This is a genomic window from Rhizobium sp. YTUHZ045 (genome assembly GCF_051124255.1).
GTDB lineage: Bacteria > Pseudomonadota > Alphaproteobacteria > Rhizobiales > Rhizobiaceae > Rhizobium.
Genome location: NZ_CP101435.1, coordinates 288357 through 345202 on the forward strand (window position 1 = coordinate 288357; position 56846 = coordinate 345202).

Sequence of the window (56846 nt, forward strand, 5' to 3'; positions counted from 1 at the left end):
GAAACTGGATTTTACCGTGTAAACAACCGGCGGAATAGTTCTTCCGAACGCCGTAGACCTTCGTCCGTCAGGACCAGCGACTTCGACTTGTTCAACGGATCACACAGGACCGCGTCATCGATTTTGTCCTCGTCGATCTCCATTCTGCTATGCTACCACGCGCGAGACCCCAAGTCCCGCGGCCCACCTCGGATGGATACCCCTCGCCAGCGGTTGCCCCGACGCCACACTTCAGAGATCGCTCCGTTATCCGTTAGTTGAATGGTGACATGCAAAAACACAATTTCCCAGTGCCCAGTATCAATGTCAGTGTCCTCGCACAAGCGCCAGATCTTTGTTCTCGTAACAGAAGGAGAGCCTTATGTCTTCCAATCGGATAGATGGTACAGGGTCCTTGCCCTCCCCGCTGGGGTATGTCGACACACAGGATGATAAACTATTCAGGCACGCTGTGAATGAAACCAAATCACCGACTGACGCGCTTCTATCGAATGCTCCGATTTGGAGATCGAGCGCTCCATATGCAGGCTTTTCACACGGTCGCTATGCTTGGAACAACGACATATATGGTAAGAGCGCTGGACCTCAGACGCTTTCAGTCCATGCAGACAACCAGTGGAGCGTGTGGTCGAACCAGCCTAACACTGATGGCATCAAGAGCTACCCCCATCAGGCTGTCGATATTGGGAAGCCGCTCAGTTCAATCAACAGTCTGACGTCAAGCTTCAATCAGAAAGTTCCTGCTGGTGGCGCCTGGAACACCGCCTACGACATCTGGGACAGCTCACAACAGAATGAGATAATGCTCTGGACAAACTATACCGGACATCCGGACGGCAGCGGCAATGTCAAGCCCATCTCAAAACATTATGACGCTTCCGGGGCGGCGGTTCCGATCTACCACAATGTCAATGTAGGCGGAGCGAGTTGGAACGTGTTCGAAGGCTATAATGGTCACAAGGTCATCTCACTGCTGCTCACTTCCAAGACCGATACCGGGACGGTGGACATAAAGAGTATCCTAGATTGGCTCAAGTCGAAGGGCCACTTTGGCGACGTAGACGTCGACAGCGTTCAATACGGCGTCGAGATTACATCGTCCCCAGGCGGGATGAAATTCAACTTCAAGAATTGCTCCGTGAGCTCGACGTGACATACGGCCGCAGAGCCAGCTACTCATTATTTCTGAAGGGAGTCCGAAGTCGAGTTCGCAAGGCCCCACCCGGGAAAGGAGGTGCCCACGACACTCTCTCTATCACGGGACGAGTTGGTGAAGCAGGGCGGTCACGCTGAGAGGAGAAGAAATGGCGATTGACGCCACGGTTATGCTGATTGGCTTGTCATCAAGCAGGATGATGTGACGGTTGCCGAACACCAGCGCAACTTCGGCCGCGGCGAGACTGTCTATAATCCCTGGCACTATGTTGCCGTTCTCGCTCGCAAACCCGGTGCCTTGCGCACGGCGTTCCATTCCGGGAATGGGTTTTGCCAACTGCGAGGGAGAAGGTCCGCAAACGGTTGAAGAGCGCCGATGACGGTTATCGACAGATGGTCGCCATACTCGGATGTGTGCCTGCTGATGGTCTCGCCGCCGTTGAGGCCGCCTGCCAGGAAGCGCTCGATCACGGCGTCTGCTCTGCCTCGGTGATCTGCAGGGGTTGCGGCGCGAAGCCGCAATCCGCCTCCCGCCGCAACCCCTGCAGATCACCGATGCGCTTCCGCTTGCCGTGGAAAGCTTCGGCTTGGATCGATGAATATGAACCCGGCGGCAGGCGGCGAGTTCTCACCGGCAACTCAAGCGCTGGCACGAGATCGGAGCAGCAGAAGCGAACAGCCGTGATCGGCTTGTACTCTCGAGGTGAGAGTGCCCGTTCGGTGGCTCAGAAGGTAGGTGTGAGCCGGCAGACGTTGTACGACTGGAAGAACCAGCAACTTGGTCGTGAGGTCCCTGCATCCATGACACGCCGTCGCAAACTACCACCGACTGCCAGCCGAGGCGAACTCGAGCGTGAACTCGAGGCACTGCGCAGTGATGTGAAGCGCCTTCAACTTGAACATGACTTGCTTACGAAGGCTAACGAACTCATTAAAAAAGATCTGGGCATCGATCTGCGGCTCCTGGGAAATCGGGAAAAGACACTGCTGGTTGATGCCCTGCGACCGACATATGCATTACCGGAACTCCTCACTCAGCTTGAGTTCGCCCGCAGCTCCTGTCTTTATCATCGGTCTCTGCTTTCTCTCGAGGACCGATACGCAGATCTTCGCCACACCATTGCGGTGCTTTTCGAAACCAACCGTAACTGCTACGGCTACAGACGCATTCATGTTGCACTGGCCAGAGGCGCAGAACAGGTCTCCGAAAAGGTAGTACGCCGCTTGATGAAGCAGGAGCAGCTCATCGTGACCACTGCCAGGCGGCGGCGGTATACGTGTTACCAAGGCGAACTAGATCCTGTGCCGGAAAATTTGCTCAATCGTGATTTCCACGCTGAAAGCCAAACGAGAAATGGCTTACCGATATCACCGAGTTCCAAACTGCCAGCGGGTAAAGTATACCGTATCCATCCGAGGAGGGCCGCGGGACTTGAAGTCTCGCGCGTGATATTATGGCAGAATGGAGATCGACGAGGACAAAATCGATGACGCGGTCCTGGCCCTGTTATGGCTGACGCTCCACAACGAACGTTGCGCCTGGAAGGGATTTGACTGGGCGACGACGGACCGGTTGCATGAGAAGGGACTGATCTGTGATCCGGTCAACAAGTCGAAGTCGCTGGTCCTGACGGACGAAGGTCTACGGCCTTCGGAAGAACTGTTCCGCCGGTTGTTTACACGATAAAATCCAGTTTCGGCCTTCCCCTACAGCCCGGCGTTCAGGTTTTGCGGCGCGCTTTTCGGACCCATTTTGCGGCGAGGTCATCGACGGCTTTGTTGAGCTGCGAGAAGTTGGCGCTGTTGGGATTGTAATCGCTGCTGCCCCACCATTCGAGGATTTCGGCATGTCGCTCGTGCGCCGGATCCGCAAGCGCCTCGCGGAACTCCTGATAACCCCATGGACCACCCACGTCTTCAGGCGGGCAGTGTCCCGTTGCTTCGAGGAGCATCGGTCCTTCCGTGCCGACTGCAGGAAAGGTGCGCTCGATCTTGATGCTGTGTTCCCAACCGTCGCCAAAGTCGTAAAGGTACTTGAACGATTTCGCACCGGTGTCCTGGACTGCCGACAGCAGCGAGACCCTGCGGGCATCGATCGGACCATCCCCCCATTCCTCGTCTGGCAAACCAAAGCCGACGTCACGCATGCGGAATTCGTAAAGGTGGCTGTTGGTCCAGCCCATCGCCGCCTGCAATACCTCGTGCAGCCGACTGAGCCTGATGGTGAACGGTACGACAACGCGCCGCATCACTATCGGCTCGACATGATCGAGGGTGACCTTCAGGCGGACGGCAGAAGCCACCATCGTCAGGCCGCCAGCATTACGGTTGCCGGCGATGCACGTTTCCACTCCCAGGGCAGCAGTTCGTGCAGGCGCGTCACAGGATGGTCGGCGATGCGAGCCAGGACATCGGCAAGCCACGCCTTTGGGTCGACATCGTTGAGGCGGCAGGTGGTGATGACGGTCAGCATGACAGCGGCACGATCGGCCCCACGCTGGGAACCGGCGAAGGTCCAGTTCCGTCTTCCCAATGCGACACTTCTCAGCGCCCGCTCGGCTGCGTTGTTCGTGAGACAAACTCTACCGTCTTCGAGGAAGAGGGCAAAGCCCTCCCAGCGCTTGAGCATGTAATCGATCGGCTCGATGACCTCGGACGATCTGCTGAGCGTGGCGCGTTCCTTCGTCAACCACTCGCGCATGTCATCGAACAGCGGCTTGCTTCTCTCCTGCCGCGCAGCCAGTCGTTCTTCGGCACTCAATCCGTTGATCTGCCGCTCGATCCCGAACAATTCGTCGTAGCGCTTGACGGCCTCAAGCGCGATCGGCGAGATCGGCTTGCCCTTGCGTTTGCGATCCCGCGCATTCTTCTGGATATCGGCCAGCTCAAAGAATTTACGCCGCGCATGCGCATGGCAAAAGGCGAAGGTGATCGGCACCTCTTTCGTTGCGGCAACAGCGATCGGCTCGAAGCCATTGTAGCAATCGCTCTGTAGAATGCCGCCGTATCTGGCCAGGTGCTTCTGCGGATGTTCGCCGCGCCGGTCACTCGACGCATAATAGATTGCGGCTGGCGGCGCTGTTCCCCCAAACGGCCGGTCATCGCATACGTAAGTCCATATGCGTCCGGTCGTGCATTTGTCTCTGGCCTGAGCCCATGTGTCAGTTGATTGCCGCGCCTCCCGTGGATGAAGCCATCGGTTTGCTGATTGCTGAGCAAATGACGCCGGCGGCCGTCGAACCTGCAATTGGAGCCCGAAAAGAGATCCAAGCCGTAAGCGGTGTGCCAGTCACACTGGGGATTTTATTTCCAAGAGTCTGGTTTGCTGTCATGCAGTTTTATGAGGCGCTCGCACCCACCAAGTTGTTCGGATGCCTCCTTGGCCCAACTCTTCGCCTGCTGTTCGGAAAGGGCTAGGGTTTTATCACCACCTGATGCCATCAGCTTTAAGGTCGCGCTTTCCAGCTTATCGATTGAAACTGCAACATCTTGATAAATTTCTGTTTTGGAACCGCAGCCTTGCCTATTCAGATATCCTAAAAACTTTTGCCCCATAGAGACGGGCTTGGCACCGCAATACTTTTCCGCGAGTGCATGCATCATAATCGCGTAGCTAATGCCCATGAAACGGGTCTCAGTCTTTTCGCCAGGCGCAAAGCTGGTTCTACAAAAACGTGGGGGTTCTGCATGAGCTTCTGTTAGCGCAAAAAAAGACAAAACTATCATACCGAAAAAGCGAAGCATGTGGTGTCCTCAATCAACTACGTTAAATGACTGACCGATTTATCCACGACGAGCAATGCGTAATCTCAGTCTAAGCAATTGATTACTTCAGATTCCACGGCAGTAGCTCACCGATCCGGCTCTGCTTGTGGCCGCTGACGATGGCGGTAAGTGTGCTGGTCAGATAGGCCATCGGATCGACGGCATTGAGTTTGCAGGTCTCGATGAGCGAGGCGATCATCGCCCAGTTCTCTGCTCCAGCGTCATGCCCAGCAAAGAGTGCGTTCTTCCGATTGAGGGCGATGGGCCGGATGGTTCGCTCGACGCTGTTGTTGTCGATCTCGATGCGGCCGTCGGTCAGGAAGAGCTTCAGGCCGTCCCAATATTTGGCGATGTAGGCCAGAGCCTCGCCGAGAGGGGACTTGGTCGCTACACGGGCACGGTGATGGATGAGCCAGGTCTGCATGTCGGCGATCAGCGGCGCTGACCGCTCCTGCCGTCCGGCAAGGCGAGCCTCCGGATCAAGGCCACGCAATTCGGCTTCGATCCGATACAGTTCACCGATCCGTTTGACGCCGTCCTCGGCAATGGGTGCTGTAGCGTTGCGGGTGATATCCACCAGCTTGCGGCGAGCGTGTGCCCAGCAATAGGCAAGCCGAATGTCGGGACCGACCCTGTCCGGTGCGATCAGCCTGTTGTATCCGGCATAGCCATCGACCTGCAGAACGCCGGAGAAGCCCTGCAATATTCGTTCGGCATGAACACCCCCGCGACCGGGAGCGTAGGTGAAGGCGACGCCCGGCGGAGCACCGCCGCCCCAAGGGCGATCATCCCGCGCCAGCGCCCAGAAGTATCCGGTCTTGGTCTTGCGCGAGCCGGGATCGAGAACCGGGGCACGGGTCTCGTCCATGAAGAGCTTGGTCGAGCGCTTCAGGTCGGTGGTCAATGCATCGAAGACGGGGCGCAATTCGAACGCTGCTCGCCCGACCCAGTCGGCAAGTGTGGAGCGATCAAGATCAACGCCCTGGCGGCTCATGATCTGAGCCTGCCGATAGAGCGGAAGGTGATCGGCATATTTGGTGACCACCACATGGGCGACGGTCGCTTCCGTCGGCATTCCTGCCTGGATCAGCCGCGCTGGAGCCGGGGCCTGAACGACGCCGTCGGTGCAGGCACGGCATGCATATTTGGGGCGGCGGGTGACAATGACGCGGAACTGCGCCGGGACTACATCCAGCCGCTCGGAGACATCCTCGCCGATGCAATGCAGGCAACCGCCGCAGGCACAGACTAGGCTTTCCGGTTCGATTACCTCTTCCACACGGGGAAGATGTTGAGGAAGGGAGCCGCGATTGGTCGCTCGTGATCTTGAGACCTTGTTGCCTTGAACGACGTCGGCTTCTTCCTCGGCATGGATCGCTGCCATCGCCGTTTCCAGGTCTTCCAGTGCCAGATCGAACTGCTCGGAATCGGTCTTCTCGGACTTGCGCCCGAAAGCTGCCTGTTTGAAGGCCGCGACCAGCCTCTCAAGCCGTTCGATCCGCTCGTCCTTACGAGCAATCTGCGCGTCCTTGCCTGCCTCGCGTGCCTGCGCCGCGATCAGCATCGCCTTCAGGGCGGCAACATCATCGGGAAGATCGGCGGCATCAAGCATGCCCAGAAGTTACCAAATCCCGGCCCGTTTTGCCTTCGGAATCTTTCGCGCTGAGTCATCGTGCCGCAGCTATTCGACAGTCTCCGGCGTTCTCGTCTTGACGGCATGAACCCGCCGCCAATCGAGGCCCGCAAACAGGGCTTCGAACTGGGCGTGGGTCAGCGTCATCAATCCATCCCGTATGCTGGGCCAGGTGAAGGTGTGCTCTTCCAGCCGCTTGTACCTCACAAGAGAATGCAGCCGCGACCAGCGCAGATGAGCAGCTAGTGCGGGTCACACATCCGTTTCATCCACTACTTGGACAGCAGTTGCCGTGTGTCGGCAGGCGCTGCAATTCGCATGGGGAGCGTCTTTTACTGCAGACAGAGGATGCCACCGTTTGGTCCGTTCCCCCGCAATGGACTGACCTTGTGAGCCCAGATCCTGAAGTTGTCATGGGCAACGGACGGTCGCTCTTGCGGGTCGCCGACTTAATGGAATTGGCCGCCCTGGTAGAGCGCCTTTCCAGAACACGATGATGTGCGGATGTGTAAAGATAAATATGCCGCATCTGTAAAGCGGATTATGCCGCATATGTCTTATTTTTGTGGAATTATTCCCGCAATTACAGGACTGAATGATGCTAAACCATGAGGACCACCTTGACGAGGCAGAAAAATACGTCATAATTAACATTACGATTACGTCGCTTCATGTCCTCGGAGCCATCGATGTCTGCGAAGTACGACAGCAAGCGCACAAAGACGGATGCCCTCATCGAAGAGGGTACGTTCAATCCCACCCCCGAGAAGGTGCGCGATCCAAAGTTTCGGGGCAGCGAGTTCTTCGATCCGCACGACGCCGTGCAGGTCAAATACGAGATGCTGCGTCGCGTCTCCATCGACAAGGTGTCGGTGACGGAGGCCTCCGACGAGTACGGTGTTTCCAGGCCGACCTACTACCAGGCCAAGGTGAACTTCGATATGGCCGGCATTGCCGGACTGGTGCCGACGAAGCCGGGGCCCCGCGGTCCCCACAAGATCGACGACAAGGTCGTGGCATTTCTGCAGGCGCAGCTCGCTCCAGGAGAACCCGTTCGCGCCCGGGAACTTGCCAAGCTGCTTCGCCAGGAACTCGACATCGAGCTTCATCCCAGATCGATCGAGCGGGTTCTAAAAAAAAGCGGCAGGTAAACATTGCCGCGACGGCGGCATGCCCGATCCTACCGTCGACCATCGCCTCCCAGTACGAGGTCTTGCGCAAGGCTGCTCTCGGCGCAGCGCTGCCGCTTATGGCCCGTAGCGGCCTGATGCTCTTTTTGCGCCGGGGCATGTGGGGATGGGCTCAGACGCTGACCGCAACAGCAAGCACCCCGCGAGAGCAGAATTACCCATCGTCAATTGCTTGGCCGCTGCACCGCGGACACAGCGCCGTCGTCCACGTCCTTGCGACAATCGCCATGAGCATCAACGATCGGAGATCACGATGAATGTACATCTCAAAGTCCAGCCTCATCACCTCGAACGCAGCGCCTACCTCTACATCCGCCAATCTTCGATGCGGCAAGTCATCGACAATACCGAGAGCGCCATGCGGCAATATGCGCTTCGCGGGCGCGCTATCGCCCTTGGTTGGCGCGAGGAGCAGATTATCGTCATCGATAACGATCAGGGTGAATCCGGCGCATCGGCGGTCTGGCGCGAGGGATTTCAGCGGCTGGTCAGCGATGTCGGCATGGGGCATGCCGGGATCGTCATGGGCCTGGAGGTCTCCCGTCTGGCCCGCAACAATGCCGACTGGCAGCGTCTGCTGGAGATCTGCGCCCTTGCCGACACCCTGATCCTCGATGAGGACGGCGTCTACGATCCGGCAAGCTTCAACGACCGCCTCTTGCTCGGCCTCAAGGGAACAATGAGTGAGGCCGAACTGCATGTGATCAAGGCCCGGCTGCGCGGCGGCATCCTCAACAAGGCGCGGCGCGGCGAGTTCCGCTGCCCCCTGCCAACCGGGCTGGTCTATGACCATTCCGGCAATGTGGCACTTGAACCAGACATGCAAGTCAGAGAGACGATCGTCCATTTCTTCGAGACGTTCTCTCGCGTCGGATCCGCCTCCCAGACCGTCAAGGCCTTTCGTCAGGAAGGCATTCTCTTTCCCTCACGCCTGCACGACAGCCAGACGGTATTCCGGCCACTGACGACTTCGACGGCGATGCGTGTGCTGCACAATCCACGTTACGCCGGAGCCTATGCCTATGGCCGCCGCCGCTATCGACGCACCATTGATGGCAAGAGGATTGTGCGTGAACAAGATAATGATGATTGGACGGCATGTATTCCAGATGCCCATCCCGGCTACATCAGTTGGGAGCAGCATCAGGAGAACCTGAGGATTCTGAAGTCGAACATCTGCCATAAATGGAACGCGGGGGTCGCATCACCTCCGCGCGAAGGTCCGGCACTGCTGCAGGGGCGGGCCGTGTGTGGGCAATGCGGCAGGCATTTTCGCATGCGCTACGCTGCCCGACGCGGCCGGCAGGAAGCCTGGTACGTTTGTGATCGCGCCCGTAGCGATCGCGGTGAACCCCTGTGCCAGGCGATCGCTGCACCTCCTGTCGACGAAGCCATCGGTATGCTGATCGCCGAGCAGATGACGCCGGCAGCCATCGAACTGGCGATTGAAGTCCGCAAAGAGATCGAAGCGCGACATGAAGAGGCGGATCGGCTGCGCTGTCGCGCGATCGAGCGCGCGCAAACTGAAGCCGATCTCGCCCAGCGCCGTTTCATGCTCGTCGATCCCAATAACCGCCTCGTCGCCGACACGCTCGAAGGCGAATGGAACGAGAAGCTCCGCATCCTGGCCAATGCCCGCGAAGAGCGCGAGCGCGCCCGGGAGCACGAATTCATCCTCGATAAGGCCGTCCACGAGCGGTTGGTCGCAATGACGGCGGACTTCAAAAAACTCTGGACCAATCCAGAGACCCCGAACCGCGAACGAAAGCGCCTGCTTGCCCACATCATCGAGGACGTCACCCTCCTCAAACTACCGAAAAGAGGCACAACCAAGGCTCATATTCGCTTCAAGGGCGGTAAAACCGAGACACTCGTCACCATGAGCCCAAAATCTCCCAGCCAGCAGATCAAGACGAACCCCGATATCATCGCACTGATCGATAACCTCCTCGACAATCATATTTTTTCCGAGATCGCAGAGATTCTCAACGATCAGGGATATCGTCCGGGCTCGGTGACGCGCCGTGACCAGCGCAATGCACGCTTCACAACCAAACGCGTCACCTATCTCGTTCGCGAATATAGGCTGAGATCACGCTATGACCGGCTCCGGGATCGCGGGATGTTGACAAAAAAGGAGGCGGCTGAACACCTCAATATCCATGAACATACACTCGCCAGATGGGCTGAACACGGCCTCGTCACCAGCCACGCCTACAACGGGCACTACTACCTGTACGAGCTTCCGAAGACGGATTTACCGCAAAAGCAATGCAGTCGATGGAACCAGCTCATCGATCGCGTCGCCGCCCGTAAGCAAAATGCCGGACACGCCAAAACCTTCAACTGAATGCGAAAGAGAGATGCAGTATGAATGCAGATCGTTGTAGGCCATCACCAAGCCGCTGCCATCCCAGTAGATCAGCTTCAGCCGGTCTGCTTTCCGTGACCGGAATACGAAGACCGTCCCTGTAAAAGGGTCCCTGTGCAACTCGTTTTTGACCAGCGCCGCTAGGCCATCGTGGCCCTTGCGGTTATGCGGAGCTCCGCATAAGCGCAATTATGTGGAGTGGCGGATTATGCAGAGTCCGCAGCGGCAAATGCTTGCCGCCTTGGTGTTTAAGAGGCGATTAATCGACATAATCTCCTGATCGACTGACGGACTTCAGCATGCCCAGCAGCTTATCGGGAGCATGGAAGCGGCCAGGCTTGAGTGTTGGCGGCACCATTGTGGCGAGCGCCTCGAGTTTTTCCGTCGGATCGGCCCGGAGATATATCTCGGTGCTTTGAAGGCTGGCGTGGCCGAGCCAGAGCGACACTTTGCGAACATCTCGGGTCGCCTGCAGCGTATGCATGGCGCAAGTGTGCCGCAAGACGTGAGGAGTGATCCGCTTGCTGGCGATGGAGGGCTGCTTCCGTGCCGCTGTGGTGACGTGCTTGGCCAGGATGTATTCAAATCCGGACCGAGTCAGCGCGCGTCCCGTCGCATTGAGAAAAAGTTCTGGGTCACCACTTGCTGGTCGAACCGCCAGCCAAGCCTTTAACGTCGTTGCGGTCTCCTTCCACAAGGGCAGCACCCGCTCCCGGCGTCCTTTGCCCATCACGTGGATACTGGCGACCGTCTGCCTATCGATCTGGTCGATGCGAAGGCTGACGAGTTCGGACACGCGCAGCCCGGCGGCGAAAGCCAGATGCAGCATCGCCCGATCGCGAATGCCGGACGCCTGACGGAGATCCGGTGCATCGAGCGGCCGCGAAGGTGAGTAACAGTTGAAAGCTGTAGGCGTAGGCCGCGCAGGTATGTTGGCTTGCCCGCCGCTCATGCGGCAGGTGCCTGCGTAGGAAGGCAGTGAGATGCGGAGCCAGCGTAGTCATGCTATGGCTCCTTGGTGCAGCGCTTCGCCGGCGGCCGCGATTTGCGTCATCAGAATCGGCGTCGCCTGCAGGTACCAATAGGTATCGGTGACGTGCGCGTGGCCGAGGTAGGTGCTTAGGGCGACGATATGGCGGCCAACTGCATCGCGATCGTGGTGGCATTGCTCCAGCGAGCGCACGGCGAAGGTATGCCGCAAATCGTGAATGCGGGGTCCCGGTTGACCGAGGCCTCCGCGCAAGCCGATCGACCGTGCGAGGCGGAGAAAGATGGCGATCACAGTATGATAGGACGGCGGCGTGCCTGCGAGGGAGATGAACAGCGCGCCGCTCAAAGTCCCGACCCGGTGCCGGGCCGCCAAGTATCGATCTAAGGCATCCCATGTCGTGCGGTGGAGCGGTAGCAATCGGCTCTTCTGGAACTTGGTTTGTCGGATGATCAAACCATCGTCGGTCACGTCATCGAGCTGAAGCGCGAGGGCTTCGGAGATGCGCATGCCGGCGGCGGCGAGCAAACCAAACAGGGTCTCGTACATCAGCGGCCTGATCGAACCAGCCGGCTTGAGCGAGGCGGCAGCCTGCATCAGTGCAGTGATCTCATCGGCGGTGTAGATATGTGGAATCCGGCGCTCAAAAAGGCCGCGCCCCAAGGCATCGGCAGCCGGGACCTCGTGGTATGGATCCTCGGCGGATAGCGCCAAAGCAAAACGACGGACCACCAGCAGGCGGTTGCGGCTCTGCTGCGGCGACGGAGCGAGCGTCGCCCATTCAAGCACGCGCGCACTTCGGACATGTCGATCACCATGCCGCTCAGCGAAGGCAACGAAGTTCTTCAACAGCGTATGCTGGACGCGGAATTTGAAGCCGAGCTGATGCTGCAGTTCCGCATGGCGTGCGAGGTCCCGGCTCAGCATGCGACACTCCCCGGCCAGGGCTGAACGACGTCAAGTAACATGTCGACGTCAACCTTCGCATAATGGGCGGTCGTGTCGACCGACCGATGGCGCAGCACGGCTCCGATGGTGTCCAGCGTAGCGCCAGCCCGCAGCATGCTAGTCGCGGCCGAATGGCGGAGAAGATTTGCACCTCGCGATGGTGCATCGATGCCAGCTCTCGTGAGCGCAAGACTGACGATGCCCGAAACGCTCGCGCCGGCCAATGGCCGAAACGGTGCTATGGTCCGCAGGAAAATGCGGTCGCAGACGGCAGGTGGACGGGCGTCTCGCAAATAGTCGATGATCGCGTCACCGGCTTCCTGGGGCAGCGGAAGCCGTATCTCACGGCGACCTTTCCCGCGGACACACAAGGTCCCTTCGCGCCAATCAATGTCGTCGAGGCGCATGCCAGAGATGTCGCCGGCGCGCAGGCCGAGACGCGCAAGCAACAGTAGCACCGCGCGGTCGCGAACACCCATTGGCATCGTGACGTCGCACGACGCGATGACCTGCTCGACTTCTGCCGCAGAGATGTAGCGCGGCAACGCCGACAGTCGCCATTGCGGGATCGTCGGTATGGCTTGATCGAGCCCCGGATGACACAAGTCATGGGCTGCCAGATACCTCAGGTAGCCCCGCAGCGCCATCGTCATGGTCTTGAGGTAGGCTGGCGAACTTTGCTTGCCCTCATCCAAAATCACTTGCCGAACGAGACCGGAATCATAGTGCCTTATATCGGGTCCCAAGGCGGGAAGCAGCCGCATGACCATCAGGCAATGGCGACGGATTGTGTGCTCAGAAATGCCCCGGTGCCGTCTCAGCCAGGTCTGGAAGCCGAGGACTTGGTCGTCGTGGGCGCACTCCACTTCCTGCTTTAACGGCGTCACAACCCCGCATTCTGCCAGGAAATCCACGAACCGCTGCGCCCTGTTCAGGTATTTGGTGGATAGGCGACTGACGCGTCGGGTGCCAGGGCAACGGCATCGATGTCGCGCGAAACGGCGCATTACACCATCATCGATCTCACCGACCGCAATCCTTGTGTTTTGCAGCCATTGCCCGAAGTGACGGGCCGAGGCTTCGTAGCCTGACACCGTCAGGCGCGTGTGTCCCAGGTTCGACAAGCGAATCGTGAACTCCTTCACGAACGACCGTAAGACGCCCGGGTCCATCAGTTGCATGCACTCTGGTAAAACTTCCTTCGACTTTGACATGTGTGGTCTCCTCTCAAGGTCAAATGAACGACGAGAGATGACAACAATTATGTCGCCCGAGAAAGCCGACTGACTTCTCTAACTTACTGAAATGGATGGAGTAAATTGGCACGCTTGCTGCGGACTCTGCATAATCCGCCACTCCACATAATTGCGGAAATCGACCGGCTTGGTGGCTACCATGATCCGAACCCGGTTCGACGGAAAGATCATGCCGGAACCGCGCAGGCACGCGCGACAGCGGCGATCCGCGCAGCAGATGCACCTTCCTCAATACGGATGGTGACAGGGCCGACGACAATCTCGGCGCGGGAGACTGCTTTCGCAGTCGGCGGCTCCGATACGGGCATCTCGACAACCATGGCCGCGAATTCGACTGCGTCTTCCGGCTCCGGTAAAACCAGCTTGCCCTGCCGTGCCAGCGTTCGCCAGGACGACAGGTGATTGGCCTTCAGCCCGTGACGTTCCGCGACCTCGTTCACCGTCACGCCCGGACGCAAGCTCTCCGAAACGATCTGCGCCTTGACCTCGTCCGGCCATTGACGGTGAGCCTCCCGTCGGCTCCGCCGCGTCGTGAGAACCTCCAACGTAGTCTCCATGGAGAAAATCCTTGTCGCTTCCATGGAACGTCGATCACAGATCAGGCGACATCGGGCAATGTGGGGCTAGAACACCGGTTACGAGGCGCTGGAGCCGGGCGCGAGCGTGTCGGCGATCGCCCATCGGATAGGCATTCGTCCGTCGCAGCTGTTCGCCTGGCGTCGTGACGCTCTGGACTATGCCGCCTCGCAGCGTTCGGCTGGCAAGGTCGCCTCGGCGCGCCCGGCTGCCCCGGTGATCGAGGTTGCTATTGGCGACATTGTCGTGCGCGCCGGCGCAGATGTCGACGAGGCGCACTTGCAGCGGGTGATCCGGGCGGTGCGTTCGGCATGATCCCGTCCGGCGTGAAGGTGTTCCTGGCCAGTCATCCGGTCGACTTCCGCAAGGGCCCGGACAGCTTGCTGTCGCTCGTGCGGGATGCCGGCAGTGATCCGTTCTTATGTGTCGGGCGAGATTATGTGGCGGATCCGTCCCGGCGCTAGCCGAGGCCCGTCTAATCTGGAATTCTCCGCCACATAATATTTAGATACTGTTCAGCAGTTGGAGCACGGCGTCATTTGGTCGGAAACGGACGCCAAGATCGCCGGCGACTCCAGCCTTCTCGAGACCTTTACGCATCATCTCGACATCGGCAGTGGCATAGCGGTGGGTTGTAGCGACCTGTGCGTGCCCGAGCCAGGCTTGGATCGTCAGAAGGTCAACGCCCGACTGGAGAAGCTTCATGGCCAGTGAGTGTCGGAAGATGTGCGGCGATATAGGCTTTTGGGCCAAGGCCGGCCTGATGTTCACGGCCTGGGCCACCGCTCGCCGCACGATGTGGGTTGCTCCGAAGCGCGTCAGGCGCTCGTTGCGGGCGCCGACGAATATCGGTCGCGGCTCGTGGCTCGCGATCCGTGTTCGGCCAACAAGGCTGTCAGTGCTCGCGCCAGATCCCGAGGAATGGGGATGATGCGGTCTCTGCGCCCTTTGCCGCGCAGCAGTACTTGTGGGTGCGACCGTTCCAACTGAAGGTCGTTTGCGTTGACGCCGGTAGCTTCGGAGACCCGCGCGCCGGTCCGTGCCAGGAACAGTAGAAACGTGCGGTCACGCCGACCGCGGGGCGACCTTGGATCAGGCGCTTCAATGAGGGCGTCCACTTCGGCCTTGATGAGGTGATGCGTCACCTCGACGTGCGCCCGTTTTATGGGAATCGTCAGCACGCGTTGGGCGACACCGAAGGACGCTGGATCGGAGGCTGCGACATGGTGGAAGAACGATCGGATCGCCGCTAGGCGGGCGTTGCGCGTGGAGATGGTGTTGTTCCGCTTCTCCTCGAGTTCGTCGAGAAAGGCGAGAATGAGGTCTCGATCGAGCTCCTCGAGCACCAACGCCGCCGGCTTCTTCCGCAACCGCGTGGCGGCAAAGAGGATGAGCATGCGCAAGGCGTCGCGATAGCTGGCCATGGTCGCGGGAGTCGCGTTGCGTTGCTTGGTCAGGCGTCGGCGAAAGTAGGACTCCAAGAGCGGTGCCAGGAGTAAGTGTTCACTCATGCTGCGCCTCCATCGAGGAAGGCGCGCTCCGCCGCCATGGCGAGAAGATCCACCGAGCCAGTGAGGTAGTAGGCTGTGTCACTGTAGTTGGCGTGGCCGAGATAGGTGGCGAGCACCGGGAGTAGCGCCTGGACGTTGGCGCGTTGTTGATGCCAAAGGCTCATGCGGGTCACGGCAAACCGGTGCCTAAGATCGTGCGGCCGCAACGGCTTGCCGTCATCAAGCCCTGCGAACTTGCGGACCTGAGCAAATCCGCTTTGCAAGCCAGTCGCCGAGAGGCGGTTGCCACGAGAGCTGAGGAAGAAAACCTGGTCCTTGGGACTGGGAAAAGCGGCATCGCGCGCACGGGCATAGCGGCGAAGCGCTGTTTGGGTCGTCGTGTGAACTGGAACGAGACGGTCCTTGCGGAACTTCGTCTTCCGAATGAGAAGAACCCCGTTGGTCAGATCGACGTCGGAACGATCAAGCCTGACCACTTCGCCCGATCGCAGTCCCGTACTTGCCAACAATCCGATCAGCGTCTCCATCGTCCGCCCCCTGAGGGGGATGCCTGGCGAAATGCGGGTGCATGCGTCGATGAGCGACGCCAACTCTGCCTCGCTGAGGATACGTGGAGGTGGAATCGCCCTGGATCTAGGAAAGGCTCTGCGCTCCAAGGATTCGGTTTGGGCGTCATAGACCGCGAGATACTCGTAGAAGCGGCGGAGCACGCCGTGACGAGTAGCGCGGCTGTTGGCGGCGCCGCCGAACGACAGGACGAAGTCCAGCGCCATCGTCCGGGTGGCGGGCGCATCGAATTGAGCGCGTTCAACGTAGCGGACGAAGGCGTGCAACGTACCGGCTTGTTTGCTGAAAGAGTAGCCGAGCGAGTGGCGCAGTTCGATGTAACGCTCGACCTTCTCGCCGAGGAATCGGGCGAAGGCGGTCATGCAGCGCCTCCGGGAAAGGGGAGTGCGACCTCGGCGAGCTGCGAGGCCGCAACCTTCACGTACAGCGCCGTTGTGTTGATACTCCGGTGACCAAGAAGATCGGCGACCTCGTTGATTGGCCTTCGCTGCCCGACAAGCTGGGTGGCGAGGCTGTGGCGCAGGAGATGTGCACCGGCGACCCGCCCGAGTTCGACCCCGCCATGCCGCAACCGCTTCCTCACGATTCTTGAAACAGGCGCCGCAGACTTGAACGCTCCCACCGGCGGCGTGAACGACAGGAACAGATACGGACTGTCCACCTTCGGTCGAGCGCGCAGGATGTAGTCGACGAGCGCCGCGCCGGTCTCCTCGAGGAGTGGCACCACCCGATCACGCTTGCCTTTGGTCCGCCGGATAAAAACCTCGCCAGTACGCCAGTCGATATCCTGCAGTCGAATGGCACGTAACTCGCCGTTGCGAATGCCCGTGGTGGCGAGCAGCAGCAGGACGGCTCGATCGCGGATAGCGACCGGCGTCGTTGGGTCGATCGCATCGATTGCGCGCCGAACGTCACCCCATGCAAGGCGTGGCGGCAGATGCGCCAAACGCCAATACGGCGTTCTCGGCACGATGCGGGCAAGATCTTGGTGATGGTGGCCAGCCCAACATAAGAACCGAAGAAATGTTTGAATGTGAGAAGTCGCTGCCGTGCGGGTGCCGGAGGTCGCCGATAGCGACAGCCGATACTCGACAGCAGCAAGCACGTGCTCAGCTGTCAACGCCTCAAGACTTTGGCCGGGGCGGTGATGGCGGAACCAATCCAGAAAACGGCGGCCGCCCAGAAGAACGCCTTCGCGGGTCTTCGGCTCCAGGCCCCGTACCCTGCGCAGATAGTCCGAAAAGGAGGCCAGAAGCGGAGCATCCGGATCATTCTCTTCACCTGAAACGGAAATAATAAACCGCTCCGGAGCCACTCGCCGTGCATGAGCCAGAGCCGATACTGCCCCAATGCGCGGAGTATCACTAGTAAACGCGCCCAAATAGCTGTCAATTACATCTTGATGGATCGGCATCGGACCACAGTGCGTCAAGGCAAACTGGCTAAAACGCGCAATCCGGCTCAGGTAAATGAACCGCGCCGGGTTTGCCGGAGGCTCCAACTTCTGAGAAAGTGGAGCCGATATGAGCAAGACAACAAACAAATTTTCACCTGAAGTCCGCGCCCGAGCAGTGCGGATGGTTTTGGATCACCAAGGGGAATATTCCTCGCGATGGGCGGCGGTTTCCTCGATCGCCGCCAAGATCGGCTGCATGGCGCAGACGCTCAATGAATGGGTGAAGAAGGCGGAAGTGGACGATGGTTCCCGGCCTGGACTCCCAAGCGAAGTCGCCGAGAAGATGAAGGCTCTGGAGCGGGAGAACCGCGAGCTTCGGCAGGCCAATGAGATACTGCGCAAAGCGTCCGCTTATTTCGCGATGGCGGAGCTCGACCGCCCATTGAAGCGATGATCTCCTTTATCGACGAACACCGCTCCGTATTCGGGGTCGAGCCGATCTGCAGGCTGCTGCCGATTGCCCCATCAACCTACTACGAGAACGTTGCCAAACGCCTGGACGTGGACCGGTTATCGGTCCGCGCCCGCAGCGACATTGCCTTGAAGATCGAGATACGCCGTGTGTTCGAGGCGAACTTCCGCGTCTACGGCGTGCGCAAGGTCTGGCGGCAATTGAAGCGGGAGGGCTTCGATATAGCCCGCTGCACCGTCGCCCGGCTCATGCGATCGATGGGACTTCAGGGTATCATCCGGGGCAAGCCGATCCGCACGACGATCCCGGACAAGACGGCTCCGAGCCCGCTCGATCGGGTGAACCGCCAGTTCAAGGCTCCTGCGCCGAACAGGCTCTGGGTTTCGGATTTCACCTATGTGGCCACCTGGCAAGGCTTCGTCTACGTGGCCTTCGTCATCGACGCCTTCGCGCGCCGGATTGTCGGCTGGCGGGTGAGCCGGACGGCGCATGCCGGGTTCGTCCTCGATGCTTTGGAACAGGCGCTTCATGAGCGGCGTCCCGTTCATGGTGGCGGCCTGATTCACCACTCGGACAGGGGCGTTCAATACGTGTCGATTAAGTATTCGGAGCGATTGGCGGAGGCAGGCATCGAGCCTTCCGTCGGAAGCGTCGGCGACTCTTACGACAACGCCCTCGCCGAAACGATCAACGGCCTCTACAAGGCCGAGGTCATCCATCGGCGAGGACCGTGGCGCAGCTTCGAAGCGGTTGAATTCGCCACTCTGGAATGGGTCGACTGGTTCAACCATCGACGGCTTCTGGAGCCCATCGGCAACATTCCCCCCGCCGAAGCCGAGGAGCAGTATTACGCCATGCTGGACGAACCAGCCATGGCTGCATAACTTAAACCAAACAGCCTCCGGCAAACCCGGCGCGGTTCAAAATCTTGGCGGACGCTCGCTTATAACCGAGCGCGAAAAAATGCTCCGCGAGGCGATCCATCTCGCCACCAAGCGCACCACTACGCAGGCGCTTGAGCACCCCACGATAAGAGAAATAGAACTCGAGCATGTTGTCCCTCCGAATAGCGGCGCGGGGGATCCCGCACCCATCTCAAGAGGCACAAAATATTATGTGGCGGAGAATTCCAGATTAGACGGGCCTCGGCTGGCGCCGGGACGGATCCGCCACATAATCTCGCCCGACACATAAATAGGGATCGGCCGCAAGAGCTGACGCCACCAAAGCCACCAGGCCATTCATGCCGCGCCGGAAGTCGACAGGTTGCGTCGCAACCATGATCTTCACGCCATTTGGCGAAACTCCGATCACCGGCACCCTCTCAACGCCGCCACCATCGCTTGTGCCAGCTCAGGCGCTACCGAGCCGATAACCGTCATGCGCGCGCCAGCAAGCTCGATCTCAATCCGACCCGCGGCGAAGTGGGCAAAATCCGACGGCGAGCTCTCGGGAGGCGTTCGATCGCCAACCACCGTCACCGGCACGAACATCGCCTGCTGCGCGCAGGTCTTGGCAGAGCGAAGAGAGGTCAGGCCAGCTTCCCGACGCCAGACGTTCAGCAAGCCGCGATTGACGCCCCAGCGCCGGGCAACGGCCGAGATGTTCACGTCAGGTTCTGCGCTTTCCGCAAGAATCCGCGCATTCTCCTCGTCAGTCCAATTCCGCCGCTGCCGCCGACCGGTGATCACCTCGATCCGACCTTTCCCTCATGCCTGGCTTCATGCATGCCTTCAAGCATGGCATCAGCGCGATCTCCAACCATTCCATTCCGCTCCTATCGATGAAGAAGCTTATCTCGCGGCCTCAATCTCAAAAGGAAAGGTGGGGTGTTTGTCGCGCTCACATTTATGCAGGGCGCGATTTTTTTCTAAGCTCGTCAGCTTGTCGAAAGGTGACGAGCTTAGCTTGAGGAGGTGGATGCAGAAGACGGCATCGCCGCCCATTGACAAATAAGATAAACGCCGGAGTACCTGATGGTCGCAGTAAATGGAAGTTTTGGCAGCTTCGGTGCTCTCTTGGCCCGTACAGGGGGTCATGAGCGTTCGAACCGACAACCGTCGGACGTACCTGATCATAAAAGGCCGGCCGATCCTAACACGCAGCCAGACCCCAAGAGGTCCGAAAGGGGGCACGATTGGACGGACATTCCGCTTACTTCTGGCGACGGCTCGCAAACTGCATCTCAACAAGAAGCCTTTCAGCTGGCTCTCAACGCCGTAGCGTTAACTATCATGAACGATGTCATGGCTGATGCCGAGGAGGCTATGGCAGAGACAGAAGAGGATACCTGATGCTGGATAGAGGTCCTCGTCAGGAGTCGGCGTGTCGTTGATGACGGCACAATTGGAGAAAGGAAAGCAATATGTCAAGTAAAGTTGGGTCCAATAGTAGCAAAGGTAGTTCAGGAGCCACGGGATCTACAAATACAAAGGCCAAGAATGATGGGGCTGATGCGTTCAAAGCGCAAATGGAGGAGCTGGCGGCGGTTAGCACCGAGGCTACGAATAGGAGTATGTTGCTACGCACTGTTACAACGCAACTCTCGACGGTCAAGAAGGTCGCCGACGAGCGCGTTCAATAATGTTTGAAGCGTGACTCACGTAGTCTCGGTCGCAGCATTTGGTGACGCGATGTGGAACTGAAATGAGTCGCACGGCAATTGCCGTGCGGCTTCTATCCTTGTGCGGAAGAATATCCTTGAATGACACGATTGCTCTTCATTTCGAAATCCTGTCTGGCCTCTATTGCGGGCTGACCGGTGTGCTGGATCCAGAAGCGAAAGTAATCGGTAGTGGCCTCGACGCCGACATAATCTTTATCGAGCAAGGATTAGCGCCTCAACATCTTCGCATCACTTTTCTTGCAGATTCGATCGAAGTCGAAACCCTTGGAGCCGGAATTAGCGTTCAGGGCAAAGGGAATATTGCCGCCGGCGAGCGTGTTGTGCTTCCTATTCCGGTCGTGATCGACGTAGGCGCGATGTCCATGCTCTGGTCGGCAGAGGGTGCAGCGCCCGCTGAATCAGTCGACACACCACGCCTCTCGATCCGCATACTGGCCTTCGTACTATTGGGCTCCGTCGGGATCGGCGCGCTCGCAATGATTTTCTCCTACTACGTTAGCGCCGATGTATCGAGCGCCAATTCACCTGCTGCTATCCCTAAACCCAAGCTGACCGAAAACCACGCTGACAATCAGACGGCCGTTGCAGCGGCCAGAGATCTGCAACGGGAAGCGGCTAGAGCAGGCCTGCTCAATATTAAGGTCGACTGGGCCAAGGGGGTTGTTACAGCTGAAGGCACCGTCTCGTCTGCATCGGCCACCAGTTGGCAGAAGGTTCAGGAGTGGTTCGATCATCGCACAAATGGAGCTCTAACACTGGTCAATAAAGTGATCACCAAAGAGGAGAAGGCACCGTCGGCAATCGCGATTGAAGCAGTGTGGCGCGGGTCCTCGCCGTATGTTGTCATTGATGACGAGAAGTACTTCGTCGGGGCCCTTTTGGATGATGGATGGACAATCGATCGGATCGAAGACAGCCGCGTGCTGCTGAGCCGGAATGGCCACGTTGCTTCTCTCCCCTATTAAGTGCTTTCCGGTTCGCAGGCCATAGGAGAACTCCAATGCTCAAGCTGCCCCACCTGCCCTGTTGCACTCGGTATCATCCGGAGATGCAGGAGTAAATTGTTGTCCCGTTACGGCGGCTGCTCCTGCTCCAGCAGATCGGCCACCAGCTTAATCAAGGGCGAGACGATAGCGGCACAGGACCCAGCGTGAACGACGAAGGTCTCCGAAGCAGGTGGTGTCGCGCGCTTATCCCCAGGCAAGGCGCGATTTCCTGTGCTCCCTCTTTTACGTCTGCCTCGCATGTGAAAAGAGCGCAGGAAACTTGCCCCGGTTGCGGCACCTACATCCGATCATTTTCGGGATGTTCAACTGCTGCGACTTCTCGCCTCTGCGCTCGTAACGGCCGATGTTGGCGGTGGAGCCTGACGGGCCTGGACACGCTGTATACACCCGGGGCCACCGCTTTCGCAGTCTCAGTCTCGAGCGTCGCCATGCGCTGGTGGACCTTCGAAAGCTGCGTAAAAGCAGAGCAATTCTCAAACGATAAAAAGGGCCTCCATGGGAAATATCATTCGTAACCTCATCGAGCGCGCGCCGGCCAGCCCGGACTTAATGGTTGCGCTGATGCTGCTTATGGCAGTGGCTATGATGGTGATGCCAGTACCAACCGCAGTGATCGACACACTGATTGGATTCAATATGGGTTTGGCCATACTGCTGCTAATGGTTGCTTTGTATATCAGCACACCCCTTGAATTCTCTTCTTTGCCAGGCGTCATCTTGATTTCCACGGTCTTCCGTCTGGCGCTCACCATCGCAACGACGCGATTGATCCTGGCCGAAGGCGAGGCGGGCAGCATCATCCACACGTTCGGCGATTTCGTAATCTCAGGCAATATCGTCGTAGGTATCGTCATATTCCTAGTCGTGACCATGGTGCAGTTCATGGTCCTCGCGAAGGGCGCTGAACGCGTAGCAGAAGTGGCCGCCCGCTTCACGCTCGACGCCCTGCCGGGCAAGCAGATGGCGGTCGACGCAGAGTTAAGGAACGGCGATATAGATGCCAGCGAATCTCGCAGGCGGCGCGGCGCATTGGAGAAGGAAAGCCAACTTTACGGCGCTATGGACGGCGCGATGAAGTTCGTGAAGGGTGACGCGATCGCGGGGCTCGTCGTTATTTTCATCAACATGCTGGGTGGGATTTCGATCGGTTTGCTTTCGAAAGGTATGCCCTTCGGCGAGGTGTTGCGACATTATACCCTTCTCACCATCGGTGATGCGCTAATCTCGCAGATCCCGGCCCTGCTGCTCTCAATTACCGCGGCGACCATCGTCACTCGTGTAACTGGGGCCGGGAGCCTCAACCTTGGGACCGACATAGTCAATCAACTCACGGCGAGCAGGCGAGCATTACGGTTGGCGGCTTCCGTCTTGGTTGCGATGGGGTTCATTCCTGGCTTCCCTCTACCCGTCTTTTTTATCTTGGCCGCGGTATTCGCCGCGGCAAGCCTTCTAAAGGGTGATGTGCTGGGCGCCGGCGGTGTCGATGCTACACCTGCAGCTCCAGTGGAGCCTCAAAACCAAACGATGCCTGCGGAGGCATGTCCAATCGCTCTCTTCCTTGCGCCGAACGTTATGCAAGCCATCGACCAGGTCGAACTAAAACAGCATATTGCACGCGTGTCGCAATTGGTCTCAGCCGATCTTGGCATCATTGTTCCCCGCATCCCTGTTGCGGTCGATCAGCGGCTGCCCGAGTCGAAATTCAGAATAGATATCGAGGGCGTGCCGGTAGAACAGAATCTGATTGATTCGACACAGCTAATGCTTAAAGACGATCGGGCGAACATTCAGTTGAGCGGCATCCCCTTTCGCCAAGATTCTAAAAAGGACATAATCTGGGTCGAACAATGCCATGCGCAGGCTCTTAAGGCTGCCAGCATCCGACATCATCGCCCCAGCGAACTCCTCGCGTTGCGTGTGCAAGGGGCGTTAACCCGCTATGCACCGCGCTTGGTCGGCATTCAGGAGACCAGCCAATTGTTGGGGCGGATGGAGCAGGAATATGCTGATCTGGTAAAGGAGGTGCTGCGCACGACACCGATTCCTCGGATTGCCGACGTACTGCGCCGTCTGCTGGATGAAGGTATCCCGATCCGCAACACCCGCGTTGTCTTGGAGGCATTGGCCGAACGGAGCGAACGTGAGCAAAATGTCGCCCTTCTCACCGAGTACGTTCGTTCTGATATGAAGCGGCAGATCTGTCACCGCTATGCCAATGAACACGGAATCGTGCCCGCGTTCATTATCGAACGTGAGACTGAGGATGTGGTGCGCAGCGCGGTTCGGGAATCGGCCGCGGGGCCCTACCTCGCCCTAGAGGATCGGCAAAGCGAAGCACTACTGTCACAGATGCGTCAGATCCTATCCAGCACAGCGCCTGATCAGACCCGGCCTGTCGTATTAACTGCAACGGATATCCGACGCTTCGTCCGCGGCTTTCTCGCACGAAATCAGATTGATCTTGCTGTGCTGTCTTACCAGGACCTCGCGCCCGACTTCACCATCCAGCCCGCCGGATCCGTTAAGCTCCGCCTTGAAACAACAGTGGACCGTCAGGGGCTCGCGATTTCCGCATTGCCGCAAGTTGATAGCCAAGACCTCGATGATAGGTGAGAACTGAAGATGACTTCGCATAAGAATACAGTCGCTGCAACATTAGTTTCATATCGATTGAACTCAGTCCTCTTCGCAGTACTCGCCATCCTGCCTCTCGGAGGTTGCGCCAGCTGGAATAAGCCAGCTCTTTCGGTGAAGGAGACGTCGCCCCCATCGTTGCTCGGCGCCAATCATATCGACCCGGCAATGCGCGAACGCATATTGAGCGCAGTTGGCAAAATTTCTGAAGAGCAAGCGTTACACAATCTGAAGCAGCATCCAGATAATATTGATGCGGCAATCAGTTTTACCAAGATATTGCTGGCGCAGAAACGAGGACATGAGGCGCTTCAGGTACTCGACGGAGTGCTTGCTACGGATCCAAGTAATCTGCGTGTATTGAACGCGAAAGGAGTTGTCTTGGATCTTCAGGGCCGGCATGACGCCGCACAAGTGCTATATCGGCAAGCTCTCAAAGCAGAGCCAGACAATCAGATGTTGCAACACAATTTGAACCTGTCCTTGGATACAGACGGGAAGTCCGATCCACGTGCGTTGGCACCGTAGCATAACTGTGCGCAGCACAGCCTCGATGGTATCCGTCCGAGCGAGACCGCCTTTGAATATTGGATAAAACTGTTCAGACCCTGTCCTTATTCCCAGGCATAAGGACAGTTGGGCAGATGGAGATTTTTGAAGGGGACAGCGGGTCTCGGGTGAGCCGTCTTGAGGTGATCAACACCGGACGGCGGCGTCGATTTACTGAGGATGAGAAGCTGCGGATTGTCGCAGAAAGCTTTGCGGGGAGAGGCCGGGCGTCGGCCACGGCCCGTCAGTACGGCATCAGCCGCTCGCTGTTAAACCGTTGGCGCAATCGGTTCGCCAGGGTTTGCACAGCCAGAAACAAACCGATGGTTTTGTGCCGGCGTTCGTCATGCCGGAAACTTTTGTGCCGGTGAAGCAGGTCACTCCACCTGCTGCGATGGAGCATCCGGTAGCGCCTCCTTCCGGCCGCATGGAGATTGTCGCGGCGAACGGCCGTCGTGTGGTCGTGGACGGCAGCGTCGACGTTGAGGCGCTGCTGCGGATCATGCGGGGTCTGGAGACGTTGCGGTGATCACGCTTCCTTCCGGTCAAAATGTGCGGGTGTGGATTGCAACGGGCCATACCGACATGCGGTGTGGGTTTCCATCGCTTGCGTTGCGGGTGCAGGAGGTGCTGAAACTGAACCCTCTGGACGGCAATCTTTTTGTATTCCGCGGTCGTAGCGGATCGCTGATAAAAGTGATCTGGAGTGACGGCCAGGGGAGCTGCCTTTTTACAAAAAAGTTGGACCGCGGCCGGTTCGTCTGGCCGTCTGCGGAAGGCGGCGCGATCGCGATATCACCCGCGCAGCTGAGTTATCTTCTGTCCGGGATCGACTGGAGGCACCCTCAAGAAACCTGGCGGCCGACGAAGGTCGGCTAGCATTATTCAATTGAAAATACAGGGGAAATCTGATCGAATGGCTTCATGATCTCAAAGCCTGTCGATCTTCCTGTGGATGTTGTTGGCGCTTACCTGGCGCTGCTTGGCGAGCATGAAGCCTTGCAGGCTAAACACGCTATCGCAGTTGCGGAAGCGGCCAATGCGCAGGCGATGCTCTCTGACAACGAGGCGCTGATCGTTGCTCTGGAATTGAAGATCGAGAAGCTCAGGCGCGAGTTGCGAGGCCAGCGCTCTGAACGCACGGCGCGCCTGCTCGACCAGTTGGAACTGCAGCTCGAGGAACTCGTGACGGCGGCGACGGAGGACGAGGTCGCGGCACAGGCAGCAAGCGCCAGAACCTCGAGCGTACGTTCGTTCACGCGCAAACGACCGGTGCGCAAGCCATGGCCGGACGATATCGAGCGCGAACGTATCGTCATCGAGCCGCCGACGACTTGCGCCTGCTGTGGTGGTTCACGCTTGTCGAAGCTGGGCGAGGACGTCACCGAGACGCTGGAAGAGATTCCGCGCCGGTTCAAGGTGATCGAGACGGTGCGGGAAAAGTTCACGTGCCGTGACTGTGAGGCGATCAGTCAGACGCCGGCACCGTTCCATGCCACGCCGCGCGGCTTCATCGGTCCTCATCTGTTGGCGACGATCCTGTTCGACAAGTTCGGCATGCACAGCCCGCTCAACCGGCAGAGTGCCCGGTTCAAATGCGAGGGGATCGATCTTTCGACCTCGACGCTGGCCGACCAGGTCGGGTACGCAACAGCCGCTCTCATGCCTGTCTTCGATCTGATCGAGGCGCATGTCTTTGCGGCCGAGCGTCTTCACGGTGATGACACCACCATTCCCATTCAGGCCAGGGACAAATGCACGACCGGACGCATATGGACTTACGTATGCGATGACCGGCCATTCGGGGGAACAGCGCCGCCAGCCGCAATCTATTATGCGTCGAGTGACCGGCGCGGCGAACATCCGCAGAAGCACCTGGCCAGATACGGCGGCATTCTACAGAGCGATTGCTACAATGGCTTCGAGCCGATCGCTGTTGCCGCAACGAAAGAGGTGCCGATCACCTTCGCCTTTTGCCATGCGCATGCGCGGCGTAAATTCTTTGAGCTGGCCGATATCCAGAAGAATGCGCGGGATCGCAAACGCAAGGGCAAGCCGATCTCGCCGATCGCGCTTGAGGCCGTCAAGCGCTACGACGAATTGTTCGGGATCGAGCGGCAGATCAACGGATTGAGTGCCGAAGAACGACTGGCTGCGCGGCAGGAGAGAAGCAAGCCGCTGTTCGATGACATGCACGAGTGGTTGACGAAGGAACGCGCCACGCTCAGCAGATCGTCCGAGGTCATCGAGCCGATCGATTACATGCTCAAGCGCTGGGAGGGCTTTGCCCTCTTCCTCGAAGACGGTAGAGTTTGTCTCACGAACAACGCAGCCGAGCGGGCGCTGAGAAGTGTCGCATTGGGAAGACGGAACTGGACCTTCGCCGGTTCCCAGCGTGGGGCCGATCGTGCCGCTGTCATGCTGACCGTCATCACCACCTGCCGCCTCAACGATGTCGACCCAAAGGCGTGGCTTGCCGATGTCCTGGCTCGCATCGCCGACCATCCTGTGACGCGCCTGCACGAACTGCTGCCCTGGGAGTGGAAACGTGCATCGCCGGCAACCGTAATGCTGGCGGCCTGACGATGGTGGCTTCTGCCGTCCGCCTGAAGGTCACCCTCGATCATGTCGAGCCGATAGTGATGCGGCGCGTTGTCGTACCGTTCACCATCAGGCTCAGTCGGCTGCACGAGGTATTGCAGGCGGCGATGGGCTGGACCAACAGCCACCTTTACGAATTCCGCATGCGTGACGTCGGCTTTGGTTTGCCAGACGAGGAATGGGGGGATGGTCCGATCGATGCCCGCAGGGTCTCGCTGCTGTCGGCAGTCCAGGACACCGGTGCGAAATCGTTCAAATACCTTTACGACTTTGGCGACGGTTGGGAACACAGCATCAAGATCGAGCGCACCTTTCCTGCAGTCGGCACGGAAGGACCGATGCTCCTCGAAGCAACGGGACACTGCCCGCCTGAAGACGTTGGTGGTCCATGGGGTTATCAGGAGTTCCGCGAGGCGCTTGCAGACCCGGCGCACGAGCGACATGCCGAAATCCTAGAATGGTGGGGCAGCAGCGATTACAATCCCAACAGCGCCAACTTCTCGCAGCTCAACAAAGCCGTCGATGACCTCGCCGCAAAATGGGTCCGAAAAGCGCGACGCAAAACCTGAACACCGGGCTGTGGGTGAAAGCCGAAACTGGATTTTACCGTGTAAACAACCGGCGGAATAGTTCTTCCGAACGCCGTAGACCTTCGTCCGTCAGGACCAGCGACTTCGACTTGTTCAACGGATCACACAGGACCGCGTCATCGATTTTGTCCTCGTCGATCTCCATTCTGCTATGCTACCACGCGCGAGACCCCAAGTCCCGCGGCCCACCTCGGATGGATACCCTCGATGCGCATGTCGAAAGTGGTTGAAACGGGCCCTTATTTATCAGATAGAAGCGCACTAGCTCTTTGCCAAACCGGCTTGCCTGAACTACCTTCCTTGTCGAGCAGCCAGCATTTGCCGGTGCTCCGTGTGGGCAAACGGATGACGCGGGTGAACGCTGGGGAAAGCTTGACGCGGTAAATTGCAACGCAAGCGTCCTGCCGCTTCCGATTGTAGCCCCGCTTTTCATTAGACTTAACGTGATAGGCGGTGAAGGCGGCGTCATACAGCGTTGTCAGCTGACGGGCATGCATCGGCCCGCCCGCGGTGGGATTTCGACTGACGCCCTTGGAAGACGGCCCTTTGTTCATCAGCAAGATCGATCTGCAAAAGTTCATCCAAGCGCGCGAGTAGCTGGCCCAGGGTCTCCGCCGAGGCCGGCCATGGAGCGATGGCTGGCAACTCCGGCTGCAGTTCTAGGAGGTGGACGACCTCTCCGCAGTGATCCACGCACCGTCTTCGATCTGGCCCAACAGATCTAATGGAGGTCGGCAGTTGTTCGGTGGTCGCTTAGCTTTGCGAGCAGACCGTGCGACACCGACGCAAACTCCGATAGCCTCTCTAAGACCCCTTCCAAATCGGCGCAGCGCTCTGGCTCGAGCTGCCGCCCCCTTGCTCAACATTACAGCTTCGTCCGTCGAGATGAATGCCGGGAAAACGTCGTCTATGGAGGTTGCCAGCGGACGAACATGCCCGTTCTGACGCGGGAGGATTTCCCCGACGGGTGCTTCGAACCCGTTCGCCTGCGGGCTAGCCTTGAGTTGCACGGGAGCGATCTGCGATTGCAGGTGCATGTGCATGTGCATGTGCATGATCGTGGTATCGATTAGCCAGCCGGTGTGCAACTGTAGTGTGGCCTGATGGAGTACAATGCGGAGCCAGGCAGACTTCCACACGATGACGCGCGTGCGGCCCAGTTTGCTCAGAGCATGGGCGAGAGAAGTCCCGCTTTATTGGTCAGACCGCCGCGACGTCGCCCGTGCCTTAACTTGCGGCTAAAGGTTTGGCGAATCTTGGTTTGCTCGCCGACAATCCCGGAACTGCGCGCGCGCCTAACCTGCGCAAATATGTTCATCGCGTTTGCGTCGAATAGACGGACTTAATTGCTGATACAGCACTAGGCCAAGCCACGCGCCAAGTGCCGGTCGTTAAGCAACAATGCCCGTCGCCATGGGGCGAATGGCTTTCGTATTGCCGGCGACGGTATGGCGCGCTGTTGCGGACGATTTGTTCGCCCGGCCTCCAAATAGCCCTTTCCGTTCAGCCGGTTTCGACCAGCGGCCGCATCCCGTCGGGATCGATCCCGCTGACCAGAAGACTGGCGTTCAGCCCCGAGCAGCGTGTGGACAGCAGCTCACGCTGGGATAGAGCCTGCGGCATGCATCCACCCCCTGAATGTAACTGATTGAAAGAATGGATTTTTCTAAACCGCTTCTCGAAGATAACCCTTTCAACCATCCGAACGATGGGCACCTGGACAATGCCGGAGCTCGTAGACCTTGGGCCGCACTGAGGAGAATCGATGCTAGAAAAAATCATCAGGGAGGTTGGTAGTGTTTTGGGCCCGCCGACCGACGGTTCCGATCCAATAGTCTTCACATGCTGCTGCCCGCGAGCTTTTCGGCGTTTGCATGCTCGTGCCAAGGCAACGAGTTGCGTGAATTCTGCTGTCACCTTAGCTCAATAGCCGGCGGCGACCTGCTCCGATTCTTCTAGTTTGATTATGAGGCGAAATGCGAACGCTACTCGTTGATCATCATGCGGAACTTGCACGCGCGGTACTTGCTGCGCTCGCGGATAGCGGGTTTGCCGTTGATGTAGCTTGCACTCTCGAGGAGGCCTCGTGTGCATTTCATTGCGCGAGCTATGAAATTCTCCTGCTGGAGTTGGTTCTGCCCGATGGCGACGGCTTAGGCTGGTTGAAGCAACTAAGAAGCGAGGGCCACTCAGTTCCCGCCGTCGTTATGAGCTGCTTCGACGATCGCGAGAAGCGAATTGCCTCTTTCAATGGTGGCGCGGACGATTTCCTGCGCAAGCCCGTCTCTCCTGTTGAGCTCATCGCTAGAATGCGGGCCATTCAGCGCCGGGCGATACAGTTGACCGATCCCATCCTTGTATTTGGAAATCTCAACTTCGACCCAATCAGTCGAGCGCTTACCGTTGCAGGTGATCGGCTGACGATCGCACGTCGGGAGCTATGTATTCTTGAGCATCTACTTAAGCGTGCCGGCCGCATCGTGCCGCGTGCGCAGCTGGAAGGTCACCTCTATTCGTTCAACGAGGAGGTGACTACCAACGCGCTCGAAGTCGGGATTTATCGCTTACGTGGACATCTGAGTAGGTCAGGTGCGACGCCACAGATAAAGACTGTTCGTGGCATTGGCTACATTCTTGAATTGCCTGGCGCGGTATCAGCATGATTGGTCGAATGTGAAAGAAAGACTGCCTTGAAGATTGTTCCAATTCATCATCCTGACACCCATCGGCCGCTGGCTCTCATCGGAGGACCGAGGCCCCCTAGTCGTCTTTACTTGGGCCCTCTCATCTGCGCGCTCATGCTGTTATCTCCGCTCTCTACCGCGGCCCAAACCAGCGGGGATGAAGGGGCGCTGCGTGCCACTTCCAGTAGTATCAATGCCACGCTAAACCTCTCCTCTTCGCTCGGCCAGACAGTCCGTCTCCCCGCGCCAGCCGCTACGATCTTTGTTGCCGACCCGACGATTGCGGACTACCAGGCACCCTCGAGCGAAACCATCTTCGTCTTTGGCAAGAAACCCGGGCGGACTACCCTGTTCGCCTTGAACGACAGAGGCGTGGCTCTCGCCCAGATGCAGATCGTCGTTACGGATCCAATCGGCGAGCTGCGAGCCATGTTGAGGGATCAGGTCGGAGACTATCCGATCCGTGTCAAGTACACCCCGCGCGGCGCGATCCTTAGTGGTACAGCGCCCGATGCCGAAGCCGTCGACACTGCGAAAAGAATTACCGAGCAATTTCTCGGTGACGGTGCGCAGGTGGTCAATAAGATCAAGGTCGCAGGGTCGCTGCAGGTGAATCTCAGTGTGCGGGTAGCGGAGGTCTCCCGTGGCGCGATGAAGGAGCTTGGGATTAACCTGTCGGCCCTCGGGCAAATCGGAAGTTTCAAGGTGGGTTTGTTAGGCGGCGGCGGTAGAGGCGCCAGCTCTGGTGCCGCTAGTGGTGGTGGTACAGCAGAAATTGGATACAATGATGGTAATATCAACATCGGCGGGGTTCTCGACGCGCTGGCCAAGGAGCACGTCGCTTCCATCTTAGCGGAACCGAATCTCACTGCGATGTCCGGCGAAACCGCCAGCTTCCTCGCTGGCGGGGAATTCCCCGTTCCTGTCCCACAGGAAAATGGGCAAGTCTCAATTGAATTTCGTCGCTTCGGCGTTAGCCTGGAATTCATACCCACCGTTCTCAGCAACAACCAGATAAATATTCGCGTAAAGCCGGAAGTCAGTGAACTCACGTCACAAGGTGCCGTTCAATTCAGCGGAATTTCCGTGCCCGCAATTTCTACCCGCCGAGCCGATACAGTCGTCGAACTCGCCAGTGGGCAGAGCTTTGCAATTGGTGGGCTCATCAGGCATACCGTAACCAATGATATCAGTGCATTTCCCGGACTCGGTCAGGTGCCGATCCTTGGCGTCCTATTCCGTTCGTCGTCGTTTCAAAAAGAGGAGTCGGAATTGGTCATTCTGGTCACTCCTTACATCGTCAGACCGGGGTCAAACCCGGACCAGATGAGCGCACCCACGATGGCGTCGCCCTTGGATGGGGGGGCCACTGGATCGAATTCGCTACGTCTGCCGCAGAGCCGCGCTACTGGCCGCACTGGCATGCCAAGCGGCAAGAGCAGTGTCGGCTTTATCATCGAATGACGTTCCGGGGCAAAGTTCACCTAGTCGCTCTAACAGCAAGCCTGAGTGGCTGCGCAAGCCCGCCGATCCATGTTGAGCCATCGACACCCACCATAATCCAGCAGGAGACCAGCGTCTTGATTCTAGAGAGCCTTCGCGCCTCCGAACTGCAGCGCTTGCGTATTTTCCTTGGGAGGGCCAGCGGTGGTCGGCGCGACGCACTTCATCTGCTAATCAGCGGGTCGCCCCCGCTCAGCACAGAGGCAGTGCATCAGGCAAAACAGATGGGCATCTACGCTTCCAATATTCAGTTATTTAACCAACACGAGGGCGGCCATTCAGCGCGAATAGAGGCGATCGTCTATGATGCGAGACCTTCTGACTGCCCGTCATTGTCCAGCACTTTGCCCAATGACGTTGACCAGCCGCTGGGCTGTTCGACGCGCCATAACCTCGCGGTGATGGTAAACGATCCGCGGGATTTGTTCGACAATCAAGTTATCAAGGCAAGCAACGGCGAGCGCGCGGCCGCACCAGTTGCCAAATACAGGACATTCACGGCAGACAAAAATGAAGAATAACCCGCGGCTAATCCCGGGAGCTGACCTGCGTTCGAAGACATGAACCTCTACGGGCAAGTGACTAACAGCGTCCTTGACCATTACTGTCGCAGCTTCAACTTCCCCAACGAATGGGCGACCGGTGTTGTCGCCGATGACTGCTGTACGGGAGGAATCATCGTCAGTCCGATGATCAGCCCCTTGAGATACTGCAAAGTAGTTAAGGCCGACAGCCGGACTTCCGCAGCCGCGACAGAAGCCGATCCAGTGCCCGAGAGCCGAATAGCAAGGTTGAGCGCCCATGTCGCCGAGGCGAGTTTGACGCCATGCGCGACCGCAAGATGAGACGCGCGAAAACGCTTGCCGTAATGGGAAGAAGAATAATTGTTCCTGGTGCTTCGATTCCCTACCCTTTTGCATGCCCGCCCGGTCGCTGACAAATATCATCCTCCGGCTGCTTTTCCTCTCGATTTGACGCGCATCAAAGAAGCGGGCGCAGCATGTCTTAAAAGGTGTTCAAGGGGCTAAACCGACTTAAGAAACAGGAGACATGCAATGCGTTTGAAATTCTGTCCGATCGCAGCTACGGCAGTCTTGATTGCTTCGGCCGCGCCGTCGATGGCGGCCGACCATCAGATTCAGATGCTGAACAAAGGTGCGGATGGCGCGATGGTGTTCGAGCCGGGCTTCCTCAAGATCGCTCCCGGCGACACCGTAACCTTCATTCCCAAGGACAAGGGCCACAATGTCGAGACCTTCAAGGGCCTCATTCCCGACGGCGTCCCTGAATTTAAGTCCAAGTCGAGCGAGCAGTACCAGGCGAAGTTCGATATTCCGGGCGCTTACGTGCTGAAATGCACTCCGCATGTCGGCATGGGTATGGTCGCGCTGATCCAGGTTGGCGATAACCCGGCCAACCTCGACGTGATCAAGAACGCGAAAGTGCCGAATATGGTGCGCAAGCGGCTTGATGCCGGCCTTGCGCAGATCACGCAGTAACTATATCGGCACTGCGGATGGCGGCGCTCGCCTGCCATCCGCCACCGGCTGTAAGATGAGCCACAAGCGCAAATTCTCTGTTTCCTGAATCCTTGTCTGAACTCTAATAGGTTAATTGATGGAAGGCTCGTCGATCCCGGCCCCAGCGTTCTGAAAACTGCCTCGACCGCATTTGCGACGGTGTGAACACGCCGGTCGTCACCATTCCTGGCCATCGTCAAAAAGCCGACCGAAAGCTCTCCAATTAGCTGACATGGAACTGTCGCCGCGCAGCAATCGAAGAAGTTGGCGGGATCGTTATTTCTGCCGATTGTGAACTCGATCCTCTTTGCTTGGTCCGGGTCCGAAAGTGACGAAACCAGGGCTGCGACCAACGGAATTGTTGGCATCAACAGCACTTAACGGAGCGGGCAATTGGTCCGAGCGGCCGCCATCGATCCGTAAGCGACTGCGGCGGCGGCACCCGAAGAAGACCCTCGACTTTGAAGTCTGAGGGTCGTCGCCGCGGACGCCATTCACTCGGCCAAAATTGCTGAAAACCCCAGCACCAGCAGGCAATTCGGCTCCGAGCCGAAAAGCGCGACATTGGTGATTCCTGATCGGGGCGAAAATCCTCTTCCCGCGGCACAGTCTTTGCTCCCCGCTTTTGGATGGGGACAATTAATCTGCTTTTCGCACGATGTTTAACATGGGTGGCATTGCGGCGTCACCAAGTTGGGAAACGGTCTGTAACAGGCATTGGCGTGATGGATGGACGATGGCAATACCTCAGCATGGTGCACATCTTCTCGTCGTCGTCGACGATCCGCGCATTCGAATGATGTTGACGCACTATTTCGAAGAAGAGGGTTACGCTGTGTCTTCCGCCTCCGACGGGATCGAGATGCGGATATATCTGCGTCATCAGAATTTCGATGCCATCCTGCTCGATCTCGTCCTTCCCGGCGATTCGGACGGCTTTGATCTCGCCGGAGAAATTTGCGCCCAGTCCGATGTCCCGATTATTATGCTGACATGCTCGGACGATTACATGACGAAACCCTTCCACCTCGGGGAAGTCCACGCGTTTGAAGTCGATCCTGCGTCAGCGGCAATCGTCGGCACGCAATGCCGAGCCCGTCAGCGACCAAGTCATCGGTTTCGCGGGTTAGAAGCTCAATCTCAATCGCCGCCAGCTACTCGACCCGAGGGTGCGGAGGTAGAACTGACGACCGGCGAATTCGAGACGCTGACGATCTTTGTTCGGCATACGGGCAGGGTTCTCGGCCGCGACCTGCTGGTGGCTTTAACCAGGGGCTGAGACCTAAGCTTTCGATCGGACGATTGATGCCCAAATTGTCCGGCTGCGCGAAAGATCGAGACTGATCCGAAGAGGCCGCAATTCATCAAAGCCGTGCGCGGCGTGGGCTACGTCTTCACTGCTAAGCTGGATTGATCTTTTGGTATCAAAGCCAATGGCGGCTCCGCAACTCCCGTGTATGGCCTAGTGCGGGCCGCTTTCTCGCTTGGCTGTGATTGCTCGATGGCGATCAAGCCGCGTCGAGCACGGCCGCCCCCGGTAAGCCGACCGGCACTTTCCACTGGCGCGCCTAGAGATCGTCGAGGGCTTTGCGAAGCTTCTGATTTTCTTCTTCGAGCTTCAACAGATCAGTAAAGGCATCGACCTCAAGCGGTGCCGATTCAACCTCGCGTGGCCGCTTGGCTGCGCCTTCGCCGCTGCAGTTTTCTTTCCTGGGCGCGGGTCTACTTCGCGATTGGACTGACAGACGTCACAGCAGCAGCTTTGGGCGCAGCATGGGGCTTGCGGAGCGTGCGAACCTCCTCTTTCGCTGAAGGGAGGCGATCTGCTACGCCCGGCGCGCAAGGACATTGCAGGCTGCCTCCATGGAGGTGAGTTTCTGCAAAATGCAGTCGCGGCCGTCTCAAGTCGCCAACAGCGTTTGTTGCGATGGGGACGGTTTGACTTCAATCGGCACGATCAATTGATTATCGAAAACTGTGACCTCTGAGAGCATCTGAGCTTGCCAACCGCTAGCGAGGAGTGAGTTTATCAGCTTCGGGTGCGTTTGTGCGATGAGCGATGAAATGCCGGCGGCACGGCAGAATTCCAGCACCCCAACCATCAGGACGCGTGACGCGGAAACGCCGTCAATCATCTCCTTCGCATCTGTGACGGCACATCGCGTCCATTCGAAAACATCATGCGAGCGTGGCCAGTTCCGACCTTTCATGATCTGGGGATAAACGTTTGAAAGAAGGTGCGGCTGAATAGTAGGAAGTAATCGAGAATACCCTATTATCGTATCGTTCTTGAGGAGCGCAAAATGTATCGCGCTGTCGTGATCAAATTGATCGATTTCTCGCCCATCACTCTTACGCAGTGCTTCCCAGCCCCGTCGTTCGACGAACTGTTGATGCCGGAATCGCCAGATTTCCTCCATCAAGGCACTGTTCGCATCCGACTGCCCAATGCAAATCTTGATCATCGCTCCACCTCACATCGGAAGTCAGTGTGTATGATCTCTTTCCGCTGAAAAATGAGTAGAACTACTCAGTTTCAGAGTCTGATGAATTTTGCACGACCGACAACGTAGCCTGCATGAGCGTCCACCAGATGAAATCTGGGCTTACGATGCTGTCGCCGCCAGAGAGTAAATCTACTCATTTACCTCATGCAGCAATGATTATAGCAAATAGCTTGTGGCTACAGAGAATGAGCGCTCGACAGAGTTGAAGTCGAGTGACGCGCTAATGTCAATTTATATGGAGCCGACTTGATCGGCCCAGCGTCAAACGGACAATCCACACAGAAAGGACAATGAAATGACCTTGCACGTCAGTTATGCCAACAAAGAAATAACCGATCAAGCTCGTGCATCGCAGTCCGCAAGTGCAGCGCTCGCCCAGGGCACGCAATACTCTCTGCTACTCAAGAACCAATCGGCCCAGCCATGGACCTTCTACGTATATCAAAAAATGCCGCAGCCGTCCGCCGACGTTTTCTCCTTGGCTTGGTTTTGCTCTCCGTACCAGATCCGCGTCGGGAACCAGATCAAGTTTACCTGGGAAATCGCATATAATTTCGTCTGGAGCGACACTGGGGAACTGATAGCCGGGGTGGATTTTCTCGCTTCCGGCGTTCAGGACTGCAGCCCCGACGGTCAGAACACGACAACGTTTTCCTTGAAGGGTGGCCCCGGCCTCTCCAATTCGGTCAAGGGTCCGCCTTCCGGATCCCTACTCATCAACGACGACTCAACTGTCCCAAACAGTCGGTTCTCAGTCGGCATCGGAATGTCCGGAACGGGAACGTATGTCGTTCAAGCAGGTACCAATCTGCAACACACCTTTACGCCGACTCCGAGCTATTGGATCGCCGCAGGAACGAATGTCAAAGTCGGCACAGTTCTCAGCATCGACACCATTACCCAAACAAAGGAGGCCAAATTTCCCTCCGCTGTGTTCAATCTTGTAGGGGTTCTGGATGAAACCAATACCTGGGATATCAGTCCGGCCTGACGGCCGCTGCGGTTAGGTGTCGCTCCGTAAATTGGACGGAGCCCCAGGGAAGGGAGTGCCAGCTCCTGATGCAATTGGCGTAGGCACTCGCTTCCGAACAAGCATCTTAATCAAAGGACGGAACAATGTTCTCAGGACCTCCTATCGGTACTGTGTGCCCTTTTGCAGGCCAAGTCGATCCGGTGTCGGGTTCGCAGAACACGATCTGGGCAAATGCGGCCTGCGCAAGCTCGGGCGCAACGGCGGGAACAAAGGCCAACGCTCCTCTCAACTACGTCGAGGCTCAGGGCTGGATGCTTTGCGACGGGCGCTATCTTAGTACGCTCGCCTATCCGGAACTCTATTCCGTGATCGGGGGTCTCTATGGAGAACGGAATTCGGGGACGGGTCTGGAGTTTCGTATCCCGGACTATCGCGGGCTGTTCCTACGTGGCTTTGATGCCGGCGCGGGAATAGACCCTGATGCAAAACAGCGACTGGATCCGACCGGCAACAATGTCTCAAACATTGTTGGGTCGCTTCAGTGCGATGCAATGCAGACCCATTCGCATTCCTACGGGGTGACGACGCCGTCGGGAATTTCGCAGCAGGGGAGTGCCGCGGGAACATCCATTTCCAGCAAGTCTACAGGCTCACCGGAATCCCGCGCGCGTACAGCTTCTGAAACGCGCCCCAGGAATGTTGCCGTCAATTACCTCATCAAGTTTCGGTAAATCGCGATAAGACTTCACTAAGTCTTTCCTTTTCACGAAGCGTAAGTGGCAATGGATCGCATTCGACCGATCCGTAAAGAGGAGAAATTGTAATGTTTCCGACAGTAAGAATGCTAGGATTCGCTTGGGTTTTTGGGCTGGCCGTCACCGCAGCGCAGACAGTCGCAGCAGCAGACCATCACAAGGCAAAGATCGGCGTAAATCCCGTGACCACGGGAGTGGTTATACGCGGCGTCACCCTCGCCGGCCCGGTCGGTGCTCCGGGCACGCCAACAGGCAAGACATGCGACTTCAGCGGTGAGCCTGTGGATCCGTCTGGGCGCATGGAAGGGGCAAGCGTCAACTGCAGGCCAAACGGCAATCTTGCCAATACACTGCTTGGACTGCCCGCACGGTTCAACGCCTATTGCATGATCCAGGCACCGGTTAAGAGCGCGAGACTCATTCAAGCCTCGCGACCGGATAATGCCAACCACTGCGATCTCTCCGGCATCACTCCGAAGGATGCAACGGGCCAATTTAGAGGTGCCGTCTGGCGATAAGCAATAACTCGCGAACCCCGCGCGGCACGCAACAGCGTCCGGGCACATCCTGTCTCCTAGTAGTGTGGATGTGCCCTGATCCGACAGGCAACTGAACTCCTGTTTGCTCTGGTCCTTAGTAGGCGGATCCACCTCAGAGGAGTCGGCATCTACTCGCCGTTTAATATAGGCCAGCCCGGAACTTGCTCCATCAATTGCGCACAGATTCACTGATAGCGTCAAAACTAAGCGTCACTCCATATAGCGCCTTGGGTATCGCCGCATTTGAGCAGTTGTGCCTCTGGCATTGACTTTAGCGAATTATTCCGAACCGAAAACTTTCGGCGACCATCTGAGGTGTATTTACGACATCGAGCTTTCGTTGAACGTTGAAAACCTCATTTTGAATTGTTCGATGCGATCGCCCCAGGATCTTAGCGATCTCTATCGCCGTCTTACCAGCGGCGCACCAATGTATGATCTCGCGCTCTCTTGCTGTAATCCTAGGAAGTTCTTTAGCCTTTTGTTTCGCGTCTTTCACGATCTGATCACGAAGCAAACTATGCGCGTAAGCTGATAACACATACAGAGCTCTTCTAGCGGTGTTCGATAAGTCCACCTTTTCAGCTCCAAAGCTGACTATCGACTGAAATCCAGCGGCGGTATGCAAAGGAATGGTGTAGCCATCGATCATCTTGAATTCGCTAGCCTCGTTCATGACCCGCCGGCCCTGTCGATCGAGCTTTTGATTTATCAGAACCTCCGACCATATAAATGCGCGATCGCATGTTTTGCTGAGGTGGACCACTGGGTCGATGTGTACGAAGTTGCCTTCCAAATAGCGGTCGAACCACTCCCCTGACCAATCGCTGAAAAACAAATAGGGATCGATACGCTCGTTAGGCGATGGTATCCCGGAGATCGCAAAGCTGGTAAATCCAAAGTATCGTGAAATCTTGCCAAATGATAACAACAGGGCGTCCTTGCTTGTCGCGCTAGATGTCTCTGAAAAAAAATCCGACATTACATTTGAGATCGCCGAGATTTCTCCGTTCACTTTGAGCTCCATCGCGTTGTTCCAAGGTGACCACAGTATATAATCAGTTACGCACCGTTTGAAGCACTAGCTGCGTGGTGACGTGTGTATTCCAGTGAGACTGTAGGTCGTTCAGAATTCGCGAGGCGGTGGACTCGCCGATCGCCTCTTTCCGTAGCCCGATCTCACGTAGCACTCACATGTTCCTCCCCTCCTCGGCCCATCAATTGGAGTTCGGCGATATAAAACAGCTCGGCAACTCGCCGCCGCCGATTGGAAGATTCAAGGCTCGTGCCAATTACGGCTGCTTTAGTCAAATCGAACGCTTTATGGTTACTTTTCGGCCGGTTGGCTCAATAATCAGGGAGCGCGTATCACATACGCCTGCGTCTCAATACAGACAAAGGCGACAGGAGTATCGGACATGTCGATGACGGGCGGACCACGACAAAGCGGAACTGCACAATCGGCGGCGCTACGAAATTTACACAGATCGCGCTCGTGGTACTAGACTGCGCACTTACTGGTCATCCGCGCGGAGCAAAACCTGACCAAGCAGCGAGATCGCGACCGCGCCGGAAGGTGGTTGCGCATCACCAATCGCTACGGCGAGCTCCGTCCATTACGCGGCGCGCCGTTTCGTCATGCCTTGCTTCAGGCAGGGAGAATTTCTTCTCGCGTCAGAAGAGTGTTAGCCGAGTGGCCTAACATTACAGTTGCATTTATTTGCATTGCCTGAATCTATAGGTCTCCATGATTCGGAGGTCATGGATGATTGGTGCATCGATAGAGACGACGCTGGAGCTTTGGGCATCCTCGCTGCGCGAGGTGAAGGGTCGTATGAGCGGATTGTTTACGCAGGAGCGCGTTGCCGCATCGGCAAACCTTTTTCTGGACGGCTTGCTGGGTGACGAGCGGCGCAAGACGGGATGGATGCGCGCGGAAGCGGCTGGCGATCCCGGCCCGTGGCGGCAACAGGCGATTTTGGGCCGGGGACACTGGGATGCGGATGCTTTGCGCGACATCGTTCGTGGCTATGTCCTTGAGACACTGGCTGATCCTGATGCAGTCCTGGTGATCGACGAGACTGGTTTTCTCAAGCAAGGCAAGGCGTCCTGCGGGGTCGGTCGGCAATATACAGGTTCGGCGGGCAAGATCACCAATTGCCAGATCGGCGTGTTCGCATCGTATGTCTCCCTGCATGGTCATGCCTTCATCGACCGGGCACTCTATCTGCCGAAAGCCTGGACGGATGACCGGGAACGTATGGCCAGGACCCATGTGCCGGACAATATCGGCTTTCTGACCAAGCCGGCATTGGCGCTCACGATGATCGAGCGGGCGATCGCTTCGGATGCGCCGTTTTCCTGGGTGGCTGCCGATAGTGTTTATGGCGTGGGCGACATCGAAATGGCACTCAAGCGAGCCGCCAAGGGCTATGTGCTGGGCGTGAACGCCAACCATCCCTTCCGCTCCTGGGGTAAGCCGCTTGCTGTGGCCGGCACGGCGAAGGACATCGCTGAAGCCCTGCCTGAGAATTTCTGGCGACGCCTGTCGGCAGGCGATGGCACAAAAGGCGCACGGTTGCATGATTGGGCATATCTCGAACTGGCCGATCTCGACGCCGATGTTTTCGACGCGGCATTCCCCGGTATCTGGACACGCGGACTGCTGATCCGCCGCAGCATCGCCGATGGCGATCTTGCTTTCTTCTCCACATGGTGCCCGGTTGGCACGTCCATGGAAAAGCTGGTGACGGTGGAAGGCCATCGTTGGGCGATCGAAGACAGCTTCGAGACTGCCAAAAACGAGCTTGGTCTCGATCACAATGAGACCCGATCATGGCATGGCTGGCATCGCCACGTCTCCCTCGTCATGCTCGCATTCGCCATGCTGGCAGTGATCCGGTACCGCGCCAACGACGCGACACCCCAAAAAAGACCGAGGATGCCGACCATCAAGATCTGATCCGCTGGTCCGTCCAGGAAATCCGGCGCATTGCCACCAGGCTTGCCAAGCGTCGCATAAAGCCAGCCTACATCATCGCATGGTCATGCTGGAGGCGAGCCCATCAGGCCGCCGCTCGACGAGCTCATCTGAAAACTAAAATGCAACTGTAATGCTTCTGTAATGGGCCTTTGTTCGTCAAGTCCCTCTGAATGATTATCTCGTCGCTGAGGCCATGCTTCTGTCCGTGGTCAGCACGAAGACCGCCACACTATGCCATCAGATCAACAAGCCGACAGGTCAATCTAGAAAGCGTGCTTCGCCGAAGCGGTCACAGCACTACACACGACCTTGCCAAGCCTGCGTCCCAGCGACGGGACGGTAATCCCCCCGTTTTGAACGGGGCTTCGCAGTAGAATTCACGCGGCCATTTTCAGTTTCTGGGCGGGTGTGATGCCGCCGATGCCCATATTGGGCCGTTCGTTGTTGTAGGTCCATAGCCACTGCGTGGCGAATTCCTGCGCCTCCTCAATGCTTTCGATGATGTGTTGATCAAGCCATTCATGTCGGACGGTGCGGTTGTAGCGCTCGACATAGGCATTCTGTTGCGGCTTTCCGGGCTGAATGTGGCTCAAGGCAATTCCTTGCTTTTCGGCCCATTCCATCAGTTTGCCGCTGACATACTCAGGTCCGTTATCCACACGAATGGCGAATGGTCTGCCTCGCCATTCGATGATCTGGTTCAGGCTGCGGATGACGCGTTCAGCAGGCAGCGAAAAGTCCACCTCGATGCCCAGTCCCTCGCGGTTGAAGTCGTCCAGGACATTCAACAGTCGGAATTGCCGACCATCCTCCAAACGATCCGCCATGAAATCCATTGACCAGACCAGGTTAGGCGCATCCGGCACAGTCAGAGCGTCGGGTTTGTCCCGCCTCAAACGCTTGCGTGGCTTGATCCTGAGGTTTAACTCCAGCTCGCGGTAGATGCGGTAGACGCGCTTGTGGTTCCAGCGATGTCCTCGGACATTCCGCAGGTATAGAAAGCACAGGCCAAAGCCCCAGGTCTTCTTTGCCCGCGTCAGCCCGATCAGGAGATCGGCGATCTGCTCGTTCTCGTCGTTCAGCTTGGCGCTGTAACGATAGCAGGTCTCGCTGACCTCGAAGGTGCGGCAGGCAAGTGCAATGCTCACCCCGCGCAACGCCACAGCTTTCCCGGCCATCTCTCGGCGTTGAGATGGCCGTGTCATTTTTTTCCCAAAGCCTCCTTCAGCAGTTCCGCCTGCATGCTCATCTCCGCATACATCTTCTTCAGCCGACGGTTCTCATCCTCCAGAGCCTTCATCTGGCTGATCATAGAGGCGTCCATACCGCCATACTTCGAACGCCACTTGTAAAAGGAGGCGGTGCTCATTCCATGTTCCCGGCATAACTCCGGCACCGGAACGCCGCCTTCTGCCTGGCGCAGGATGGCAAGGATTTGGGGTTCGCTAAATCTGCTCGTCTTCATCAAAATCTCCTCGTTCATAAAGCCCGAGAAAATTCTACTTTTGAAGCCCGTTAATTGGCGGGGGGATTACCGGACCTCATCAGACGCAAGCCTTGCACTTGCCCGCGTCAATCACGTAGCTCTCTTCATGCCGCCATAGGGTTTGCGCTCCAGCGAAAGTCCGTCGCATCCATCCACATGCGGTGAAGTACGACACCCAGTTTGCGTGCGAGGGCAACCTTCGCGCGCTTCATCCCGCGACGCCTGGCCACATCGAGCGCCCAGCGCTTTAGACTGGAAAAGCGCGTCGCCCGCGTCAGCATTATGTGCGCAGACTCGAACAATGCGGTTCGCACCATCGCGTCGCCGACCTTGCTGACACCGCCATCGCGATCAGTTTCGCCGGATTGATATTTCTTCGGCGTCAGCCCGAAGTAGGCACCCACTGTGCTGGACTTTTCGAACCGGGCTGGATCATCGACCGCGGAGCGGTAGGTCAGCGCAACCAAGGCACCGACACCCGGCGCACTCATCAGCCGTTGGCAAACTCTGTCGGCGCGGGCGATCCTGAGCATCTCGCGGTGCAGCTTCGTAAATTCGCTCCACAGCGCTGCTCGCGCCGTCAGCATCGCGTCAATCACCATCGACAATATCGCATGCCCTGCAATCAGTTCGCGGATGCGCGCCTCGAAACGCCCTCGGCTGACTTCGCCGACCTTTAATCCATAGCCACGCAGGATACCCCGGATGCTGAGCTCGACGTCGAGCAGCTTGGATTGCAGAAGCTTGCGGCCAACCAGGAGAGCCCGAGTGTCCTGGGCCGGCGACGATTTGGCGTGGACCGGACGATACCACCCCATGCGGAGCAGTTGCGCGATCCCCCGTGCATCCTTGCGGTCGGTCTTCACCGTCATCGCCGAAAGCGCCGCCTTCACATGCCGCGTTTCCAGCAAAACCACCTCATGACCCGCAGCAACGAGAGCCGCGTGTAGCCATTGGGACAACGGCCCCGCTTCAAGGCCGATGCGCTCTACCGGAAAGTCCAGTTGATCAAAATACCCGACCAGGCATTCAGGCTCGCTGCCTACCTTGACCTCGCGAACCAACTTGCCCGTCGCGTCGACCACGCACACGCTGCTCTCTTTCAGCGAGACGTCGATTCCTGCATAATATTCCATGGCTGTTCCTCTCATGATGCTTGAGGCCGATCGCTCGGACCTCGTTTCCAAACATCATCATTCTGAGGGACAGCCACCCAACTGGCTACTCATGAGACGCCGGCCCATTACGGCATCTAGTTGGCGACATGCTGCAAGCATTTACTCAGCTCGATCAACGGATCGGCGCCTTCGATGCCGCGACGAAGCCCCCGCACGCGCCGACTCCCCCCTCAGCGGCTTGGTCCAATCCTCCCACGCTTCAATTGCAGAATGATCCAGTCATGACACAAATTAACTCGCCGCCCCGTGCGGTCAGGTCACTGGCGTGCAAGAACTGCCCAAATGGTGCTATGCTATTCTCCTCACCCACGAAAGAAAACAGCAGGTTCGCTGGCGTTACAGCAACCCTGCCTGCTCAAGCCTCGCGGCGGAGATTTTGCCGAGGGCGGACGGATCTGTTGAATAACGAGTCCTGCCGCCAAGGATCCCAGATCACCGCAAACCTTGAGGCTACGCCCGCTCGTATAGCCGTAGAGGAAGCCGGCAGCGTAGAAGTTCCCGGCCCCTGTCGTGTCGACCAGTTCTGTGATGTCCGTCGCCTTGATGATCACTGTCTCCTTCCCGCAAACGATCAATGATCCTCTTTCGGCGCGTGTCACAACGCCAATGTTGCAATCCTTGCGAACGGCATCGAGCGCTTCCTCGAGCCGCCGCCGATCCGCGAACTCAGATTCCCCAAGCAGCTTGCTTCCTCTCGCCCGAAGCGGGCTCGACCATATCTCTATTCGAGGAAGACATCCAACGCCTCCTGTCGGCCGCTCTGGAGATGCCGTCGATATACCCGCTGCAACCTCAGGCCATGGACATATTATTGCCTGTTCGGGCTGCTGAGCGTTTCCGGTTTTCGGCTCGGCGAGGCGCGCAACCTCAAGCTCGCGGATGTTGATTTCGACGCTGCGGTGTTGACGATCCGCGGAACGAAGTTCAGAAAGTCACGTCTTGTACCGATGCACGCATCGACACCTCAAACAACTCCGCGGAAGAATGCGATCGTCACCGCGATATTCAATCGCCTGCTGCACCAATCAACGTTGAATACCATCCGCGGCGACAGCTACCTTCTCGAAAAGCGCCGCTCCGGCCTCTGCATCAGGTCGGAGCGGCGCTTGAAACTAACGCGACCGCAAACCAGTGAGGGCGCAGTTCTTCAATTCGTCAAGGTTGCAATCCCTTGAGGGGAGCACCTCTGGAGCCCACGGCGCAGCTCTGACTCATCGAGATCTCGACCAATCAAGACGATCTCGGTGAGGCGGGGATGTTCCCTCCATGGTTTTCCAGCACGCAATTCGCGCATCAGATAAACGCCGTTCAAGACATAACGGTAGGCTGCGCCAGGGAAATTCACCACCCCTTTTATACGCAGCATGTCGGTTCCCTTCACCTGCGCGAGGTGCTTCAGCCAGCTATCGAAGGCTGTCGGATCCAGCGGTTCCGCTTGCCGCAGCGCGACACAAGAAAGGTTTTGGTCATGTTCATGATAATGGTTCTCGAGGATGAATGGCACTTTCGACAAGACGTTCTTGAGATCGAAAGCGCCAATGTCCAAAACAGCGCCCATAGAGACTTCACAATCCTTCGTCCGAAGGAGCCGAGCCAGCGGATTAAGCTGTCGGACGCGTCTCTCAACCACAGCAGGCTCGTTGCTGGAGACGCGGTCGGTTGTATTGAGTAGGATGACATCGGCAAGGCTAATCTGCAGAGTGGCTTCGTCGTGGCCGAACTGCCGACTGACATGATGAGCATCGACCACAACGACAATCGCATCGAGTTGAACATACTTCGACAAGACCTCGTCCACTACGAAGGACTCGATAACAGGCGCGAGCCAGGTCAAACCCGAGGTTTCGATGACAATGCGATCGAAGACGCGATCGGATGCGAGGATATCGTGAAGTGCGCCGATCAGGTCGTCACGAACCGTGCAGCAGATGCAGCCGTTGTTCAGTTCTACAACGTGCGCCGTTGTTTCGATGAGAAGCCTGCCATCGATACCGACGTCACCAAATTCATTGATGACCACGGCAATGCGTTCGTCATGCCGCTCGGCCAGAATTCGGTTGAGCAGCGTTGTCTTGCCAGCCCCAAGAAAGCCGGTCAGAATGGTCGCCTTGAGTCTTTCCATGACAGCCTCCAATACTGCAGCAACATCCGATCTGCCCCGATCGGAGGCGCATTGTGGGAGCCCGAGGAATGACCGATTTCATTCCTCGCTGTTTGCGTTCTCTGCCCTGTCCTGGATGCCGAGCAGATTCGGACGGCATGACAGGCGGCTAAGTGCCGGGCAACCCGCGCGGCTATTCCGAAGGTAGGGAGGATGTGTCGAACATTCCTCTCAATGACTTGTTTATGTCTATTAGAAATTTCGACGCTATGGCCTGAAAATCTCTCGCATGGCCGAAGGTTAGTTCGAGTCGTTCCCGGACGAACTTCGATTGGAGTTCGAAAATCTGAGAGGGCGTTTTTGCTGCAGCTAACGCCTGAAGGTGACCTAGATCGGCCTCGATAGTCGCTTGCAGGGCTGCTGTTGATCGCAACGATAGTTCATTGTTAGCCCGAACTGTGATTTCTGAGATCTGTTTCTGCATTTCTTGACCTGCGCGAGCGCTTGAGGTGAGGGTCTGAATGCCGCCCTCCAGGCTTGCGGTTGGGCTCGTGGCAGCGACGCGAGGGTATCCAGTCGCTTCAGGGGAACGGCTGTCGATTCTTTCAGTGGGGTTGGAGTTATCTGAGATCCTGACCATTGACTTATCTCCGATGAATGACCAAAAGGGAGGAAACGGTCGTGACTGTTTCCCGTTTTTTTCCTTGTTGTGATCGGCGCACCGCCGATCGGCTCACCATATACTTCAAGATTTGTGCCAACGCGTGAGACTGAGAGCAGGAAGAGGATTTTTGCTTTGATATCAGCCGTTTGCCCAAGACACGTAAGTCTATCCGTGCGGCGGAGAGCCGACAAACACGACGCATGTGTAGCATCTCAGCCAAGGTGTAAGCCTGACGTCTTTGACCTGAGACCTATATTCCCTCCAGCTTTCGGGAGAGTCTTGGGTTTTCATGAAGTGGAACCCGATTTTGGACCACCCGGCTGGGATTTCCCGTAGGGTATTGCTCATGGCGGACCGGGTGCGCGGGAGCCGTTCATGAGCGATATCGGCGGTTTGTTCCCGATGGCGCTGTGAGGGCGAACCTCGTTGTACAACAGGGCGACTGAACACCCACGGGACCGAGGTTCGAGAGCTTCTATATCCGTGGCACCCTTGGTCTGGGCGGCATGTCCATACCCATGGACTGGTGGACAAGGGGTCTGCTGTGTTCCGCTGCAGCTTACCGGGTTCGATGTCATGCCGGTTGCTCCAAGTTCCGGTGTGGATGTTTGACCAAACACTGAGCGCACGGTTGGCCTTGCCAATTGCGTATACCGATTTTGCTTGCCTGCTTGCGGCAAAGTTGCTGGAAAAGGCCGGTACTCCGTCACAAGGCGCGGATATGAGCGCAGCATTGATCTCTGTGAGGGTAAGTTAGCGTAAAGACGTTTGGCTGTACTTCAATGGACTGACAATCAGTATAGAGTATCTGCCAAAGTGGAGCATCACCATGGATTGGCAGCCAATCACAACCCCTTCCGGGCTTCGCCCCCCTCAGCCGCTTACCGGGCGGGCGCAATCAATCAGCCATTACTTCCCCGAGCACTCGCACACCTTGCACCAGCTTATTTAGGTCGCGTCCCGGGGCGATGAGCCATATTGAACGCCTGCTGGCGCCTTTGTCACGGGATTGCGGGATCGTCACGGTGATCGATGGCCACCCAGCCACGCTCTCCTGGATTGGGGGGGTCAATGGTCACCGCGTCAAGTCGCTGGGGGTCGAACATTTCGGCCAGACCGGCACAATTGCAGACCTTTATCGGCATCATGGTCTTGATACAAATGCGATCATGCACGCGGCTCAAGCTGCCAGCAACGGAAGGGTCCCCCGCTATCTGCAGGCGCTTTCATGAAATTGGGCTTCGGGCTTTCGAAACAGCTTCTGTCCGGTGATATCCCTGGTTCAGCGGAAGACTGATTTAGGTAATCGATCCTCCTTTAGAGCTTGCTGGGCGCTGGGCGTCCAGATTTGCAGTCCGCTGGTGTCCAAAGAGAGTTCGTCTTAGAGAATCTATCAAGCGGCTACCGTTAGCAGCCGCTTGAGCAGTCAACGGATCGCGCTGCTTCCGCTTTCTCGACAAAGTCGAAAACTTCAGAAGCTGGCGGCTGCGGCCGCACCTGACCGTCCTTCAAACTGCTTCAGCGTGGGCGCCGAGATAGATCTTTCCGACGACGGGATTGTTCATGATGCTCTCGGCGCTCCCATCAATCTGGTTTTTTCCCTCTGCAAGAATGTAGCAGCGATCGGAAATCTCCAGCGCCTTATGAGCATTCTGCTCAACCAGCAGCACGCCGACGCCTTGTCTATGACTTATCTCGCGTATGTGCTGGAATACTTCGTCTGTTGCCTTTGGCGACAGGCCAGCGCTTGGTTCGTCAAGCAGCAAGACCGAGGGTCCAGCCATGAGCGCTCTGCCGAGCGCCACGACCTGCTGCTGGCCACCGCTTAGCTTACCAGCGGTCGCTGTCCAGTAATCGGCCAGGTTGGGCAGAATTTCACGCACCACCGCCTGCCGCTCCTTGACCGAACCCGGGACGGCAAAAAGACCCATACGCAGGTTTTCTTCGACGCTCATCGTGGCGAAGACATTGCGCACCTGAGGGACATATCCCAGACCGGAGCGCAAACGATCACGCGTCGGAGCGTGGGTGATATCGATCCCCTTAAGCTTGATGGTTCCCCCTTTGGGCTTCAACAGGCCCGCAAGTGTCTTCAGTAAAGTTGACTTACCGCAACCATTCGGACCGATAATGGTGACGATCTCACCTGCGGCCAACTCTAGGCTCACTCCATGCAAGATCTGCATCTCGCCGTAACCGGCGACAAGGGACTCGGCTGTTAAAATGATCTTCTTGTTCATGCGCTCACCCCTCCAAGGTAGGCGTCCAGCACTTCCTTGTTCGATTGAATCTCAACAGGCGTGCCTGCGGCAATTACCTGCCCCCTGTCCATGACGATCACCCGCTCGCACAGTTCCATGATGACCGTCATGTTGTGCTCGATGATCAACAGCGTCACACCAGAGGCATGAATGCGCCTGAGAACCGCCATCAGATGTCGTATGAGGGTCGGATTGACTCCGGCGGTAGGCTCATCGAGCAACAACAGCTTTGGGTCAGCCATCAGGCAGCGGGCAAGTTCAAGAAGCTTTTTCTGACCACCCGAAAGTAGGGCTGCCGGGTGTTGAGCCTTTTCACCCAAGCCGACCATATCCAAGACCCCCTGCGCCTTCTGCAGGTTGATCCTTTCCTCGTCGCGAACGCGCTTGCCGGGCAAGAGGACCGACCGCACCTGGTCGCCGAACTGCCCCTCGGGCACCAGCAGGAGGTTCTCAAGCACGGTCATCTGTTTAAGTTCGCGCGGAATCTGAAACGTGCGGCGAAGGCCGAGCCGGGCGATATCGTGCGCGCTCAGCTTTTCGATGTGGTTCCCATCGAACAGGACCTCGCCGCTGTCGGGGCGAACGAAACCACTGACCAAACTGAAAAGGGTGGACTTTCCGGCTCCGTTCGGCCCGACGAGCCCGGTTATGCTGCCGGCGCGGACGGAGAACCGGCATTTGTTGACGGCCTGCAGGCCTCCAAAACGCCGGCTGACGTCCTTGATCTCGAGTATCTGTTTCATCATGCCCTCCCCGGGCGGTAGCGAACCATTACGATCGCGATCAGTGCAAGTCCGAGCACCATCAGGCGCAGAGCCGCCAATTCCACACCATCGACAAATGTGATGTAGTCCTTGAGCAGGCGCGTCCCTTCAAGAAGCGCAGCAACCAGAGCCGTGCTCAGGAGAGTTGCCACGCTCGAGCCCTGTGCGCCAATCAAGACGGCCGCAAGGACGTAAATGCTCACGTTCGGACCAAACATATCCGGCGAGATGTAGCTGAGGTAGCTGGCAAAAAACGCACCACCCAAGCCAGCCAAAGCTGCGCCCAACAGGAATGCTTTTGTCTTGTATGCCAGTGCGACCTTGCCGACGGAGGTGACAACGCCCTCGTCTTCCCGGATCGCCTTGAGCGTCCGCCCGATGGGGTAACGCTCGATACGCCGGGTGAACCAGAAGGCGAGCGCAAGCGCGAGTGCCGTGACGACCAGAAAGGAAGTCTCCGATCCAAGTCCGGGGAATGATGCGGGACGCGGTACGCCTGCAATCCCGTCAGGTCCCCCCGCCAGCCATTTCTCATTCAGCAGGACCAACCTGACGAACTCGCTGAAACCGAGTGTTACAATGGCGAGGTAATCCTCGCGCAGACGCGGTGTGAACATTGCAACGGCAGCACCGAAGACGCCGCTCAAGGCCGTCGCCACTCCGACCGCCAGCAGAAAGGGGACGCCCGCTTTCGAAAGAAGGGCAAACGTGTACGCGCCAACTGCGAAGAATGCGACCTGACCCAGATTGATAAGCCCGGTCAGGCCCCATTGGATGTTGAGACCTAGCGCCACAAATCCGTAGATGCCCGCAAAAATCAGGATCGCGATGAGATAGTCGATCATGGCTTAGCTCCTGGATTTCACAAGGCCGCTTGGGCGAACCAGCAAGACGAGGGTAAGTACGAGAAATGCCAGCGCGGTTTTGTAGCTCGATGGCAGGATGAAGAGGCTGAACTCTGACGTCAGGCCCACCAGTACCGCGGCAAGTGCTGCACCGACAACGCTCCCAAGACCGCCCAGGATCGCGACTGCGAAAAGGGGTATCAGGACGCGCCAGCCAAGAAGCGGATTAAGAGACGTCTCGGTCGCCAGCACAATTCCGCCGACGGCAGCGAGGAAGCCGGCTGCAAACAAGACGGCGCCATAAACCCGTTCAGGCTGGACACCTGTTACGATGGCAAGCTCGGGATTGGTCGACGTTGCTCGTACCGCGCGACCAAACTCGGTGTAGCGCAGGCCCAGGAAAATCCCTGCGAGAATGACGATGACAAGCCCGATAATTGCTGCTTGCACCGGGGTGATGATGAAGCCGGCAATGATGAACGGTCGCATCGGCAGGATCGGGAACTGCAGATTTCCGTTGCCCCATCCGAAACGGACGAAATTTTGCAGGACCAGCATCAGCCCCAAGGAAAGCAGCACCGGCGGGAGAATTCCAGCCTTGCGCACGAAACGGAAAGCCGTCTGGTCGACTGCAAGCGCAATAAGGCCTGTAACGACCGCCGCCAGAAGCCCAGCCGTCCACAGCGGCAATGAGAAACCGCAGAGAAGAAGCGTGAGATAGGCACCGAGCGTCATGAACTCGGGGATTGCAAAATTGGGATAGCGCAGCACACCGTAGATGAGCGAAATGGCTGCCGCCGGCAGACTCCATATCGCAGCCATCACGAGCGCCGAGATGAGGTAGATCTTGAATTCCATCGTGGCGTTACCTTCGGCTGAAGGCGCCGCACCAATGCGGCGCCTTGATCGGTGCGATTAAAACTGCACTTCGCTGATCTTCCCGACAGGAGCGGTCTTGCCGTCCTTGACCTCGGAAACGCGGAAGTTCGCCTTTGCAATGTTGCCGTTGGCATCGAAGTCGAGCGGTCCCGACGCACCGTCGTAGTCGATGCGCTCACCTTTTCGCAGCGCTGCCACCCCTTCAGCAAACGACGTGACCTTGGTGCCGCCAGTGCCGGTGATCTCACGGATCGCCTTGTCAAGCGCCTTGCCGTCTGTCGACTTTGCCGCTTCGATCGCAAGCGCAAGAATGACCATTTCGTCATAGGCCTGCGCGCCGAAGGAGTAGTAGCGATCAGAGCCTAGCTGTTTCGCGAGCCGCTGATAGGCGGGCGAGTCCTCGGAAACGCCCTCTTCGACCAGAAGCAGGCCGTCCGCTGCAGGACCGGCATTCTTGATCAAGTCGGCACTGACAGAAAAGCCCGGGACGATAAAGCGGGTTGTCAAGCCTGACTGGTAAGCAGCCTTCAGGATCGCGATCGTGTCCGGTTCGTAGCCAGAAATGTGGACGAAGTCGGGCTGGTCAGACAGGACGCGCGCAACTTCCGTGGTGAAAGTCGTTTGCTCCTCGTTATACGTGACGAAGCTCGTGATCTTGCCGCCGCGCTCTTCGAAGCGCTGCTTCAGAGCGTCAACTGTGCTCTGGGTGAAGGGTACGTTCAAGCCGAGGACCGCTGCCTTTTTCCAGCCTTGCTGGGCGGCGTATTCGGCGTAAGCCTTTCCGAACAGCAGGTCGTCCGGTTCAAGCCGGAACACATGTCCCTTCTTCTGGACTTCTGTGATGCGGCTCGCACCCGAATTGGACAAAAGGATCAAGCCCTTCTCTTGGACAATGGGTGCAACGGCAAGCGTGACACTGCTTGCCCAGGTTCCGAAAATTGCGCTCACCTTGTCGACGTCAACGAGCTTGCGCGCAGCGCGAACGCCAGCCTCAGCGTTGGTCTCGTCGTTCTCCTCAACAAGTCTGATCTTACGGCCCAAGGGTCCGCCAGCCGCGTTGATCTCCTCGAGTGCAACTTTCGCCGAAGCGAGCATTTCCTGACCGAATGGACCGCCCGCGCCAGAAAGAGGCATCAACGCTCCCAAAACGATCTCGCTGTCGTCTGCCGCAGCTGGGCTCGGACCCAGCAAAGAGGCAATGGCGGCTGCGCTGACGCAGGCTGCCAGGAAGAGACGGCGTGAAGACATTGCCCAGCCGGTGGATTTCATCTCTGCATTTGTCATTTTTTGAGTTCCCTCTGTTGAATTTATGCTGATTAAGATGCACTGCGACAGACGCCTTGGGCGGCGTCATCCTGCCTCCTTCTTTGCTCTTAGATGGGGCGCAATTCCTCCTGGCGCCGCGCTCACCACATCTCAAAAACCGATGTTACGCGGAAAGTCGGTAGTGTTCCTGGCACCGTCTTCAGTGATGAGCATCACATCAGAATGTCGGAAGCCGCCGACACCCGGTATGTAGACCGCAGGCTCGACCGAATTGACCATGTTGGCCATGAGCTTTCCGGAATTGTAGATCCGCAACTCTCCACGCTCTTCGCGTCCGCCAGCACCGATCATGATACCGAGCGCGTGTCCGGTTCCGTGGCGCACGTAGTCGGCAAGATCGACCTTTCGGAAAATCTCGCGTTCCATAAGCGCCATGTCTGACATGGTGACGCCCGGCTTAAGCGCCAGCTTGATGGCATCGAAGGCTTCATTCACCGCGTCGAGCGGCTTCTTCTGAGCCTGCGTCGGCTCACCGAACACAAAAGTGCGTTCAAGTTCCGTGCAGTAGCCCCACATCACGGGGAAGATGTTCAGTGCAATCAGATCGCCACGTTTCAGCCGCCGACTGGTCGGATGCAGATGCGGCGTGAGTGTGTGATCGCCAAACTGGGCGTAGGCATAGGTGCTCGTGAGACCATTGATGGACAATGCTCCCATTGCCTTGTTCGTCTCAGCGACTGCGTGCGCTGCCACCGCAAGCTCGGTGACGTTCTCGTGAAGAGCTTCGAGAAACGCATTTGCGCCAATTTTTGCCAACTGGCCGCCGAGTTCGAGAAGACGGACCTCTTCATCGGATTTGATGAGACGCAGGTCCTCAATCAGTGGGCTGATCTCAACAAATTCCGCCTGTGAGAACCTGGCAGTCAGAGCGCGATGGATGCCGACCGGCATCAGCGCTTCCTCGATCCCGATGCGAACTGTGCCTGAACTCTGTCGGGCAATGAAATCGGCGCACATCCTGAGGCTGGTATGGACGACATTCTCGTCATCCCCATAAGCGAGCACCTCGTCGAAAACGCTGTGAGCTTCCATGGTCTCTTGTTCGAGCGCTGCCCCGCAAACGGCGCTGGTGCCGGATACGGGCAGTATCGCCCACATGGGTCGGCCCCACTCCGAAAGCAGCGGGACACCGCTCATATAAAAGACGCTGTCAGCCGTATGCATGAACGCGAAGTCGATGTTTGCGGCAGCGAGTTTCTTCCGAAGAGACTCGATACGGCGGGACATTTCGGATCTTGAAAAATAGGTCATCCCCTCATTTCCTTTCTTGATTTCCGGTTGTTTGATCAGGCGGGCGGTTGTGCCTGCTAGACAAGATCCAGGCTGATCTCCTCGAATGCGATTCCGGACGTCGTCGCCTTCCATCGTTGGCCAGATTGGGCAGGCAGAGCGACCGTTAATGTACCAGTGGTGACGATGTCGCCGGAAGCCAACGGCTGGCCACCAAAGCGCTCCAGCTCACGCACCAGATAGCGAAAGGCCTTGATCGGGCCCCCAAGCACTTGAGCTCCGCCTCCGGTCGCGGAAGAACCTTCGTCGCTGGACAACGTGGCAGTAAAACTCTCAAGTTGCGCTGCCCACTTCCCGTGGTCGCCAGCAATCGGGTGTCGCTTGCCGAGAAGCAATGCGACATGCACACCAGTGGCTGCGCCGTCGGCGACCTTGAACTGCCAATCTGGAAAGATTGACGTGCAGACCTCGAAATCGAGTGCCGCCCATTCCACGCAGTCCAGCAGCTCTTCTTCGCTCATCTGAGTATTGGGCGCAGCCTTGAGACCCAGCGCAACCTCCGCCTCCATACGGACATTCGGCCAATTGCGGACCTCAAGGGTGCTCGTCTCGCTGAGCTCAAACGTCGTCGTATCATAGAGATAATTCCAGAGCGGCCCCGCGATGCCGTAGCCTGCCCAAGCGGCGGAGTTGGTGAAGCCGATCTTCCGACCGATGATCTTCTCCCCATTTGCTTCTCGCCTCCGACGCATTTCCTCCACCACCCAATAGGAGTCCGCCAGCTCGAAATGAGGGTACCGCTGTGAAAAGGGCACGACTTCTGTCAACACACCACGCGTTCGGAACACCTCGTCGGCGATTTCAGATCTGATAGGATTTGTCAGCGACATCTTTACCTCGGTTTGTTTGTTGTTCCCGGATCAGGAGTTTCTCAAGCTATTACCAGGTCACAGCAATGTACTTGGTCTCGCAAAATTCCAGGATGCCATGATGAGCCCCTTCTCGCCCAAGTCCGCTTTGCTTCACGCCGCCGAACGGCGCGGCTGGATCTGATGCCAGGCCACGGTTGAGACCAATCATTCCAGCCTCGAGTCTCTCCGAAACGCGGAGGCCGCGGCCAAGATCACGCGTGAAGACGTAGGCAATCAGGCCGTATTCTGTGTTGTTGGCCGCAGCGATAACCTCATCTTCGCTTTCGAAGGTGCTCAAGGCGGCGATCGGCCCAAAGATTTCCTCGTTGGCGATCGCCGCATCAGCTGGGACGTCGCGAATAACCGTGGGTGGGAAGTAGAAGCCGTCTTGATCAAGGGCAGTGCCTCCCGTCAGCACCTTCCCCCCGCGCTCGGTCGCGTCCGTCACCAGGCCACCAATTCGATCAAGTGCCTTCCTGTTGATGACCGGTCCGCACTGGGTGGATTTGGAGTAGCCTGCTCCGACCGTCAGTGCCGCCATGCGTTCAGTAAGCTTTTGCGAGAAAGCCTCGACGATGCCGGTTTGCACATAGAAGCGGTTGGCCGCCGTGCAGGCCTCGCCGCCATTGCGCATCTTAGCAACCATCGCGCCCTCGATGGCGGCATCCAGGTCAGCGTCATCGAAAACAATGAATGGTGCATTGCCACCAAGTTCCATTGAGCAGGAGATGATTGTGTCGGCCGCTTCGTGCAGGAGCTTTCGACCGACTTCAGTAGAACCGGTAAATGACAATTTGCGGACACGCGGATCATGCAACATCTTGCTGACCACGGCGCCTGACCGTTCAGTCGTGATCACATTGACAACGCCATCTGGCACCCCCGCCTCAGCATACAGTGCGGCAAGCGCATAGGCGGTCAACGGCGTCTCTGTCGCCGGTTTAAGCACGCAGGTGCAGCCGGCGGCAAGGGCCGGTGCGATTTTGCGCGTCGCCATCGCTGCGGGAAAGTTCCAGGGTGTCACCAGGACTGCAACGCCAATTGGTTGATGTTGAACCACGATCTTGTTCGCCCCTGAGGGGGCGGTCGAGATTTCGCCGTTCAGGCGAACTGCTTCTTCCGAGAACCAGCGAAAGAACTCAGCGGCGTAGGTCACTTCACCGTAGGCGTCACTCAAGGCCTTGCCGTTTTCGAGGCTGATCAACTCTGCCAACATGTCCTTTCGCTCGACCATCAGCTCAAAGCATCGGCGCAGAATCTCTGATCTCCTCCGCGGCGGGGTCGCCGCCCAGGCGGGTCCCGCATCGTACGCCGCCTGAACAGCGTCTAGAGCATCTTCGATCGTTGCATTGGCAACGTCTGAGATGACAAGACCGGTAGACGGGTCAAGAACGTCAATCCGCCTAGCCGAGGCTCCAGGGCGCCACTTTCCAGCAATATAGAGGTCAGTAGGGACTTGTTTGAGGTCAAAGCTGATCTGGGACGTGATTGTCGGCGTCATTGTCAATTTACCTTCCATGCTTTTGCATCGTTCCTCAGTCCAATTCGATCACCCGTGAAGGCAGCGCCGACCAGACTGGTCATAACTGTTGGATCGAGGAGGCGCGGATTGTTCTTGATCAGTCTGGCACTGCCCATCGCCTGTTCGGCAACTTGCGGCAACTGAGCCTCCACGATCCCCAAGTCGGCAATCGACTTCGGGATTCCAATCGACGCGAAGAGTGCTGCAACCGCATCTATCGTCTCGCTGGCAGCGTCGAACGAGGATCGGCCCTGAAGATCAAGTCCCATGGCCTTGCCAATCTCGACCAATTCCGGCTCGCAAAAATTGCGATTCAGCTCCATTACGTAGGGCATCATGACAGCGACGCCCGCGCCGTGGGCCGTGTGGGTCATGGCTCC

Annotated in this window: 51 protein-coding genes, 11 pseudogenes and 1 other annotated feature (1 of these 63 only partly in view); of the genes and pseudogenes, 27 read left to right on the forward strand and 35 right to left on the reverse strand. The window is 57.7% G+C overall.

Annotation, left to right across the window (positions count from 1 at the left end):
* Positions 1-11: 11 nt before the first annotated feature.
* Positions 12-143, reverse strand: a complete 132-nt coding sequence (locus NMA58_RS30840) for a DUF6429 family protein (RefSeq protein ID WP_416068533.1) — start codon at positions 141-143, stop codon at positions 12-14.
* 218 nt (positions 144-361) lie between these two features.
* On the opposite strand from NMA58_RS30840, the gene NMA58_RS30845 reads away from it, so the two are divergent.
* The 4 genes and pseudogenes from NMA58_RS30845 (at position 362) to NMA58_RS30860 (ending at position 2842) form a co-directional block, all read left to right on the forward strand.
* Positions 362-1153: a GH12 family glycosyl hydrolase domain-containing protein gene (locus tag NMA58_RS30845; protein ID WP_416068712.1), complete on the forward strand. Its 792-nt coding sequence runs from the start codon at positions 362-364 to the stop codon at positions 1151-1153.
* A gap of 165 nt (positions 1154-1318) precedes the next feature.
* Positions 1319-1702, forward strand: a pseudogene (locus NMA58_RS30850) (IS21 family transposase); the annotation flags it as partial.
* A 29-nt stretch (positions 1703-1731) separates the two neighbouring features.
* Positions 1732-2559: pseudogene (locus NMA58_RS30855) on the forward strand (IS3 family transposase); the annotation flags it as partial.
* Positions 2560-2617: 58 nt separating this feature from the next.
* Positions 2618-2842 (forward strand): DUF6429 family protein, encoded by a 225-nt coding sequence (locus NMA58_RS30860; protein ID WP_416068711.1) that lies wholly within the window; start codon positions 2618-2620, stop codon positions 2840-2842.
* A 34-nt stretch (positions 2843-2876) separates the two neighbouring features.
* On the opposite strand, the gene NMA58_RS30865 is transcribed toward NMA58_RS30860, so the two are convergent.
* From NMA58_RS30865 to tnpB (NMA58_RS30885), 5 genes and pseudogenes are all read right to left on the reverse strand, one after another.
* Positions 2877-3461 carry a plasmid pRiA4b ORF-3 family protein gene (locus NMA58_RS30865; RefSeq protein ID WP_416068532.1) on the reverse strand — a complete coding sequence of 195 codons (585 nt, stop codon included), beginning with the start codon at positions 3459-3461 and terminating at the stop codon, positions 2877-2879.
* A 2-nt stretch (positions 3462-3463) separates the two neighbouring features.
* Positions 3464-4306, reverse strand: a pseudogene (tnpC, locus tag NMA58_RS30870) (IS66 family transposase); the annotation flags it as partial.
* 152 nt (positions 4307-4458) lie between these two features.
* Positions 4459-4899 carry a hypothetical protein gene (locus tag NMA58_RS30875; protein ID WP_416068709.1) on the reverse strand — a complete coding sequence of 147 codons (441 nt, stop codon included), beginning with the start codon at positions 4897-4899 and terminating at the stop codon, positions 4459-4461.
* Between the two features lie 82 nt (positions 4900-4981).
* Complete coding sequence (gene tnpC, locus NMA58_RS30880; RefSeq protein WP_431324625.1) at positions 4982-6532, reverse strand: IS66 family transposase; 1551 nt, start codon at positions 6530-6532, stop codon at positions 4982-4984.
* Between the two features lie 69 nt (positions 6533-6601).
* Positions 6602-6760, reverse strand: coding sequence for an IS66 family insertion sequence element accessory protein TnpB (tnpB, locus tag NMA58_RS30885; protein WP_416068707.1), 159 nt, complete (start codon positions 6758-6760; stop codon positions 6602-6604).
* Positions 6761-6798: 38 nt separating this feature from the next.
* Here tnpB (NMA58_RS30885) and NMA58_RS30890 point away from each other — a divergent pair, with 38 nt between their 5' ends.
* The 3 genes from NMA58_RS30890 to NMA58_RS30900 all read left to right on the forward strand — a co-directional run bounded on the left by NMA58_RS30890 (position 6799) and on the right by NMA58_RS30900 (position 10093).
* A complete protein-coding gene (locus tag NMA58_RS30890) occupies positions 6799-7050 on the forward strand; it encodes a DUF5372 family protein (protein WP_416065938.1) in 252 nt (83 codons plus the stop codon).
* Positions 7051-7242: 192 nt separating this feature from the next.
* The gene (locus NMA58_RS30895) at positions 7243-7704 is read left to right on the forward strand and encodes a helix-turn-helix domain-containing protein (RefSeq protein WP_062369699.1); all 462 of its coding nucleotides are present in this window, start codon (positions 7243-7245) and stop codon (positions 7702-7704) included.
* 292 nt (positions 7705-7996) lie between these two features.
* Positions 7997-10093, forward strand: a complete 2097-nt coding sequence (locus NMA58_RS30900; RefSeq protein WP_416065937.1) for a recombinase family protein — start codon at positions 7997-7999, stop codon at positions 10091-10093.
* On the opposite strand, the gene tnpB (NMA58_RS30905) is transcribed toward NMA58_RS30900, so the two are convergent.
* The 5 genes and pseudogenes from tnpB (NMA58_RS30905) to tnpA (NMA58_RS30925) all read right to left on the reverse strand — a co-directional run bounded on the left by tnpB (NMA58_RS30905) (position 10001) and on the right by tnpA (NMA58_RS30925) (position 13863).
* A complete protein-coding gene (gene tnpB / locus NMA58_RS30905) occupies positions 10001-10303 on the reverse strand; it encodes an IS66 family insertion sequence element accessory protein TnpB (protein ID WP_434714941.1) in 303 nt (100 codons plus the stop codon). The two genes, NMA58_RS30900 and tnpB (NMA58_RS30905), sit on opposite strands and share 93 nt — an antisense overlap.
* A gap of 70 nt (positions 10304-10373) precedes the next feature.
* A pseudogene (locus tag NMA58_RS30910) lies at positions 10374-11118 on the reverse strand (tyrosine-type recombinase/integrase).
* Positions 11115-12029, reverse strand: a complete 915-nt coding sequence (locus tag NMA58_RS30915) for a tyrosine-type recombinase/integrase (RefSeq protein WP_416068704.1) — start codon at positions 12027-12029, stop codon at positions 11115-11117. The pseudogene NMA58_RS30910 and the gene NMA58_RS30915 overlap by 4 nt, the downstream one beginning before the upstream one ends.
* Positions 12023-13264: a tyrosine-type recombinase/integrase gene (locus tag NMA58_RS30920; RefSeq protein WP_434714942.1), complete on the reverse strand. Its 1242-nt coding sequence runs from the start codon at positions 13262-13264 to the stop codon at positions 12023-12025. Before NMA58_RS30920 ends, NMA58_RS30915 begins: the two co-directional genes overlap by 7 nt.
* Before the next feature lie 209 nt (positions 13265-13473).
* Positions 13474-13863 carry an IS66-like element accessory protein TnpA gene (gene tnpA / locus NMA58_RS30925; protein WP_431324626.1) on the reverse strand — a complete coding sequence of 130 codons (390 nt, stop codon included), beginning with the start codon at positions 13861-13863 and terminating at the stop codon, positions 13474-13476.
* Between the two features lie 106 nt (positions 13864-13969).
* On the opposite strand from tnpA (NMA58_RS30925), the gene NMA58_RS30930 reads away from it, so the two are divergent.
* Complete coding sequence (locus tag NMA58_RS30930) at positions 13970-14197, forward strand: IS66 family insertion sequence element accessory protein TnpB (protein WP_431324627.1); 228 nt, start codon at positions 13970-13972, stop codon at positions 14195-14197.
* A gap of 189 nt (positions 14198-14386) precedes the next feature.
* Here NMA58_RS30930 and NMA58_RS30935 read toward each other — a convergent pair.
* The 3 genes and pseudogenes from NMA58_RS30935 to NMA58_RS30945 form a co-directional block, all read right to left on the reverse strand.
* A pseudogene (locus tag NMA58_RS30935) lies at positions 14387-15393 on the reverse strand (tyrosine-type recombinase/integrase).
* On the reverse strand, positions 15390-16322 hold the full coding sequence (locus NMA58_RS30940; RefSeq protein WP_416068702.1) for a tyrosine-type recombinase/integrase: 933 nt from the start codon (positions 16320-16322) through the stop codon (positions 15390-15392). The pseudogene NMA58_RS30935 and the gene NMA58_RS30940 overlap by 4 nt, the downstream one beginning before the upstream one ends.
* On the reverse strand, positions 16319-17503 hold the full coding sequence (locus tag NMA58_RS30945) for a site-specific integrase (protein WP_416068701.1): 1185 nt from the start codon (positions 17501-17503) through the stop codon (positions 16319-16321). The genes NMA58_RS30940 and NMA58_RS30945 overlap by 4 nt, the downstream gene beginning before the upstream one ends.
* Here NMA58_RS30945 and NMA58_RS30950 point away from each other — a divergent pair.
* A protein-coding gene (locus NMA58_RS30950; RefSeq protein WP_416068522.1) for an IS3 family transposase occupies positions 17484-18712 on the forward strand; the annotation gives its coding sequence in 2 pieces (ribosomal slippage) (positions 17484-17778 and positions 17778-18712; 1230 coding nt in all). The genes NMA58_RS30945 and NMA58_RS30950 overlap by 20 nt on opposite strands.
* Positions 17765-17881: a sequence feature (AL1L pseudoknot), on the forward strand. It overlaps the preceding gene by 117 nt.
* Position 18713: 1 nt before the next feature.
* Here the strand turns inward: NMA58_RS30950 and NMA58_RS30955 are convergent.
* The 3 genes and pseudogenes from NMA58_RS30955 to tnpA (NMA58_RS30965) all read right to left on the reverse strand — a co-directional run bounded on the left by NMA58_RS30955 (position 18714) and on the right by tnpA (NMA58_RS30965) (position 19593).
* Complete coding sequence (locus NMA58_RS30955; protein WP_416068700.1) at positions 18714-18881, reverse strand: hypothetical protein; 168 nt, start codon at positions 18879-18881, stop codon at positions 18714-18716.
* 141 nt (positions 18882-19022) lie between these two features.
* Positions 19023-19142 (reverse strand): annotated as a pseudogene (gene tnpB / locus NMA58_RS30960) (IS66 family insertion sequence element accessory protein TnpB); the annotation flags it as partial.
* Positions 19139-19593, reverse strand: a pseudogene (gene tnpA / locus NMA58_RS30965) (IS66-like element accessory protein TnpA). The pseudogenes tnpB (NMA58_RS30960) and tnpA (NMA58_RS30965), both read right to left, overlap by 4 nt.
* A gap of 935 nt (positions 19594-20528) precedes the next feature.
* On the opposite strand from tnpA (NMA58_RS30965), the gene NMA58_RS30970 reads away from it, so the two are divergent.
* The 7 genes and pseudogenes from NMA58_RS30970 (at position 20529) to NMA58_RS31000 (ending at position 27814) form a co-directional block, all read left to right on the forward strand.
* On the forward strand, positions 20529-21419 hold the full coding sequence (locus NMA58_RS30970; RefSeq protein WP_416068699.1) for a SctD/MshK family protein: 891 nt from the start codon (positions 20529-20531) through the stop codon (positions 21417-21419).
* A gap of 537 nt (positions 21420-21956) precedes the next feature.
* Positions 21957-24074 carry a type III secretion system export apparatus subunit SctV gene (gene sctV, locus NMA58_RS30975; RefSeq protein ID WP_416068698.1) on the forward strand — a complete coding sequence of 706 codons (2118 nt, stop codon included), beginning with the start codon at positions 21957-21959 and terminating at the stop codon, positions 24072-24074.
* A gap of 9 nt (positions 24075-24083) precedes the next feature.
* Positions 24084-24623, forward strand: coding sequence for a hypothetical protein (locus tag NMA58_RS30980; RefSeq protein WP_416068697.1), 540 nt, complete (start codon positions 24084-24086; stop codon positions 24621-24623).
* Positions 24624-24739: 116 nt separating this feature from the next.
* Positions 24740-25173, forward strand: a pseudogene (gene tnpA, locus NMA58_RS30985) (IS66-like element accessory protein TnpA).
* A 56-nt stretch (positions 25174-25229) separates the two neighbouring features.
* Positions 25230-25523: an IS66 family insertion sequence element accessory protein TnpB gene (tnpB, locus tag NMA58_RS30990; protein ID WP_112982801.1), complete on the forward strand. Its 294-nt coding sequence runs from the start codon at positions 25230-25232 to the stop codon at positions 25521-25523.
* Positions 25524-25568: 45 nt separating this feature from the next.
* On the forward strand, positions 25569-27227 hold the full coding sequence (tnpC, locus tag NMA58_RS30995) for an IS66 family transposase (protein ID WP_416068531.1): 1659 nt from the start codon (positions 25569-25571) through the stop codon (positions 27225-27227).
* A gap of 2 nt (positions 27228-27229) precedes the next feature.
* Entirely contained in the window at positions 27230-27814 is a 585-nt protein-coding gene (locus NMA58_RS31000) for a plasmid pRiA4b ORF-3 family protein (RefSeq protein ID WP_416068532.1), read from the forward strand.
* A 34-nt stretch (positions 27815-27848) separates the two neighbouring features.
* Here NMA58_RS31000 and NMA58_RS31005 read toward each other — a convergent pair whose 3' ends face one another.
* On the reverse strand, positions 27849-27980 hold the full coding sequence (locus NMA58_RS31005) for a DUF6429 family protein (RefSeq protein ID WP_416068533.1): 132 nt from the start codon (positions 27978-27980) through the stop codon (positions 27849-27851).
* A 94-nt stretch (positions 27981-28074) separates the two neighbouring features.
* Positions 28075-28395 carry a hypothetical protein gene (locus NMA58_RS31010; protein ID WP_416068696.1) on the reverse strand — a complete coding sequence of 107 codons (321 nt, stop codon included), beginning with the start codon at positions 28393-28395 and terminating at the stop codon, positions 28075-28077.
* 1416 nt (positions 28396-29811) lie between these two features.
* Here NMA58_RS31010 and NMA58_RS31015 point away from each other — a divergent pair.
* From NMA58_RS31015 to NMA58_RS31035, 5 genes and pseudogenes are all read left to right on the forward strand, one after another.
* A complete protein-coding gene (locus NMA58_RS31015; protein WP_416068695.1) occupies positions 29812-30498 on the forward strand; it encodes a response regulator in 687 nt (228 codons plus the stop codon).
* A gap of 27 nt (positions 30499-30525) precedes the next feature.
* A complete protein-coding gene (locus NMA58_RS31020; protein ID WP_416068694.1) occupies positions 30526-31983 on the forward strand; it encodes a type II and III secretion system protein family protein in 1458 nt (485 codons plus the stop codon).
* Positions 31980-32543, forward strand: coding sequence for a CpaD family pilus assembly lipoprotein (locus tag NMA58_RS31025; RefSeq protein ID WP_416068693.1), 564 nt, complete (start codon positions 31980-31982; stop codon positions 32541-32543). Before NMA58_RS31020 ends, NMA58_RS31025 begins: the two co-directional genes overlap by 4 nt.
* A 534-nt stretch (positions 32544-33077) precedes the next feature.
* On the forward strand, positions 33078-33521 hold the full coding sequence (locus NMA58_RS31030) for a pseudoazurin (RefSeq protein WP_416068692.1): 444 nt from the start codon (positions 33078-33080) through the stop codon (positions 33519-33521).
* A gap of 757 nt (positions 33522-34278) precedes the next feature.
* Positions 34279-34956 (forward strand): annotated as a pseudogene (locus tag NMA58_RS31035) (winged helix-turn-helix domain-containing protein).
* Positions 34957-35443: 487 nt separating this feature from the next.
* Here the strand turns inward: NMA58_RS31035 and NMA58_RS31040 are convergent.
* Positions 35444-36007: an acyl-homoserine-lactone synthase gene (locus NMA58_RS31040; RefSeq protein ID WP_416068691.1), complete on the reverse strand. Its 564-nt coding sequence runs from the start codon at positions 36005-36007 to the stop codon at positions 35444-35446.
* Between the two features lie 337 nt (positions 36008-36344).
* On the opposite strand from NMA58_RS31040, the gene NMA58_RS31045 reads away from it, so the two are divergent.
* From NMA58_RS31045 to NMA58_RS31055, 3 genes are all read left to right on the forward strand, one after another.
* Positions 36345-37040, forward strand: a complete 696-nt coding sequence (locus tag NMA58_RS31045) for a protein rhiA (RefSeq protein WP_416068690.1) — start codon at positions 36345-36347, stop codon at positions 37038-37040.
* Between the two features lie 125 nt (positions 37041-37165).
* Complete coding sequence (locus NMA58_RS31050) at positions 37166-37753, forward strand: phage tail protein (RefSeq protein WP_416068689.1); 588 nt, start codon at positions 37166-37168, stop codon at positions 37751-37753.
* 92 nt (positions 37754-37845) lie between these two features.
* The gene (locus tag NMA58_RS31055; protein WP_430961189.1) at positions 37846-38295 is read left to right on the forward strand and encodes a protein rhiC; all 450 of its coding nucleotides are present in this window, start codon (positions 37846-37848) and stop codon (positions 38293-38295) included.
* Positions 38296-38587: 292 nt separating this feature from the next.
* Here NMA58_RS31055 and NMA58_RS31060 read toward each other — a convergent pair whose 3' ends face one another.
* Positions 38588-39331, reverse strand: a complete 744-nt coding sequence (locus NMA58_RS31060; protein ID WP_416068773.1) for a helix-turn-helix transcriptional regulator — start codon at positions 39329-39331, stop codon at positions 38588-38590.
* A gap of 732 nt (positions 39332-40063) precedes the next feature.
* Here NMA58_RS31060 and NMA58_RS31065 point away from each other — a divergent pair.
* Positions 40064-41278 (forward strand): IS701 family transposase, encoded by a 1215-nt coding sequence (locus NMA58_RS31065; RefSeq protein WP_416068529.1) that lies wholly within the window; start codon positions 40064-40066, stop codon positions 41276-41278.
* 398 nt (positions 41279-41676) lie between these two features.
* Here the strand turns inward: NMA58_RS31065 and NMA58_RS31070 are convergent.
* The 3 genes and pseudogenes from NMA58_RS31070 to NMA58_RS31080 all read right to left on the reverse strand — a co-directional run.
* Positions 41677-42764 (reverse strand): IS3 family transposase gene (locus tag NMA58_RS31070; protein WP_416068687.1). Its coding sequence is split into 2 segments (ribosomal slippage): positions 41677-42515 and positions 42515-42764, totalling 1089 coding nucleotides; the frame shifts between segments, so codons are not numbered across the junction.
* A 125-nt stretch (positions 42765-42889) separates the two neighbouring features.
* Entirely contained in the window at positions 42890-43921 is a 1032-nt protein-coding gene (locus NMA58_RS31075) for an IS110 family transposase (protein WP_099086550.1), read from the reverse strand.
* A 378-nt stretch (positions 43922-44299) separates the two neighbouring features.
* Positions 44300-44607: pseudogene (locus NMA58_RS31080) on the reverse strand (PfkB family carbohydrate kinase); the annotation flags it as partial.
* A 183-nt stretch (positions 44608-44790) separates the two neighbouring features.
* Here NMA58_RS31080 and NMA58_RS31085 point away from each other — a divergent pair.
* The gene (locus tag NMA58_RS31085; RefSeq protein WP_431324665.1) at positions 44791-45138 is read left to right on the forward strand and encodes a tyrosine-type recombinase/integrase; all 348 of its coding nucleotides are present in this window, start codon (positions 44791-44793) and stop codon (positions 45136-45138) included.
* On the opposite strand, the gene NMA58_RS31090 is transcribed toward NMA58_RS31085, so the two are convergent.
* Positions 45111-46085, reverse strand: coding sequence for a CobW family GTP-binding protein (locus NMA58_RS31090; protein WP_416068686.1), 975 nt, complete (start codon positions 46083-46085; stop codon positions 45111-45113). The genes NMA58_RS31085 and NMA58_RS31090 overlap by 28 nt on opposite strands.
* 172 nt (positions 46086-46257) lie before the next feature.
* Positions 46258-46704 carry a phasin family protein gene (locus NMA58_RS31095; RefSeq protein ID WP_431324630.1) on the reverse strand — a complete coding sequence of 149 codons (447 nt, stop codon included), beginning with the start codon at positions 46702-46704 and terminating at the stop codon, positions 46258-46260.
* 953 nt (positions 46705-47657) lie between these two features.
* Here NMA58_RS31095 and NMA58_RS31100 point away from each other — a divergent pair.
* A pseudogene (locus NMA58_RS31100) lies at positions 47658-47960 on the forward strand (transketolase); the annotation flags it as partial.
* Positions 47961-48236: 276 nt separating this feature from the next.
* On the opposite strand, the gene NMA58_RS31105 reads toward NMA58_RS31100, so the two are convergent.
* From NMA58_RS31105 to NMA58_RS31145, 9 genes are all read right to left on the reverse strand, one after another.
* The gene (locus tag NMA58_RS31105; RefSeq protein WP_416068685.1) at positions 48237-48968 is read right to left on the reverse strand and encodes an ABC transporter ATP-binding protein; all 732 of its coding nucleotides are present in this window, start codon (positions 48966-48968) and stop codon (positions 48237-48239) included.
* Complete coding sequence (locus NMA58_RS31110) at positions 48965-49732, reverse strand: ABC transporter ATP-binding protein (protein WP_434714947.1); 768 nt, start codon at positions 49730-49732, stop codon at positions 48965-48967. The genes NMA58_RS31105 and NMA58_RS31110 overlap by 4 nt, the downstream gene beginning before the upstream one ends.
* Positions 49732-50598 (reverse strand): branched-chain amino acid ABC transporter permease, encoded by an 867-nt coding sequence (locus NMA58_RS31115; protein WP_416068683.1) that lies wholly within the window; start codon positions 50596-50598, stop codon positions 49732-49734. The genes NMA58_RS31110 and NMA58_RS31115 overlap by 1 nt, the downstream gene beginning before the upstream one ends.
* Positions 50599-50601: 3 nt before the next feature.
* Positions 50602-51456 (reverse strand): branched-chain amino acid ABC transporter permease, encoded by an 855-nt coding sequence (locus NMA58_RS31120; protein WP_416068682.1) that lies wholly within the window; start codon positions 51454-51456, stop codon positions 50602-50604.
* 57 nt (positions 51457-51513) lie between these two features.
* Positions 51514-52746, reverse strand: a complete 1233-nt coding sequence (locus NMA58_RS31125) for an ABC transporter substrate-binding protein (RefSeq protein ID WP_434714950.1) — start codon at positions 52744-52746, stop codon at positions 51514-51516.
* Positions 52747-52893: 147 nt separating this feature from the next.
* Positions 52894-54054, reverse strand: a complete 1161-nt coding sequence (locus NMA58_RS31130) for a M24 family metallopeptidase (RefSeq protein ID WP_431324631.1) — start codon at positions 54052-54054, stop codon at positions 52894-52896.
* Positions 54055-54110: 56 nt separating this feature from the next.
* On the reverse strand, positions 54111-54923 hold the full coding sequence (locus tag NMA58_RS31135) for a 2-keto-4-pentenoate hydratase (protein ID WP_416068679.1): 813 nt from the start codon (positions 54921-54923) through the stop codon (positions 54111-54113).
* Between the two features lie 49 nt (positions 54924-54972).
* A complete protein-coding gene (locus NMA58_RS31140) occupies positions 54973-56445 on the reverse strand; it encodes an NAD-dependent succinate-semialdehyde dehydrogenase (protein ID WP_416068770.1) in 1473 nt (490 codons plus the stop codon).
* Between the two features lie 2 nt (positions 56446-56447).
* Positions 56448-56846: the end of an iron-containing alcohol dehydrogenase gene (locus tag NMA58_RS31145; protein WP_416068769.1), read on the reverse strand. The gene runs 852 nt beyond the window's last position; the window shows 399 of its 1251 coding nt (coding positions 853-1251); its start codon lies off the right edge, out of view — the gene reads right to left on this strand; its stop codon occupies positions 56448-56450.

Bases quoted from the DNA above. Each gene is read 5' to 3' on its own strand.
- NMA58_RS31040 (WP_416068691.1), bottom strand. From the start codon at position 36,007: ATGATCAAGATTTGCATTGGGCAGTCGGATGCGAACAGTGCCTTGATG.
- NMA58_RS31065 (WP_416068529.1), top strand. From the start codon at position 40,064: ATGATTCGGAGGTCATGGATGATTGGTGCATCGATAGAGACGACGCTG.
- NMA58_RS31075 (WP_099086550.1), bottom strand. From the start codon at position 43,921: ATGGAATATTATGCAGGAATCGACGTCTCGCTGAAAGAGAGCAGCGTG.
- tnpC (WP_431324625.1), bottom strand. From the start codon at position 6,532: ATGCTTGATGCCGCCGATCTTCCCGATGATGTTGCCGCCCTGAAGGCG.
- NMA58_RS30875 (WP_416068709.1), bottom strand. From the start codon at position 4,899: ATGCTTCGCTTTTTCGGTATGATAGTTTTGTCTTTTTTTGCGCTAACA.
- NMA58_RS31005 (WP_416068533.1), bottom strand. From the start codon at position 27,980: ATGGAGATCGACGAGGACAAAATCGATGACGCGGTCCTGTGTGATCCG.
- NMA58_RS30865 (WP_416068532.1), bottom strand. From the start codon at position 3,461: ATGGTGGCTTCTGCCGTCCGCCTGAAGGTCACCCTCGATCATGTCGAG.
- NMA58_RS31120 (WP_416068682.1), bottom strand. From the start codon at position 51,456: ATGGAATTCAAGATCTACCTCATCTCGGCGCTCGTGATGGCTGCGATA.
- NMA58_RS31030 (WP_416068692.1), top strand. From the start codon at position 33,078: ATGCGTTTGAAATTCTGTCCGATCGCAGCTACGGCAGTCTTGATTGCT.
- tnpA (WP_431324626.1), bottom strand. From the start codon at position 13,863: ATGGAGACTACGTTGGAGGTTCTCACGACGCGGCGGAGCCGACGGGAG.
- sctV (WP_416068698.1), top strand. From the start codon at position 21,957: ATGGGAAATATCATTCGTAACCTCATCGAGCGCGCGCCGGCCAGCCCG.
- NMA58_RS31130 (WP_431324631.1), bottom strand. From the start codon at position 54,054: ATGACCTATTTTTCAAGATCCGAAATGTCCCGCCGTATCGAGTCTCTT.
- NMA58_RS31000 (WP_416068532.1), top strand. From the start codon at position 27,230: ATGGTGGCTTCTGCCGTCCGCCTGAAGGTCACCCTCGATCATGTCGAG.
- NMA58_RS31050 (WP_416068689.1), top strand. From the start codon at position 37,166: ATGTTCTCAGGACCTCCTATCGGTACTGTGTGCCCTTTTGCAGGCCAA.
- NMA58_RS30900 (WP_416065937.1), top strand. From the start codon at position 7,997: ATGAATGTACATCTCAAAGTCCAGCCTCATCACCTCGAACGCAGCGCC.
- NMA58_RS31015 (WP_416068695.1), top strand. From the start codon at position 29,812: ATGCGAACGCTACTCGTTGATCATCATGCGGAACTTGCACGCGCGGTA.
- NMA58_RS31140 (WP_416068770.1), bottom strand. From the start codon at position 56,445: ATGACGCCGACAATCACGTCCCAGATCAGCTTTGACCTCAAACAAGTC.
- tnpB (WP_112982801.1), top strand. From the start codon at position 25,230: ATGCGGTGTGGGTTTCCATCGCTTGCGTTGCGGGTGCAGGAGGTGCTG.
- NMA58_RS31125 (WP_434714950.1), bottom strand. From the start codon at position 52,746: ATGAAATCCACCGGCTGGGCAATGTCTTCACGCCGTCTCTTCCTGGCA.
- NMA58_RS31110 (WP_434714947.1), bottom strand. From the start codon at position 49,732: ATGAAACAGATACTCGAGATCAAGGACGTCAGCCGGCGTTTTGGAGGC.
- NMA58_RS30955 (WP_416068700.1), bottom strand. From the start codon at position 18,881: ATGCTCGAGTTCTATTTCTCTTATCGTGGGGTGCTCAAGCGCCTGCGT.
- NMA58_RS31105 (WP_416068685.1), bottom strand. From the start codon at position 48,968: ATGAACAAGAAGATCATTTTAACAGCCGAGTCCCTTGTCGCCGGTTAC.
- NMA58_RS30895 (WP_062369699.1), top strand. From the start codon at position 7,243: ATGTCTGCGAAGTACGACAGCAAGCGCACAAAGACGGATGCCCTCATC.
- NMA58_RS30915 (WP_416068704.1), bottom strand. From the start codon at position 12,029: ATGCTGAGCCGGGACCTCGCACGCCATGCGGAACTGCAGCATCAGCTC.
- NMA58_RS31115 (WP_416068683.1), bottom strand. From the start codon at position 50,598: ATGATCGACTATCTCATCGCGATCCTGATTTTTGCGGGCATCTACGGA.
- NMA58_RS31045 (WP_416068690.1), top strand. From the start codon at position 36,345: ATGACCTTGCACGTCAGTTATGCCAACAAAGAAATAACCGATCAAGCT.
- NMA58_RS31090 (WP_416068686.1), bottom strand. From the start codon at position 46,085: ATGGAAAGACTCAAGGCGACCATTCTGACCGGCTTTCTTGGGGCTGGC.
- tnpC (WP_416068531.1), top strand. From the start codon at position 25,569: ATGATCTCAAAGCCTGTCGATCTTCCTGTGGATGTTGTTGGCGCTTAC.
- NMA58_RS31055 (WP_430961189.1), top strand. From the start codon at position 37,846: ATGTTTCCGACAGTAAGAATGCTAGGATTCGCTTGGGTTTTTGGGCTG.
- NMA58_RS31025 (WP_416068693.1), top strand. From the start codon at position 31,980: ATGACGTTCCGGGGCAAAGTTCACCTAGTCGCTCTAACAGCAAGCCTG.
- NMA58_RS30920 (WP_434714942.1), bottom strand. From the start codon at position 13,264: ATGTCAAAGTCGAAGGAAGTTTTACCAGAGTGCATGCAACTGATGGAC.
- NMA58_RS30940 (WP_416068702.1), bottom strand. From the start codon at position 16,322: ATGACCGCCTTCGCCCGATTCCTCGGCGAGAAGGTCGAGCGTTACATC.
- NMA58_RS31135 (WP_416068679.1), bottom strand. From the start codon at position 54,923: ATGTCGCTGACAAATCCTATCAGATCTGAAATCGCCGACGAGGTGTTC.
- NMA58_RS30840 (WP_416068533.1), bottom strand. From the start codon at position 143: ATGGAGATCGACGAGGACAAAATCGATGACGCGGTCCTGTGTGATCCG.
- NMA58_RS31095 (WP_431324630.1), bottom strand. From the start codon at position 46,704: ATGGTCAGGATCTCAGATAACTCCAACCCCACTGAAAGAATCGACAGC.
- NMA58_RS30860 (WP_416068711.1), top strand. From the start codon at position 2,618: ATGGAGATCGACGAGGACAAAATCGATGACGCGGTCCTGGCCCTGTTA.
- NMA58_RS30845 (WP_416068712.1), top strand. From the start codon at position 362: ATGTCTTCCAATCGGATAGATGGTACAGGGTCCTTGCCCTCCCCGCTG.
- NMA58_RS30980 (WP_416068697.1), top strand. From the start codon at position 24,084: ATGACTTCGCATAAGAATACAGTCGCTGCAACATTAGTTTCATATCGA.